The sequence below is a fragment of the Stenotrophomonas sp. 2YAF26 genome (genome assembly GCF_052114625.1).
GTDB classification, from domain to species: domain Bacteria; phylum Pseudomonadota; class Gammaproteobacteria; order Xanthomonadales; family Xanthomonadaceae; genus Stenotrophomonas; species Stenotrophomonas indicatrix.
Genome location: NZ_JBFRFC010000007.1, coordinates 117501 through 174552 on the forward strand (window position 1 = coordinate 117501; position 57052 = coordinate 174552).

Annotated in this window: 47 protein-coding genes (2 of these 47 only partly in view); 24 read left to right on the forward strand and 23 right to left on the reverse strand. The window is 67.8% G+C overall.

Annotated elements, in window-relative coordinates; translation table 11 throughout:
- The 4 genes from AB4Y98_RS09510 to egtB form a co-directional block, all read right to left on the reverse strand.
- Positions 1-215, reverse strand: the beginning of a protein-coding gene (locus AB4Y98_RS09510) for a DUF2628 domain-containing protein (protein WP_223497335.1). 346 nt of this gene lie to the left of the window's left edge; only the first 215 of its 561 coding nucleotides appear in the window; the start codon lies at positions 213-215; the stop codon falls past the left edge of the window.
- Positions 216-245: 30 nt separating this feature from the next.
- Complete coding sequence (locus AB4Y98_RS09515; protein WP_442244282.1) at positions 246-2381, reverse strand: lytic murein transglycosylase; 2136 nt, start codon at positions 2379-2381, stop codon at positions 246-248.
- Between the two features lie 137 nt (positions 2382-2518).
- Complete coding sequence (egtD, locus tag AB4Y98_RS09520) at positions 2519-3496, reverse strand: L-histidine N(alpha)-methyltransferase (protein WP_442244239.1); 978 nt, start codon at positions 3494-3496, stop codon at positions 2519-2521.
- The gene (gene egtB, locus AB4Y98_RS09525) at positions 3493-4764 is read right to left on the reverse strand and encodes an ergothioneine biosynthesis protein EgtB (RefSeq protein WP_442244240.1); all 1272 of its coding nucleotides are present in this window, start codon (positions 4762-4764) and stop codon (positions 3493-3495) included. The genes egtD and egtB overlap by 4 nt, the downstream gene beginning before the upstream one ends.
- A 146-nt stretch (positions 4765-4910) precedes the next feature.
- Here egtB and AB4Y98_RS09530 point away from each other — a divergent pair, with 146 nt between their 5' ends.
- Positions 4911-6212 (forward strand): diguanylate cyclase, encoded by a 1302-nt coding sequence (locus AB4Y98_RS09530; RefSeq protein ID WP_442244241.1) that lies wholly within the window; start codon positions 4911-4913, stop codon positions 6210-6212.
- Here AB4Y98_RS09530 and AB4Y98_RS09535 read toward each other — a convergent pair.
- Positions 6194-6586 carry a YchJ family metal-binding protein gene (locus AB4Y98_RS09535; protein ID WP_312110238.1) on the reverse strand — a complete coding sequence of 131 codons (393 nt, stop codon included), beginning with the start codon at positions 6584-6586 and terminating at the stop codon, positions 6194-6196. The two genes, AB4Y98_RS09530 and AB4Y98_RS09535, sit on opposite strands and share 19 nt — an antisense overlap.
- 72 nt (positions 6587-6658) lie before the next feature.
- Here AB4Y98_RS09535 and AB4Y98_RS09540 point away from each other — a divergent pair, with 72 nt between their 5' ends.
- Positions 6659-7438: a sulfite exporter TauE/SafE family protein gene (locus AB4Y98_RS09540; RefSeq protein WP_312110237.1), complete on the forward strand. Its 780-nt coding sequence runs from the start codon at positions 6659-6661 to the stop codon at positions 7436-7438.
- A 169-nt stretch (positions 7439-7607) separates the two neighbouring features.
- On the opposite strand, the gene AB4Y98_RS09545 is transcribed toward AB4Y98_RS09540, so the two are convergent.
- The 4 genes from AB4Y98_RS09545 to folE all read right to left on the reverse strand — a co-directional run bounded on the left by AB4Y98_RS09545 (position 7608) and on the right by folE (position 13883).
- A complete protein-coding gene (locus AB4Y98_RS09545; protein WP_442244242.1) occupies positions 7608-10988 on the reverse strand; it encodes an ATP-binding protein in 3381 nt (1126 codons plus the stop codon).
- 16 nt (positions 10989-11004) lie between these two features.
- Positions 11005-11706 (reverse strand): DUF4194 domain-containing protein, encoded by a 702-nt coding sequence (locus tag AB4Y98_RS09550; protein ID WP_025875661.1) that lies wholly within the window; start codon positions 11704-11706, stop codon positions 11005-11007.
- On the reverse strand, positions 11693-13162 hold the full coding sequence (locus tag AB4Y98_RS09555) for a DUF3375 domain-containing protein (protein ID WP_025875659.1): 1470 nt from the start codon (positions 13160-13162) through the stop codon (positions 11693-11695). The genes AB4Y98_RS09550 and AB4Y98_RS09555 overlap by 14 nt, the downstream gene beginning before the upstream one ends.
- 109 nt (positions 13163-13271) lie before the next feature.
- On the reverse strand, positions 13272-13883 hold the full coding sequence (folE, locus tag AB4Y98_RS09560; RefSeq protein ID WP_089241981.1) for a GTP cyclohydrolase I FolE: 612 nt from the start codon (positions 13881-13883) through the stop codon (positions 13272-13274).
- Between the two features lie 597 nt (positions 13884-14480).
- Between folE and AB4Y98_RS09565 the strand changes: the two genes are divergently transcribed.
- The 6 genes from AB4Y98_RS09565 to AB4Y98_RS09590 all read left to right on the forward strand — a co-directional run bounded on the left by AB4Y98_RS09565 (position 14481) and on the right by AB4Y98_RS09590 (position 20159).
- Positions 14481-14936, forward strand: coding sequence for a MarR family winged helix-turn-helix transcriptional regulator (locus tag AB4Y98_RS09565; RefSeq protein ID WP_025875653.1), 456 nt, complete (start codon positions 14481-14483; stop codon positions 14934-14936).
- Between the two features lie 107 nt (positions 14937-15043).
- On the forward strand, positions 15044-15253 hold the full coding sequence (locus AB4Y98_RS09570; protein WP_025875651.1) for a DUF1656 domain-containing protein: 210 nt from the start codon (positions 15044-15046) through the stop codon (positions 15251-15253).
- Positions 15250-16167 carry an efflux RND transporter periplasmic adaptor subunit gene (locus tag AB4Y98_RS09575; RefSeq protein ID WP_312787693.1) on the forward strand — a complete coding sequence of 306 codons (918 nt, stop codon included), beginning with the start codon at positions 15250-15252 and terminating at the stop codon, positions 16165-16167. Before AB4Y98_RS09570 ends, AB4Y98_RS09575 begins: the two co-directional genes overlap by 4 nt.
- Positions 16164-17624, forward strand: a complete 1461-nt coding sequence (locus AB4Y98_RS09580) for an efflux transporter outer membrane subunit (protein ID WP_428704823.1) — start codon at positions 16164-16166, stop codon at positions 17622-17624. The genes AB4Y98_RS09575 and AB4Y98_RS09580 overlap by 4 nt, the downstream gene beginning before the upstream one ends.
- A gap of 3 nt (positions 17625-17627) precedes the next feature.
- Positions 17628-19667, forward strand: a complete 2040-nt coding sequence (locus AB4Y98_RS09585) for an FUSC family protein (protein ID WP_313251379.1) — start codon at positions 17628-17630, stop codon at positions 19665-19667.
- A 93-nt stretch (positions 19668-19760) separates the two neighbouring features.
- A complete protein-coding gene (locus tag AB4Y98_RS09590) occupies positions 19761-20159 on the forward strand; it encodes a hypothetical protein (protein WP_032978532.1) in 399 nt (132 codons plus the stop codon).
- A gap of 173 nt (positions 20160-20332) precedes the next feature.
- Here the strand turns inward: AB4Y98_RS09590 and recD are convergent, their stop codons facing one another.
- Genes recD through recC form a run of 3 tightly spaced genes read right to left on the reverse strand, consistent with a single transcriptional unit; the run spans position 20333 to position 29222 of the window.
- Positions 20333-22213 (reverse strand): exodeoxyribonuclease V subunit alpha, encoded by a 1881-nt coding sequence (recD, locus tag AB4Y98_RS09595; protein WP_442244243.1) that lies wholly within the window; start codon positions 22211-22213, stop codon positions 20333-20335.
- Positions 22210-25884 carry an exodeoxyribonuclease V subunit beta gene (gene recB / locus AB4Y98_RS09600; RefSeq protein ID WP_442244244.1) on the reverse strand — a complete coding sequence of 1225 codons (3675 nt, stop codon included), beginning with the start codon at positions 25882-25884 and terminating at the stop codon, positions 22210-22212. The genes recD and recB overlap by 4 nt, the downstream gene beginning before the upstream one ends.
- Positions 25881-29222 (reverse strand): exodeoxyribonuclease V subunit gamma, encoded by a 3342-nt coding sequence (recC, locus tag AB4Y98_RS09605; protein WP_442244245.1) that lies wholly within the window; start codon positions 29220-29222, stop codon positions 25881-25883. Before recC ends, recB begins: the two co-directional genes overlap by 4 nt.
- 194 nt (positions 29223-29416) lie before the next feature.
- Here recC and AB4Y98_RS09610 point away from each other — a divergent pair, with 194 nt between their 5' ends.
- Genes AB4Y98_RS09610 through AB4Y98_RS09635 form a run of 6 tightly spaced genes read left to right on the forward strand, consistent with a single transcriptional unit; the run spans position 29417 to position 33500 of the window.
- The gene (locus tag AB4Y98_RS09610) at positions 29417-30205 is read left to right on the forward strand and encodes an ABC transporter ATP-binding protein (protein ID WP_442244246.1); all 789 of its coding nucleotides are present in this window, start codon (positions 29417-29419) and stop codon (positions 30203-30205) included.
- Positions 30205-30954, forward strand: a complete 750-nt coding sequence (locus tag AB4Y98_RS09615) for an MlaE family lipid ABC transporter permease subunit (RefSeq protein WP_006404088.1) — start codon at positions 30205-30207, stop codon at positions 30952-30954. Before AB4Y98_RS09610 ends, AB4Y98_RS09615 begins: the two co-directional genes overlap by 1 nt.
- A 58-nt stretch (positions 30955-31012) precedes the next feature.
- Positions 31013-31537, forward strand: a complete 525-nt coding sequence (mlaD, locus tag AB4Y98_RS09620; RefSeq protein WP_006404090.1) for an outer membrane lipid asymmetry maintenance protein MlaD — start codon at positions 31013-31015, stop codon at positions 31535-31537.
- The gene (locus AB4Y98_RS09625) at positions 31534-32196 is read left to right on the forward strand and encodes an MlaC/ttg2D family ABC transporter substrate-binding protein (protein ID WP_025875629.1); all 663 of its coding nucleotides are present in this window, start codon (positions 31534-31536) and stop codon (positions 32194-32196) included. The genes mlaD and AB4Y98_RS09625 overlap by 4 nt, the downstream gene beginning before the upstream one ends.
- A complete protein-coding gene (locus tag AB4Y98_RS09630) occupies positions 32186-32497 on the forward strand; it encodes an STAS domain-containing protein (protein ID WP_025875628.1) in 312 nt (103 codons plus the stop codon). Before AB4Y98_RS09625 ends, AB4Y98_RS09630 begins: the two co-directional genes overlap by 11 nt.
- 1 nt (position 32498) lies before the next feature.
- Positions 32499-33500, forward strand: coding sequence for an MlaA family lipoprotein (locus AB4Y98_RS09635; RefSeq protein ID WP_394197749.1), 1002 nt, complete (start codon positions 32499-32501; stop codon positions 33498-33500).
- A 109-nt stretch (positions 33501-33609) separates the two neighbouring features.
- Here the strand turns inward: AB4Y98_RS09635 and AB4Y98_RS09640 are convergent, their stop codons facing one another.
- The 3 genes from AB4Y98_RS09640 to rmuC all read right to left on the reverse strand — a co-directional run bounded on the left by AB4Y98_RS09640 (position 33610) and on the right by rmuC (position 36190).
- Positions 33610-34155, reverse strand: coding sequence for a glutathione peroxidase (locus AB4Y98_RS09640; RefSeq protein ID WP_442244247.1), 546 nt, complete (start codon positions 34153-34155; stop codon positions 33610-33612).
- A 50-nt stretch (positions 34156-34205) separates the two neighbouring features.
- On the reverse strand, positions 34206-34571 hold the full coding sequence (locus AB4Y98_RS09645; protein ID WP_442244248.1) for a hypothetical protein: 366 nt from the start codon (positions 34569-34571) through the stop codon (positions 34206-34208).
- A 71-nt stretch (positions 34572-34642) separates the two neighbouring features.
- On the reverse strand, positions 34643-36190 hold the full coding sequence (rmuC, locus tag AB4Y98_RS09650) for a DNA recombination protein RmuC (protein ID WP_442244249.1): 1548 nt from the start codon (positions 36188-36190) through the stop codon (positions 34643-34645).
- Positions 36191-36235: 45 nt separating this feature from the next.
- On the opposite strand from rmuC, the gene AB4Y98_RS09655 reads away from it, so the two are divergent.
- Positions 36236-36841 (forward strand): glutathione S-transferase family protein, encoded by a 606-nt coding sequence (locus AB4Y98_RS09655; protein ID WP_363734106.1) that lies wholly within the window; start codon positions 36236-36238, stop codon positions 36839-36841.
- 341 nt (positions 36842-37182) lie between these two features.
- Here AB4Y98_RS09655 and AB4Y98_RS09660 read toward each other — a convergent pair whose 3' ends face one another.
- Positions 37183-38190, reverse strand: coding sequence for a zinc-binding alcohol dehydrogenase family protein (locus tag AB4Y98_RS09660; protein WP_442244250.1), 1008 nt, complete (start codon positions 38188-38190; stop codon positions 37183-37185).
- A gap of 89 nt (positions 38191-38279) precedes the next feature.
- On the opposite strand from AB4Y98_RS09660, the gene AB4Y98_RS09665 reads away from it, so the two are divergent.
- Both AB4Y98_RS09665 and leuE read left to right on the forward strand, forming a co-directional pair.
- The gene (locus AB4Y98_RS09665) at positions 38280-39254 is read left to right on the forward strand and encodes a LysR family transcriptional regulator (protein ID WP_081794606.1); all 975 of its coding nucleotides are present in this window, start codon (positions 38280-38282) and stop codon (positions 39252-39254) included.
- Between the two features lie 12 nt (positions 39255-39266).
- Complete coding sequence (gene leuE, locus AB4Y98_RS09670) at positions 39267-39896, forward strand: leucine efflux protein LeuE (protein WP_025875614.1); 630 nt, start codon at positions 39267-39269, stop codon at positions 39894-39896.
- On the opposite strand, the gene AB4Y98_RS09675 is transcribed toward leuE, so the two are convergent.
- Positions 39834-40802, reverse strand: a complete 969-nt coding sequence (locus tag AB4Y98_RS09675; RefSeq protein WP_033832632.1) for a LysR family transcriptional regulator — start codon at positions 40800-40802, stop codon at positions 39834-39836. The two genes, leuE and AB4Y98_RS09675, sit on opposite strands and share 63 nt — an antisense overlap.
- A gap of 98 nt (positions 40803-40900) precedes the next feature.
- On the opposite strand from AB4Y98_RS09675, the gene AB4Y98_RS09680 reads away from it, so the two are divergent.
- The 3 genes from AB4Y98_RS09680 (at position 40901) to AB4Y98_RS09690 (ending at position 44031) form a co-directional block, all read left to right on the forward strand.
- Positions 40901-41989 carry an aldo/keto reductase gene (locus tag AB4Y98_RS09680; RefSeq protein WP_442244251.1) on the forward strand — a complete coding sequence of 363 codons (1089 nt, stop codon included), beginning with the start codon at positions 40901-40903 and terminating at the stop codon, positions 41987-41989.
- 46 nt (positions 41990-42035) lie between these two features.
- The gene (locus AB4Y98_RS09685) at positions 42036-42449 is read left to right on the forward strand and encodes a hypothetical protein (RefSeq protein ID WP_442244252.1); all 414 of its coding nucleotides are present in this window, start codon (positions 42036-42038) and stop codon (positions 42447-42449) included.
- 154 nt (positions 42450-42603) lie between these two features.
- Positions 42604-44031 carry an amino acid permease gene (locus AB4Y98_RS09690; RefSeq protein WP_032978503.1) on the forward strand — a complete coding sequence of 476 codons (1428 nt, stop codon included), beginning with the start codon at positions 42604-42606 and terminating at the stop codon, positions 44029-44031.
- Positions 44032-44148: 117 nt separating this feature from the next.
- Here the strand turns inward: AB4Y98_RS09690 and AB4Y98_RS09695 are convergent, their stop codons facing one another.
- Positions 44149-45390, reverse strand: a complete 1242-nt coding sequence (locus AB4Y98_RS09695; RefSeq protein WP_442244253.1) for a dipeptidase — start codon at positions 45388-45390, stop codon at positions 44149-44151.
- Positions 45391-45546: 156 nt separating this feature from the next.
- On the opposite strand from AB4Y98_RS09695, the gene AB4Y98_RS09700 reads away from it, so the two are divergent.
- Entirely contained in the window at positions 45547-46365 is an 819-nt protein-coding gene (locus AB4Y98_RS09700) for a protein klaA (RefSeq protein WP_099786352.1), read from the forward strand.
- Positions 46362-47228: a hypothetical protein gene (locus AB4Y98_RS09705; protein ID WP_312107785.1), complete on the forward strand. Its 867-nt coding sequence runs from the start codon at positions 46362-46364 to the stop codon at positions 47226-47228. The genes AB4Y98_RS09700 and AB4Y98_RS09705 overlap by 4 nt, the downstream gene beginning before the upstream one ends.
- 72 nt (positions 47229-47300) lie before the next feature.
- Here the strand turns inward: AB4Y98_RS09705 and AB4Y98_RS09710 are convergent, their stop codons facing one another.
- Positions 47301-48470, reverse strand: a complete 1170-nt coding sequence (locus AB4Y98_RS09710; RefSeq protein ID WP_033832636.1) for a class I SAM-dependent rRNA methyltransferase — start codon at positions 48468-48470, stop codon at positions 47301-47303.
- Between the two features lie 294 nt (positions 48471-48764).
- Between AB4Y98_RS09710 and AB4Y98_RS09715 the strand changes: the two genes are divergently transcribed.
- Positions 48765-49721 carry a TerC family protein gene (locus tag AB4Y98_RS09715; protein WP_025875596.1) on the forward strand — a complete coding sequence of 319 codons (957 nt, stop codon included), beginning with the start codon at positions 48765-48767 and terminating at the stop codon, positions 49719-49721.
- Between the two features lie 106 nt (positions 49722-49827).
- On the forward strand, positions 49828-50598 hold the full coding sequence (locus AB4Y98_RS09720) for a rhomboid family intramembrane serine protease (protein ID WP_032978492.1): 771 nt from the start codon (positions 49828-49830) through the stop codon (positions 50596-50598).
- A 196-nt stretch (positions 50599-50794) separates the two neighbouring features.
- Here the strand turns inward: AB4Y98_RS09720 and AB4Y98_RS09725 are convergent, their stop codons facing one another.
- The 4 genes from AB4Y98_RS09725 to AB4Y98_RS09740 form a co-directional block, all read right to left on the reverse strand.
- Complete coding sequence (locus AB4Y98_RS09725) at positions 50795-51910, reverse strand: glycerophosphodiester phosphodiesterase (RefSeq protein WP_363734115.1); 1116 nt, start codon at positions 51908-51910, stop codon at positions 50795-50797.
- 105 nt (positions 51911-52015) lie between these two features.
- The gene (locus AB4Y98_RS09730) at positions 52016-52933 is read right to left on the reverse strand and encodes a BRCT domain-containing protein (protein WP_223483110.1); all 918 of its coding nucleotides are present in this window, start codon (positions 52931-52933) and stop codon (positions 52016-52018) included.
- A 156-nt stretch (positions 52934-53089) separates the two neighbouring features.
- Positions 53090-54439 (reverse strand): tRNA uridine-5-carboxymethylaminomethyl(34) synthesis GTPase MnmE, encoded by a 1350-nt coding sequence (gene mnmE / locus AB4Y98_RS09735; RefSeq protein WP_032978488.1) that lies wholly within the window; start codon positions 54437-54439, stop codon positions 53090-53092.
- 3 nt (positions 54440-54442) lie between these two features.
- Positions 54443-57052 carry the 3' portion of a polysaccharide deacetylase family protein gene (locus AB4Y98_RS09740; RefSeq protein WP_442244254.1) on the reverse strand. It continues 60 nt past the right edge of the window, so the window shows 2610 of its 2670 coding nt (coding positions 61-2670); its start codon lies off the right edge, out of view; the stop codon is at positions 54443-54445.

Consider the following 57052-nt stretch of genomic DNA (forward strand, 5'->3'; position numbering starts at 1 on the left):
GTGCCGAACAGGAAGGCGGGCCAGTTCCAACGGCGCGGAGGCTTCGGCAGCGCACTGTCCACATGCCAGAAACGACGGTAGGCGGCGGCATTGGGCCCGACCACCAGCGTCAGGTAGTCGGCATCTTCCAGTGCAGTGTCTACATCGGCGTCAGCGCCGGGCGCCAGATAGGGGTTCTCGCTACCGGGCGAAGTCTGCGGATCGAGGGCGCTCATGCTGGCCTTCCATGCCAAAGGGAGAGCCTGCTATAGCGGCGCGCTGGACAGGATCTGAAGCAGAACATGACGCCCGCCCGGTGCCACGGTGACCACATCGGGACCGGCGTTGGCCGCTTCCAGGCAGACATAGTCGCGCCATCCGTCACCGACATCGGCCATCCTGGCGGCACCTTCGGCGCCAGGGTTCCATGCCACCAGCGAGCGGCTGCCTTCAGTGCGGAGGTCGATGCGGCGCTTGAGCACCGGGTCGCGCAGCACATAGTGCCCGCCGGCCTGGGTGTAGATGCGGTCGCTGCGGCCCGGGTCACGCGGATCGCGCAGCGACCAGGGGCCCTGCTGGCGGCGCGGCTGGGCGTAGTTCTCGAACTTGTCGAGGTAGTCCAGGCCGTCGACGCCGTCGACATCGACCTTGCTGGCATCACCGACACGGAAGTAGTTGTGCAGCGCCTGGGTGATGGTGGCCGGAGCCTTGCCGGTGTTCTCGGTGACCAGCTGCTGGCGCAGTTCACGGCCGACACGGACGGTCATGGTCAGGCGCAGGCCGAGGTTGTCCAACGCCGGCGGGGCCAGGGTCAGCTCGATGCTGCCATCGTCGAGCCGGCGCGCCTGCTGCAGTTCCCAGGGCAAGGTGCGCACGAAACCGTGGGCGGGCATGTCGTCGCCCTGCCCCTGGCGGCCGAAGTAGGGCCAGCACACCGGGCTGCCGCCACGGATCGGCGTGGGCAGCGCGGCACGCTTGGGCGAGAGCCACATCACATCCGGCTGGCCCTTGGGCACGAACGAGAGCAGTTGCCCGCCGAACACGCTGATCGCGGCGGTGGCCTGGGGAGTTTCCACCAGCCAGGCATCGAGTCCCTGGAACTGGCCGCTGCTGACACCCTTTATCTGTTGCACGCTGGATCGACTCCGGATGGCCGGCGATTGCGCGGCACTGTAGTTGGTGGGAAGGCTGAAGCGGGTGGGCGTGGCCGGAACCTTCGCCTGCGGTTCGCTCTGCAGCGCGCGCAGGATGCGCTGGCCGGCGCGACCATCGGCGTCGGCCCAACCGAGCCGGCGCTGCTCGACCTGGATGGCACGACGACTGGCGGTACCGATCATGCCATCGGCGGCACCGATGTCATGGCCGCGCGCCAGCAACAGGGTCTGCAGCTGGCGGCGCTCGTCGCGGCCAAGGCCAGGATCATCGGTAGGCCAGGCGGTGACCAGTCCATTGCCCCCGCGCAGGCGGTCGGCCAGGGTGGCGATGGCCAACGCATAGCTTTCGGCGGCGTTGTAGCTGTAGATCGCGTCGTAGTTGCGGAACGCCAGCAGTGCAGGACCTTTGTTGCCGGCCGGCAGCAACAGCGCGGCGCGGGCGTCGGCGGGCAGGCCAGCCGGCGCCAGCGCGCTGCCGTCCAGGCCGGTCACGCCCAGTGCGCGCCAGTCGGCCAGTGCCCGGCGCTGGGTACGGCCGGCCTGGCTGGCGTTGAACCCGGCGGGGACACGGACTTCCATGCCCCAGGGTTCGCCGGTTCGCCAGCCGGCACGCTTCAGATAGTTGGCGGTGGAAGCCAATGCATCGGGAATGCTGCCGACCAGATCACGACGGCCATCGCCATCACCATCGACGGCAATGCGTGCGTAGGTGCTGGGCATGAACTGGGTGTGGCCGAAAGCACCGGCCCAGGAACCGGTCAGGCCCTGCGCCTGCAGGTCGCCCTGGTCGATGAGCTTGACCAGCGCCAGCAGTTCGCCGCGGAAGAAGGGCTGCCGGCGGCCGGCACAGGACAGCGTGGCCAGCGACTGCAGCAGCGGGCGTTTGCCGAACACGCGGCCGTAGTCGCTCTCCACACCCCATACGGCGACGATGGTGACTGGATCGACGCCGTACTGCGCCGATACGCGCTGAAGCAGGTCACGGTGCTGCTGCAGCATGGCGCGACCGTCGTCCACGCGCTGGCGATCGACCAGTGCGGCCAGGTAGTCCCAGATCGGCGTAGTGAACTCCGGCTGCGCATCGAGCAGCGGCAGCACGGTTGGGTCGGGCTGCAGTCCGGCGGTGATCGCATTGAAGCGGTCAGCGGCAATGCCCTGGCTGGCGGCCGTAGCCTGCAGGCCCGCCATGCAGCGGGCGAACGCGGGATCAGCGGTTGCCGCTGCTGCCGGCGGCGCGGACGCTGGCATGGCAAGCGCGGCGGCCAGGCCGAGCGTGGTCAGAATGGGCATGGCGTCCTCCGTGTTGCCGGTGCTGCAGCCATGGTAACGCGGAGGGAGAGCAAGGTTGGCCGAGATTGCCGGCCAGCGGCCGGTACTACCTGTGCCTAGGGTGAGGGGCGCAGGAGGCGCAGGCCATAGGCGGGATCGTCCGCGTTCCAGCATGCCGCCACCTCCAGCCTTGCCTGCTGCAGCAGGTGGCCGAAGCTGGCGTCGGTGTACTTGTGGCTGTACTCCACGCGGATCGGTTCGCCAGCGCTGAAGTGGAAGGTGCGGCCGTCGAGATGCACGTCCTGCTCGCGCTGGCTGACCAGATCGGTTTCGATGCGCAGGCGCGCGGTGCTGTAACGGGCCTGGTGACGGAAGCCGTCGAGATCGAAATCGCTGCCGACCTCGCGGTTGAGACGCGCCAGCAGGTTCAGGGTGAAGGCGGCGGTGACACCGTCGGCGTCGTTGTAGGCGGCTTCGATCAGTGCCGGGTCCTTGTGCAGATCGATGCCGACCAGGGCCAGGCCGTGCTTGCCCATGGTCTGGCGCATTGCGCGCAGCAGCGCGATCGCATCCTCATCGGCGAAGTTGCCCAGCGTGGAGCCCGGGAAGAACAGCAGCCGGCGCGCGGCAGGCCGCTCTGGCGCGGGGACCTGCACAGGGCGGGTGAAGTCGGCACACACCGGCAGCATTTCCACGTCCGGCAGCGCCGGGGCCAGATGGTCGATGCTGGACAGCAACGCCGCGCGCGAGATCTCGATGGGCGTATAGGCCACCGGGTCCTGCAGGGCAGCCAGCAGGCGCGCGGTCTTGCGGCCGCTGCCGCTGCCCAGTTCGACCACATGCACGCGCGGACCCACCGCCTGCGCGATCTCCGGCAGCACCCGGTCCAGCAGGGCCAGTTCGGTGCGTGTGGGGTAGTACTCGCGGGTGTGGGTGATCTGCTCGAACAAGCGCGAGCCGCGCGCGTCGTAGAAGTACTTGGAAGGCAGCTGGCGAGAGGCGTGCGACAACCCCGCCACGGCGTCGGCAAGGATCTGCTGGCGGCCGGGGGTAAGGTCGGTCAGCGCCTGCAGCGCATCCTGGACGGTACTCATGAAAGATCCCTTGCCAGGCGCACGCCTGAGAACTGCCAACGCGCCGGTGGCATGAAGAAGTTGCGGTAGCTGGCCCGTACATGGCCGCGCGGCGTGGCGCAGCTGCCACCGCGCAGGACCCACTGGCCACACATGAATTTGCCGTTGTATTCGCCGAGGTTGCCGGCGAAGGGACGGAAGCCGGGATAGGCGCCATAGGCGCTGCTGGTCCATTCCCACACGTCGCCGAACAACTGGCGCAGTCCATCGCCCTGCCCTGCCATCGGGTGCAGATGGTCGTCGTCGGCGAAGTGGCCTTCGATCGGCTGCGAGGCGGCGGCCGCTTCCCATTCGAATTCGGTGGGCAGGCGGGCACCGGCCCAGCGTGCGCAGGCATCGGCTTCGTAGTAACTGAGGTGACAGACCGGCGCATGCGGATCGAGCTCGCGCCAGCCGCCGAGGGTGAACTCGCGCAGCAGGTCGTCATCCCAGTACAGCGGATGCTGCCACTGCTCGGCCTCGCGCAGCGCCCAGCCTTCGCTCAGCCACCAGCGCGGATCGCGGTAGCCGCCGGCGTCGATGAAGGCGCGGTACTCGGCGTTGCTGAGCGGGCGCTCGGCGATGGCATGCGCGGGAAGCAGCACGCGATGCACGGGCGATTCATTGTCATAGGCGAAGGCCGCGTGCTGCGGCCAGGCGGACGCACCGATGCTGACGATGCGTTCGCCCTGTTCGACCCAGCCCTGCGTGCCGAGGGCGCTGACGGCGATGGGCAGGTCTTCGCGGTACGGCGGCTGCAGCGGATTGCACCAGAAGGCATGCTTGATGTCGGTGAGCAGCAGCTCCTGGTGTTGTTGTTCGTGCTGCAACCCCAGCTGCAGGTGCTGCAGGGCGTCGCTGCCGAGATCGCCAGCGCGCAGTCCTGCCAGCACCTGCTCATCCACATGCTGGCGGTAGGCGTGAACCTGCTGCAGAGAGGGCCGCGACAGCAACCCGCGCTGAGGCCGTGCGTGGGCGGGGCCGAGACTCTTGTAGTAACTGTTGAACAGATAGTCCCAGGCCGGATCCCAGGGGGTGTAGCCGGGCTGGCTGGCCAGCACGAAGCGTTCGAAGAACCAGGTGGTGTGGGCCAGGTGCCACTTGGCCGGGCTGGCATCGGCCATGCTCTGCAGCAGGGCGTCTTCCGGGCTGAGGGGTGCGGCCAGCTGCACGCTGCGCCCCCGCACATGGGTGAAGTGGCGGGCGAGGTCACGCTGCGGGGCAGCGACGGCGGCGGGTACGCTGTCCATGCGACCAGCTTCGACCGCGACCGGTGAGCGCAATGTCATGGCCCGGTGGCGCGGTGTTCACATCAGGCTGCGCGTATTCAAGAAGGTCGCTGCTGCGCCGCTAACGGCAGTGCTGCGGCCGCGTCGTGACCGCGCTGGAATTCCGTGTGTCCCATCATCCGCTTCGACAGCCTGTGCACTATCTGTTCGTGCTGCCCGCCGTGCTGGTCGCACTGGTGCTGTGGGCGAGCCTGGAAAGCGATGATGTCGGCCGCGCCGGGCAGCGCATCCTGCCGTGGTTGCTGGCCTGCCTGGGTGCAGGGCTGGCGCTGCTGTACAACCAGGTGCGCACGCTGTGCCTGTTGCTGCTGGTGGCGCTGGCCTTCGCGGTGCTGCACCAGGACCTTGGGCACTACCTGCGCGAGGGCCGAGTGACGGCGTTGACACCACTGCGCTTCCACGCGATCTCGACCTGGCTGCCGTTGCTGTTCGCCATCCATGCGTTGTGGCCCGAACGTGGCCGCCGCCGCCAGGACCTGCTGCTGAGGGCCACGACCAGCGGTGTTGCGGTGGCGATCTTCATCCTGCTTGCCACACAGCAGCCACAGGGCATGCACGACCTTTTGTCGAACCGGCACTTCCCCTGGATTCCGAGCAACTGGAACGCGCTGGCGCAGCTGCCTGCCGTGCTGTTCCTGCTGGCCACCGCTGCGCTGGGATGGCAGGCGTGGCGCCAGCCCCGGCCGTTGCATACGGCGATGCTGCTGGCCCTGCTGTGCCTGTGGTGGATGCTGCCGCGGATCTTCCTGCAGCCGGTGCTGCTGCCGGCGCTGAGCGTAGCGGCGCTGCTGCTGATGCTGGGCGCGACCCTGCAGGAGTCCTTCCACATGGCCTTCGGCGACGAACTGACCGGCCTGCCCGGTCGCCGTGCGTTCAACGAGACCCTCAAGCGCGCCACCGGCACTTACAGCATCGCGATGATCGACGTGGATCATTTCAAGAAATTCAATGACACCCACGGCCACGACACCGGCGATGACGTGCTGAAACTGGTGGCCTCACGGCTGTCGCGGGTGGGCGACGGCGGCCGTGCGTTCCGTTATGGCGGCGAGGAATTCGCCGTGGTTTTCCTCGACCGCCCGGCATCGGCCTGCGTGGATGCGGTGGAGGCGCTGCGACAGGGCATCGAACAGAGCCGCATGCAACTGCGCGACCGCAGCACGCGCACCCGCGACGATACGCTCGGCCAGCAGCAGCGCGGGCGCGGCGGTGGCGGTGCGGTGGTGCAGGTAACCGTCAGCATCGGCCTGGCCGACAGCCGGGTCGATCGGCGCCCTGCCGGGGTGGTCAAAGCGGCCGACCAGGCGCTGTATGCGGCCAAGGAGGAAGGCCGCAACCGCGTGTGCGCGCATGGCGGCCAGCGCGTGCTGGCCGTGCGCGGCAGCCAGGCTCAGACGGCGTCGAGGTAGTACCAGCGACCCTCGACCCGCAGGAAGCGGCTGTGCTCGGTCATTTTCACCGCGCTGCCGCCACCGACGCGGTAACGGGCGGTGAAGCGGACCTCGGCGCTGTCGTTGCCGGTCACCTGGTGGTCCTGCACGGTCAGGCCCAGCCATTGGGTGCGCTGGCCGGGGGCATCATCGAGCGACAGTTCTGCCGGACGGGTGTCCGGGTGCCAGGTGGCACGCAGGTAGTCCGGTAGGTGGCGCACATAGGCGCTGTAACGTGAGCGCATCAGACGCTCGGCATCCGGCGCGGCGTCGCCGGCATGGAAGCGCCCGCAGCAGGCGGCGTAGTCGGCGGCCAGGCCACAGGGACAGGGATCGGGGGCGGTTCGGCTCATGCGGGTATTGTCGCGTGGGCGGCGGCAATGTGACAGGCGTATGCTGTCGCGCCCTCACTTCGATTGAGCGCCGTGCTGGAACTGATTCCTCCTGAGTTGTGGTGGCTGGTGGTGATCGCCTTCATTGCCGGCCTGGTCGATGCGGCCGTGGGCGGCGGCGGACTGGTGCAGCTGCCCGGCCTGTTCACGGTACTGCCGCAGCAGACCCCGGCGATGCTGTTTGGCACCAACAAGTTCAGCTCGATGTTCGGCACCGGCGCAGCGGCATGGCGCTATGCGCGCAACGTGCGCTTCCCGTGGAAGCCGGTGCTGTTCGCCGCAGGTACGGCCTTCGTGTTCTCCTTCCTTGGCGCTACGGCGGTCAGCCTGTTGCCCAAGGACGCAGTGCGGCCACTGGTACTGGTGCTGCTGGTGGCGATGCTGGCCTACACGCTGTGGAAGAAGGACTTCGGCGCGCTGCACCGGCCGCAGGACATCGGCCGCCGCGAGCTGGTGATCGCGCTGGCGATCGGTGCGGCGATCGGCTTCTACGATGGTTTCTTCGGGCCCGGCACCGGCAGCTTCCTGATCTTCCTGTTCGTGCGCTTCTTCGGGCTCGACTTCCTGCGTGCGTCGGCCGCGTCGAAGGTGGTGAACCTGGCGACGAACGTGGCGGCGATCTCGTTCTTCGTGCCGACCGGCAACATCCTGTGGCTGTTCGCACTGCCGATGGCGGCAGCCAACATCATCGGCTCGGTGGTGGGCACGCGGTTGGCGCTGAAGGGCGGCACGCCGTTCATCCGAAAATTGTTCGTGGGCCTGGTGGTGGTGCTGATCGCGCGGATGGCGTGGGATACGTTCCGTAGTTCGTGAATGCGATTGCCGGCCAGCGATCGGCACTACCACTATCGGGATTCATGACCTGGTAGGTGCCAACCTTGGTTGGCACGCTGTTTCCGGTCGCGAAGAGCAGCCGAGCATGGCTCGGCTCTACAGGGGATTGCCGGCCAGCGGCCGGCACTACCAGGGCGGGCCGAAGCGATCAGGCTTCGGCTTCTTCCGGTTCGTCGGCCTGCTGGCGGCTGCGCTCCGGCAGCTTCAGGCGCTTGCCTTCTTCGTCGTACTCGATGAGCAGCACGCCCGAATCGTGGCGGCCGCTGATCTCGACGAAGCAGGCGCCACCGATGAACGGTTCCAGCGTCATCACCGATTTCAGCGGGGTGGCCACCACCATCTGGAAACCGAAGTTGTCGAAGATGTTCATCGCCAGCGCGGTGAACTCGTTGTCGGCCTTGTCGAAGGCTTCGTCGAGCACGACTGCGGCATAGCTGGGCAGCTGGCTGTCGGCGCCGCCGAGCTGGTAGCGCAGTGCCGCGGCCAGGCAGGTGGTGGCCAGCTTCTGCCGCTGGCCACCGGATTTGCCGGCGCCGCTGCGGTAGATCTCGACCTGCTGGCGCGTTTCCACATCCAGCTCCACGCCGATGAACTCCACGTGCAGGCGTACGTCCAGCACCACTTCGCGCCAGCGCTTGTCTTCGCCTTCCTGCGAGCCGAGGCGGTTGACCAACTGGCGCAGGACGGTGAACTGCGTTTCGGCCAGGTCGCGCTGCTCGGTCTGCTGCTGCGACAACACCTCGCGCAGCTGCTGGTGGAACTCCTGCACTTCCGGCAGGCGCCGGTCGTTCAGTTCGATGGTCAGCAGGGTGCCACGGTTGAAGGGCACCTGCTCCAGGCTGGCGTTGACTTCGTCCAGGCGCTGGCCGATCGACTTGCGGGCCTCCGCGCTGTGACGCTGCAGCGCGAGCAGGTTGTTCTTGCTCTGGTTCTGCAGCAGGTCGAAGAAGCGTTCTTCATGCTGCGGCAGGCCATCGCGTTCAAGGCGTTCGAGGCGAGCGAGGAAATCCTCGGCCGAGGCCACCGACACGGTGAAGTCGCCCGATTCTTCCGGCCACTGCTGGATGAAGCGGCGGAAGCAGCCCAGCAGCAGGTTCTCGATGCGGTTGACGTCCTGCTGCGAAGACGAGAGCTGTTCGTTCAGCGCGTTGCTGACCTGGCGCATGTGCGCTTCCAGCGTTTCCAGGCTGAGCGGGCCCTGCTCCTGCAGGCGCTCGGCCAGGCCGGCTTCCTGGTCTTCGGCCAGCGCTGGCAGGACCAGTGCCCGGCTCTGCTGGCGGGCACGATCCAGGCGGTCGCGTTCGCGCACCAGCTGGCCGCGCTCGACGCGGGTGTCTTCGTAAGTGCGGCGGGCCTGCTCGATATCGGCGCGGGTGGCGTCGATCTGCTGGGCGATCCTGGCCAGGTCGGCATTGCCTTCGCGCAGGGCGTGCAGGCTGGCCTCGATGTCGGCCAGACGCTGTTGAGGCGCGGCGACGTCGATTTCGTTCCAGCTGATGCCGATCAGCTGGTGGCAGGCCAGGCGACGTTCGTTGTCGCGGTCACGCTGGCTGCGCAGGCGCGCGATGTCGGTATCGCAGCTGGCGATACGGGCGGCCAGTTCCTGGGCTTCCTTCTCGAAGACGGCGAGCTTGTCGCGGTTGCTGAAGCCCAGCAGCCAGCGGCGGCGATCGTTCACCGCACTGCGATCGTCCTTCTCGAAGCGGTCGCCCGGATGCTTGACCTGACCTTCGCGGGTGATGCCGCGGTCGACGTTGCGCAGCTGCTTGGCGTCCACGCATTCGTAGTCGAAGCGCTTGCCCAGCTCGCGGCGCAGCCAGCTTTCGAACACGTGGTCGCGTAGTTCCAGCTTGTGCAGCAGCGACTTGGCGGACGGTTCGCGGGCGAACGCATCGTCATTGCGACGCACGCGGTAGTAGGTGAAGCGCATGCCCAGGTGGGTACGGTTCACCCATTCGGCGACGTCGTTGTAGTGCTTGTCATCGACCAGCAGCGACTGCGCGAAGCCACCGAGCACACGCTCGATCGCGCCCTGCCAGCTCTGCTCTTCCGAGCGGACCTGGATCAGTTCGCCGACGAACGGCAAGGCCGCTTCGGAGATACCGGTTTCTTCGGCAAGGCGCGCGCGCAGCTTCTGCATCGGCGCAGGAATGCTGGAGGGCGTGCGCTGCATCGCCTCCAGTTCGCCACGCACGTCGGAGAAGCGCCGCTCGTCGTCGCGCTTGCCGCCCAGCCGTTCGCTGATGGCGTCGTCCAGGGCGCTCGACGCACGCTGACGGTCTTCCAGTTCGGACTGCGCCTGCTCAAGCAGCTCGGCGAAGCCATGTGCATCCTCGGGCAACGCGGCCTGCAGCTTCTGTGCGGCGTCACGCGCCTGCGCCTGCTTGGCCAGGCGGCGATCACGTTCGGCTTCGGCGCGGCCCTGCTCGCGTTCCAGTTCCTCGATGCGCTCACCGCCCTGCTGGCGGCGCTGCAGTTCCAGCTCGGCCAGGCGCTCGGTGTGGTTGTCCAGCGCCGCGCGACGCTGCGCTTCTTCGCCCAGCAGGCCACGGTCGCGCGTATCCATTTCACGCAGGCGCGCTTCGATCAACAACTGTCGACGGCTTTCGCGGAAGCTGTCGATACCGAGCTTGAGCGCTTCGTCATCGCCGCGACGACGGCTCATCGCCTGCAGGTCGCCATAGTGCTCGCGCGCCGGCTTCAGGGTTTCGACCTGACGCCGCGCGGTGACCACGGCCTGGTGCGCGCCATCGAGTTCGGCGAAATCGCTGACAAGTCGTTCGGCAGCGTCGAAGGTCTTCGGCGTGTCGAGCATGAAGTCGCGCAGGAAGACGTTCAGGTCACCCAGGTTCTTCGCCGACTGCGTCTTGTGCAGCAGGCGCAGCGCCATCTCGTTGTCGATGCCGAGCAGGTGGCGGAAGCGTTCGGCATAGCCGGAGAACGTGTCGAAGTGATGGACGTCGGCCAGCTTCTGCTTGAGCTTGCGCAGGTCGAGATCGAAGCCGCCCAGATCCTTGGCGATGTCGAACGGACGCTCGGCGATCATGTAGTGCTTGCGCACGTCACCGGCGGAGGTGCTGCTGCCGGCGATCCAGAGCAGGCGTACCAGGCTGACCACGCGGCCATCGCCGGCGCGGTACTCCAGCACCAGCGCGGTCCAGGTCGCGCCCTTGCGCAGGTACTGGGTGGCGATTTCACCGGTGCCACTGTCCTGCTGGTCGGCCCACGCGCCGCGCACGTAGGACACCAGGTTGCGGTCGCGGCCGCTGCGTTCGGCTTCACGCGCTGCGGCGTTGAAGTCGACGATGGCCGGTGGCGTCAGCAAGGCGGACATGGCATCGAGCAGGGTCGACTTGCCCGAACCCGAGCGGCCGACGAACAGGAAGCCGCGCTCGGCGATCGGCACTTCGGTCAGGCCGTTGAAGGTGCCCCAGTTGTGCACCTGCAGGCGGCGCATGCGGAACTGCTGCAGGCGCGGGTCCGGCAGGCCTTCGTTGAACAGGGCGGGAGTGTGCTTGGAAATGGCCATGCGGTGCTCGGGTCTCTCAGGCTTCAGCGGCCGGGGTTTCGCGCAGCTGGCGGTAAACCGCCGACAGCTGGGATACGTCTTCGGCGGAGAACAGCAGCTTCAACGCCGGCGAGACTTCGTGGCGGTCTTCCTGGCCGCCGAGGCGGGTCAGGATGTGGTTGTCCTTCATTTTCTGCACCGCCGAGGCGACACGGCGGTTGAAGCCGGCGCGATCGGTGGACAGGTTCTTTTCGTAGATGGCCAGTGCTTCGGCCATTTCAGCATCGGCGACCACGGCGCGGTTGCCACGCGCATCGGCTTCGCCCAGCTGCTGGCGCAGGTACAGCAGCAGCACCGAATCGATGAAGGTCAGCGGCGAGGTGCGCAGCAGTACCGGTGCATCGACATCTTCGGTGTCGGCCTGGCGGGTGAACGCCACGCCACTGTCACGGTCGAGCACCAGTTCCAGGAACAGGTCCGACAGCGCCGAACGGATACCGGCTTCGCTGCGGATCAGTGCCGGCCACAGCTTGGCGTGACGCAGCTGGTCGATGCTGGGGCCGATCAGCAGCTGGCACAGCGCGCGGCGCGCATCCAGCGGCAGGCGGCCGGTATCGCCCATGTAGTAGACGTCGTTGCCGCGCCGGGGCTGGGCCACGGTCGCCACCGGCTCGGCCTGGTAAGCGTCTTCGGCCAGGTCGGCATGCGGTGCGTCGATGGGGTCTTCATGCCAGCTCATGGCGTCTCTCCTGGGTAAACCAAACCAGCGGGATGCGGGCACGACGGATCTGTCCGTCGCCACCTCGCCATTCGGCAAGCTCCTGTTCGCCGGCGATCACGCTGCCAAAGCGCGTGCCCAGCGAGAGGTAGCCGATGACACTGCCCAGCCCCTGCGGCGCTTCGCGCTGCGACAGGGCCTGGGCAATGCTGAGTTTCGGCTGCCTGTCGAGCAGGTCGTGCAGGTCGCGGCGCAGGGTGCGGAAATCGATTTCCGACGACGCCACCAGATCGCCCACGCTTTCCAGGCTGATGCTGGCCGCATCGTTGTATTCGACGTTGCCATCGACCTGCGCGCTGCGCGGGTCGTGCAGCTTCCACTGCGACCACGAACGCAGGCGGCTGGTGGTCAGCTGCAGGTCGCGGCCAATGGCGCGCTGCGCCGGGAAGTCATCGCGCAGTGCCAGTGCTTCGGACTGCGCCTGCTTCAACAGCTGGTTGAGGCGGCGCTGTTCCAGGTAGCCACGGCTCTGCACGAAACCACGCAGGCTGCGCGCGAAGTTCTGCAGCACGTCATGCACCTGGCCACCACGCTCGAGCATGGTGCTGGTGAAGCCGCGCAGGAAGTTGCGCTCGTTGCGATCCAGCCGCCGGGCGAAGCCACGGGCCAGCAGCGTCTCCAGCGCGGCATCGAGCTGGGCGCTCTGTTCGGCGTCGTTGAGCAGGCGCCAGAACGCCTGGAAACTACGGCCCGCGTCGCTCTCGCCGATCACGTCCACGCCTTCGAACAGCTTGGACAGCACGTCGCCGCGCTCGCCTTCGTCATCGATGATGCGTTCGCGGAAATCACGGTTGAGCTGTTCGAAGTCGTCGCGCACGCGGCGGAAGTCTTCGGTCAACTCGTCGGCCAGGCCGATGATCTGCCGCGTGCGTTCCAGCGCGCGCTTGCCGTCCAGGGCCGTCACCCGGCCAGCGCTGACACGGGCGATCTCGGCATCGATGCGGTCGCGCTCGTCGCGCAATGCGGACAGGCGTGCGTCCGGGTCGGCCTCGGTCTGCGCGGCCAGCTGCGACAGCTGCTCGATCACCAGTGCCAGACGGCTCTCGGTGGCGGCCACGCGGGCCTGCTCCATGCTGTCGGCGAAGCGGATCGCCTGCAGCGCCTGGGTCGAGAGCTCGTACTGCTCCTGGTCGGCGCCTTCAGGCAGCCGGCGTTCCAGCCAGCCCTGCGCGAGCCAATGGGCGACGTAGGCCTGCGCGGTCCGCGGCAGCTCGCGCGACAACTCGTCGCCGTTGAGCTGGTCCAGCGCACGCTGCAGGCGCTCGTTGAGGACCGATGCCGGCAACGTGCGATCGCCGTCCATCAGCAGGCCCTGCAGCAGGCCGATGATTTCCGGTGCGTGGTCGGCGGCGAGCAGCTTCCATTGCGGCTGTTCGCGCAGGTGGCGATAACGGGTGATGCGTTCGCGGTGCTTCATGCAGCGAGATCGGTCGGAAGGGCGCGGCGGCCGGCGCGCGCGCGAAGGCGCGGCGCAGGCACGGCGAAAGCGGCGGCCACGCGGGGCCGCCACCGGGAGGCGACGGCGCTCAGCGCTTGCCGCCCACTTCGATGAAGCGCAGGAACTCGGCGCGGGTGCGGGCGTCCTCGCGGAAGCTGCCCAGCATCTTCGAGGTGACCATGCTGACGCCGCGCTTGTGGATGCCGCGGGTGGTCATGCACTCATGGGCGCCTTCGACGACGACGCCAACACCGACCGGCTGCAGCACGTCCTGGATGCACTGGGCGATCTGCGCGGTCATCTTTTCCTGCACCTGGAAGCGGCGGGCGTAGGCTTCGACCACGCGTGCCAGCTTGCTGATGCCCACCACCTTGCCGGCCGGCAGGTAACCGACGTGCACGCGGCCGATGATCGGCGCCATGTGGTGCTCGCAGTGGCTTTCGTATTCGATGTCGCGCAGGACGATCAGTTCGTCGTAGCCGGCGACTTCCTCGAAGGTGCGTTCCATGTAGGCGCGCGGGTCGTCGCGGTAGCCGCTGAACCAGTCGCCATAGGCTTCGGCCACGCGGCGCGGGGTATCCAGCAGGCCTTCGCGGGTCGGGTCCTCACCGGCCCAACGCAGCAGGGTGCGCACGGCATCCTCGGCCTGGACCTGGGTCACATCGCCCTGCGGGGCGGCCTTTTCGTTGTTCTTGCTCATTGCATACAGCGCCCGAACGGGGGGCGAGCATCGTACCCGACCGGGGGGTGGGTCGTCCTCTGGGGACGGTTCATCGGGGGGCCGCCCGGCGCCGGATTGCTATCGATCTGGAGCGGGAAGGGCGGCAGGGCAGGACACGCCGTAAACCCATCCATGGGGGCTCGGTCGGCGCATCCCTGCGCCTCACGGTCCTGCCCTGCCGCCCTTCCCGCTCCCTGACGGTTTCCTGCGGGCGCGGCCGGTCCGCCCGAAAGCGGGGTCAAAAGCTGGGGTTCATGGCCTCGGAGGGTGTCCTGGCTGCTGCTGTGGTGGGTGCGGACCGTTGGTCCGCACTGCTTCTGCCCTTGCCTTTAAAGAGCCAACCCACCACGCCCGCGGGATGTGGGGTAGGTGGCGGAGGGCCCGGCGGGGTAGGACCGTGAGGCGCATGGATGCGCCGATCGAGCTTACAGGGACGTACTTGCAGCGTGTCCTACCCCGCCCGGCCCTCCGCCACCCCAACCGATAGCCAGCAGGCGCAACGCTTTCCTCAGCACACCACCCATTCAGTAAAATCTATTGATAGGAATGAAATTAGTAGTATCCTATCTATTACTTATGGACCGCCCCCTCGACGAGCGCACCGTGCTGCAGATGCAGCTCAGCTCCGGCCTGCTGTACGCAGGGCGGCAGTGGCAGCGCCTGGCCGACAGCCGGTTGGGCAGCTACGGCATCTCCACCGCCTGCACCATGCCCCTGCTGATGATCGGCCGCTCCGGCGGTGGCATCCGCCAGGTCGCGCTGGCACAGCAGCTGGGCATGGAAGGCCCTTCCCTGGTGCGCCTGCTGGACAAGCTCTGCGCCAGTGGGCTGGTCCGCCGCGAATGCGATGCCAGCGACCGCCGCGCCAACCTGCTTTGGCTGACCGAGGAAGGCCAGGCGTTGGTGCGCGAACTGGAAGACCAGTTGATCGGCCTGCGCCAGGACGTATTCGGCGAGCTTTCCATGGATGAACTGCATGCCGTGCTGAAGGCATGGCGCCTGCTGGCCGAGGCTGCCGACCGCATCACGTAAGCCCGTTGTCGGTGAATACCGCCGCTGCCGTGCATGCGCCAGCGGCTTTTGCCCGTTGCCGTTGTCCTGTTCCACCTCCCCTTCCCCTACCGTCCCCGCCCCTACCGATGCCCGGTGAATTCAGTCTCCACGGAGTGTTCGTCCCGACCCTGCTCGGGTTGATGGTGTTGGCCTACCTGGTCAACAGCGGCCTGCACGCGCTGCTGCAGCGTGCCGGTGCCTATCGCCACGTATGGCACCCGGCGCTGTTCAACCTGGCCTTGTACGGGATCGTGCTGGGCCTGCTGTTCCACCTCCTGCGTTGGATGCAATCGTGAACAAGATCGTGAAGAAGAGCCTGCCGGTGCTGCTTACCTGCGCAGCCGTGATCGTCGCCCTGCTGGTGCTGCGCCAGCTGTGGGTCTACTACATGGACGAGCCGTGGACCCGCGACGCCCACGTCGGCGCCGACGTGGTGCAGGTGGCGCCGGATGTGTCCGGCCTGGTCGAAACGGTGCAGGTAGCCGACAACCAGGCGGTGAAAAAGGGCGACCTGCTGTTCGTGATCGATCGCGCGCGCTACCGCATCGCGCTGGAGCAGAGCCGCGCCAGCCTGGCCGAACGCCAGGCATCGGTCGCGCAGCTGCGCCGCGAGATCGGACGCGACCGCAGCCTGCAGGATCTGGTCGCCGCCGAGGACGCCGAAGTGCGCCGGGCCAAGCTGCAGGCCGCACAGGCCGCATTGGCCACCGCACAGGCCGCGGTCGACCTGGCCGAACTCAACCTGGCCCGCACCGAAGTGCGTGCACCGGCCAATGGCCGGGTCAACGACCGCACCATGCGCGTGGGCGACTACGTGGTGGCCGGCAAGCCGGTGCTGGCGCTGCTGGATACCGGTTCGTTCCGCATCGATGGCTACTTCGAGGAAACCCGCCTGCGCGGCGTTTCCCCGGGGCAGCGCGTGGACATCCGCCTGATGGGCGAAGACACCCCTCTGCACGGCCATGTCGAAAGCATCGCCGCCGGCATCGAGGATCGCTACCGCAGCAACGGCAGCACCCTGCTGCCGAACGTGACCCCGGCCTTCGACTGGGTGCGGCTGGCGCAGCGCATCCCGGTGCGCATCGCCATCGACGAGGTGCCTGCCGGCGTGGAGCTGATCGCCGGGCGCACCGCCACGGTGACCGTGGATACCGGCCGCCACGTGCAGAACAAGAAGGCCGGCGCTGCGCCGACACAGGCGGGCCTGTGAACGCCGCCCTGCCCCGCCTTGGCCTGATCGTCGCGCTGGCCAGCCTGGCCGCGTGCAGAACCGTCGGCCCGGATTACGCATTGCCCGAAGGCTCGGCATTCAAGCGGCCGCAAGCGAATGCCGCGTTCATCGATACCCACAACCCCGAAGTGGCTGCCAACCAGGCACTGCCGGCACGCTGGTGGTCGCTGTACAACGACCCGGTGCTGGATGGGCTGATCACCCAGGCGCTGCGCGACAACGTCGAACTGAAGGCCGCCGACGCGCATCTGCGCCGCGCTGCTGCGGTGTACGAGCAGGCGATGGACGCCGGTGGCTTCGAGTACGAGGCCGAGGCCGGTGTCAGCCGCGCACAGTTGTCGGCCGAGTCGTTCCTGCAGGAGCACGAGCTGCCGGTGATCAACCTGGCCGACGGCAAGTTCGCGGTGAGCTACCAGTTCGACCTGTTCGGCAAGCTCAAGCGCGGTGCCGAAGCAGCCCGCGCCGACGAACAGTCGGTGGCCGCTGCACGTGACCTGGCCCAGGTGAGCGTGGTGGCCGAGGTGGCCGGCAGCTACCTGGAGATCTGCCACGCCAACCACGAACTGCATGTAGCCGAGCATTCCCTGCAGCTGCAGCAGCGCAGCCGTTCGGTCACCCAGCGGTTGATCAGCGCAGGCCGCGGCACGCCGCCGGAACTGGCGCGCGCCAATGCCCAGGTCGCGCTGCTGGAAGCCGCATTGCCCCCGCTGCAGGCGCAGCGTTCGGCTGCCGCCTATTCGCTGGCGGCACTGCTTGGGCAGACCCCGGGCCAGCTGCCGGCCGGGGTGATCGACTGCGCGCACGCACCCACCCTTGCCCAGCCGCTGCCGGTCGGTGATGGCCGCGCGCTGCTGCAGCGCCGTCCCGACATCCGCCAGGCCGAACGCAAGCTGGCCTCGGCCACCGCGCGGATTGGTGTCGCCACTGCCGAGCTGTACCCGGACATCCGCCTGGGCGCCTCGGTCGGCGCCGCCGGCCTGCTGGAAGACTTCGGCCAGCCGATGACCCAGCAGTGGTCGTTCGGCCCGCTGATCTCGTGGACGCTGCCGTCCTCGGGCACGCATGCACGCATCCACGCCGCCGAGGCTGGGGCCGATGCCGCGCTGGCCGAGTTCGACCATGCCGTGCTGCAGGCACTGCGCGAAACACAGACCGCACTGGACCGCTATGCGCAGGATCTGCGCCGCCTGCAGTCGTTGCGCGTGGCGCAGGAGCAGGCTGCGATGGCCGCAGAGCAGAACCGCCGGCTGTACCAGGGCGGCCGCACGCCGTACCTGTCCAGCCTGGATGCCGACCGCAGCCTGGCCAGCAGCGATGCCACCCTGGCCGCGGCAGAAGCCCAGGTCTCGCGCGACCAGATCCACCTGTTCCTGGTACTGGGCGGTGGCTGGCAGGACAGTGCCGCGTCTGCGGCTGCGCCGACGGCGGCGAGGTAAGCGATGAACGGGCTGACCGACCGCCAGGCCTGGCTGTTCTCGATCAAGACCTACCTGGCAGCGATCGTCGCGCTGTACATCGCCATGGCCGGCAACCTGTCGCGCCCGTACTGGGCGATGGGCACGGTGTACATCGTCAGCCAGCCGCTGCTGGGCCCGACCCGGGCCAAGGGCGTGTACCGCATCCTCGGCACCCTGGCCGCCGGCCTGGCCACCCTGCTGATGTTGCCCGCCCTGGTGGAAACGCCGCTGGTGCTGAGCGCAGCGATGTCGATCTGGCTGGCCGGCTGCCTGTTCCTGGCCCTGCTCAACCGTGGCCCGCGTGGCTACGCGTTCCTGCTGGCCGGCTACACCACTGCATTCATCGGTTTCCCGGCGGTGACTTCGCCGGAGACCATCTTCGACACCGTGGTGGCGCGCAGCGAGGAGATCATCCTCGGTACGGTGGTAGCGGTGCTGTTCGCCTCGCTGCTGTTCCCGGCCTCGGTGCGGCCGATGCTGGGCGCGCGCATCGGCAACTGGATGGAGGACGCGGCGCAGTGGTGCCGGCAGATCCTCGAGCGCGGCCGCGCGCATGCCCCACGCAACCGGCTGGCCGCCGACCTGGTGCAGTTCGAGGCGCTGATCGAGTTCCTGCGCCGCGATGATCCACGCCATGCCGGCGCGGCCGTATCGATGGAGCGCCTGCGCGAACGCATGCTGTTGCTGCTGCCGGTGCTGTCATCGATCGCCGACCGCCTGAGTGCGCTGCGCAGCGATGGACAGACCCTGCCCGAGGGCCTGCCGACGCTGGTCGATGACATCCACGACTGGATAGACACGCCGTCCAGTGCCAGCGACTACGCGCGCCTGCGCGCACGCATCAGTGCGCTGAAGCCACAGGTGGACCGCGATCTGCAGCACCTGCAGCTGGCCAGCCTGCTGCTGCGCCTGGAGGAGCTGGTGGACCTGTGGCAGGACTGCCGCACCCTGCAGCACGCAATCGACCAGGGCACCGCGCCGCTGGACCGTGCGCACTACCGCATCCGCACCGAACGCACCGCCACCGACAAGCACGTCGACTACGGCATGGCACTGTTCTCCGCGCTCAGCGCCGGCGTGGCGCTGATGAGCTACTGCGTGCTGTGGATCGGCCTGGGCTGGGAGGGCGGTGGCAACGGCGCGATGATGGCCGCGGTGACCGCCGCGTTCTTCGCTGCACAGGATGATCCGGCGCCGAGCATGGTCTCGTTCCTGGTGTGGGCGATGGTGGCTTCGCTGGTCGCCGGCGTGTACCTGTTCGGCGTGTTCCCCGCCGTACACGACTTCGGCCTGCTGGCGCTGGTGCTGGCAGTGGTGTTCCTGCCGTTGGGCCTGCTGCTGCACCACCCGAAGAGCGCGCTGTTCGCGCTGCCGCTGACGGTCAACCTGGCCGCGCTGCTCAGCCTGCAGAACACCTACAGTGCCAACGTGCAGACCTTCGCCAACTCGTCGATCGCGATGTTCATCGGCATTGGCTTTGCGGTGGTGATGACCCGGCTGTTCCGTTCGGTGGGTGCCGAATGGACCGCACGCCGGCTGGTACGGCAGGGCTGGACCACCCTGGCCGAGGCGGCCGAAGGCCGTGGCCAACAGGATCGCCAGCGCTTCGCCGCACGCATGCTGGATCTGCTTGGCCTGCTGGCACCGCGCCTGGCGGCGACTCCGGAAGGCAGCGACATCGCGTCGGTGGACATGCTGAACGAGGCGCGCATCGGCCTGAACATCCTGCAGCTGCGCCGCGCCCGCCTGGAGCTGCCGGAGCGCAGCCGCGAGGCGGTCGAGCACATCCTGGAGGAAGTGGCCGTGCACTATCGCCGGCAGATCGCCGCACGCAAGCCGATTGTGGCGGCCGAGGCGCTGCGCGAACGGCTGGACACCTCGCTGGGACGGGTCGGCAGCGTGGCCGCCTGCAAGGCGCGCGACGAGGCGCTGATGGGCCTGGTCGGCCTGCGGTTTGCGCTGTTCCCGGAAGCAAAGGCGTTGGCGCCGGGACTGCTGGCAGCCGAGGGGCCGCAGCCGTAGCACGCTACCCTGTGCACCCATAGACCCCGCACCGGGGTCGGATCCTTCGCCACGGGCGAGGGCTCTGACCCCTGCGCTGCACAGGACGGTTCAATGAGTTACGACATGATGGTGTTCGAGGCCAGCGTCGCCCCGCGTGAAGCGGCGGCGTTCATCGCCTGGTTCGAGAAGCAGGCGCAGTGGGGCGAGAGCCACGAGTACGACGATCCGGCGGTCAGCAGCCCGGCGCTGCAGGCATGGTTCGCGGAGATGGCGCAGGAGTTTCCGCCGATGAACGGCCCGCTGAGCAATGACGATGATGATCGCGCCGAGGTGACCGAGTACAGCATCGGCCGCCATGTGATCTATGGCGCGTTCGCGTACTCGGTGGCCGAGCGCGCGCATGGACGGGTGCAGGACCTGGCCGAGAAGCACGGCGTGGGGTTCTTCGATGTCAGTGCGGACGAAGCCGCGATCGTGTATCCGGATGGGTTGGTGTTGATGCCGGAATAGGTTTGGCGGCAGGGCTGCGCCCTGCACCTGCCGAATCAACGGCAACGGCAAAAGCGGGCGATCCGTGGGATGGCGGGGTGGGTCCGGTTGCGGGGGACGCTGCAAGTACGTCCCTGTAAGCTCGGTCGCGCCATCCATGGCGCTCACGCCCGATGTGATGGTAAGGCTGGCGTTTAGAACAACGTGCCCTGCACGGTGGGTTCTTCGCCGCGCACCGGTTCCTCGGTCACCTCTTCCGCACCCAGCCGCCAGGCCAGGCCACCAAGGCGGCTGGCATGTCGTTTCAATGCCGCCTCCAGCACCTCGGCGCTGCCGGCCACCTGCAGGCGCTGGCGGGCGCGGGTCAGGCCGGTGTAGACCAGTTCGCGCGACAGCACGCGGCTGTCCTGCCTTGGCAGCTGCAACCACACTTCATCGAATTCCGAGCCCTGCGCCTTGTGCACGGTCATCGCGAACGCGCTCTCGTGTGCGGGCAACGCTGCCGGGTGGAAGGCGCGGGGCTGGTCGGCGGTCTCGCCGGGGAACCAGGCCACCATCGCACCGCTGCCATCGCGCAGGCAGATGCCGATATCGCCGTTGAACAGGCGGTGGCGGTAGCTGTTTTCGGTGATCAGCAGCAGCCGGCCCTGGAAGTAGCCCGGGGTGTTGCCAGCCAGCAGCTGTTCAATACGGCTGTTGAGGCCACGCGCGCCCTGCGGGCCTTCGCGCAGTGCGGTCAACACGCGCAGGCGGCCGGCCTGCTGCAGTGCCTGCGCCGGGTCCGCTGCGTCGGCCAGTGCGCGCCAGTGGTCGAGCAGATGCTCGCGCTGGCCACGCAACGGGTCCGCCTCGCCTTCATGGAAACGGACACCAGCCAGCCCGCCACTGCGCAGCAGGCGCAGGGCGGTACCACTGTCACCGCCACGCACGGCCTGCGCCAGCGGCGCCAGGTCCAGCGCATCACTCTGCCGGTAGCCACGCTGCAACTGCACGCGGCGGCCTGCGAACGCGCGCGGCGGTGCCTGCGGCTGCAGCGTCGCCGCTGCCAGCAGTCCATGCAGCGCCTGCGCATCGTCGGCGCGGGTGCCGATGCCATCGCCGCTGGCGCGCAGGATAGCGCTGAGCACATCACCGGCTTCCACTGACGGCAACTGGTCGGGATCGCCGAGCAGGATCAGGCGGGTACCGCTGGCGATCGCGTCGACCAGCTTTGCCATCAGCGGCAGGTCGATCATCGAAGCTTCGTCGACCACCACCACGTCCACCGGCAACGGATTGTCGGCGTGATGGCGGAAGCGCGGTGAATCGGGAATCACCCCGAGCAGGCGATGCAGGGTGGTGCCTGTGCTGGGCAGCGCGGTGCACAGCGCCGGGTCCAGCCCCTGCTCCTGCAGCCGCTGGACGGCCAGGCGCAGGCTTTCGGCCATGCGCTCGGCGGCGCGGCCGGTGGGTGCAGCCAACGCTACCTTTGGCACGGGCAGGCCCTGGTGCTGCGCCTGTGCCGCCAACAGCAGCAGCAGGCGGGCGATGGTGGTGGTCTTGCCGGTACCGGGACCACCGGTGACCAGGGCCAGCGGGTGGCGCAGGGTTACGCCAGCCGCACGGGCCTGGTGGTCCTCACCCGTTGCGGCGTGCGGGAACAGACGCGCGAACAGGGGCGCCACCGCGGCCATGTCCGGTGCAGGCAACGGATGGCGGCCGATGCGTTGCAGGCCGACAGCCAACTGCCGCTCGTATTCGCGGTAGCGGCGCAGGTACAGCAGACCGTTCTCCAGCACCAGCGGCGCTTCCGCGGCGGCGGCGCTGGCATCCTGCGGGGTCGCCACCCAGGGCGAGGCCTGCAGCTGCGCCAGCCACTGCGCAGGTTCGGGCCATGCCGGAATGCCATCGATCACGCGCTGGGGCTGGCGCGGATCGAAGCCAGCGTGCCCCTGCGCCACGGCCAGCGAGGCCAGTGCGGCGGCCAGTGCCACGTCGTCCGGTGTGTCTTCGCGCAGGCGCTTGAGGCTGATGGCCAGGGCGTGGTCCAGGGTGCGCAGCTGGCCACTGCGATGAAGATCGCGCAGCAGGTTCATGCGGTTTCTCCGCGCGCGCGCGCCGCCATCTCGGCCTGGGCTGCTTCGCCGCCCGCAAACAAGGCATCCAGCGCATCCACCAGCTCAGGCGCGAAGCGCTGCACGTGCACGCCGTTACCGGCAATATCCAGGCCCCGGCAGAACAGATAGCGGATACCGCCCATGTCGCGCGCGTAGTCGTATGCCGCGCCCAGGCGGAAGCGCAGCCAGCGATGCAGGGCCACGGTATAGATCAGCGCCTGCAGGTCGTACTCGCTGTGGCGCATCGCGATCTCCAGCAGGTCCGGGCTGTAGCCCGGCAACCGGTTGGATTTGTAGTCCAGCACATACCAGCGGCCATCACGCACGTAGGTCAGATCGATCTTGCCGGTCATCAGGCCTTCCAGCCTTCTGCGCAGGCCGAAACCGCGCCGCGCGCTGGAGATGCCGTGCTCGTGCAGCAGCTGCAGCAGCACCGGTACTGCGGTCGGCTCGATGGCGAAGTGGAACTCGATTTCGGCCCGGCGCTCATGCTCGGGCACGCTGCACAGCGCACCGCCTTCGGGCAGCGGTACGGTGAGGGTGTGGCCGACCAGCGGCACCAGCACCGCCACGCCATCGTCCAGATCCTCGTCGGCATAGCCTTCGTCGTGCAGCGAGCGGCGCAGCACGTCGGCCTGTCCCTCCGGTGCCGGTTGCTGCGGCTGCCAGTGCGACCACAGTGCGAAGTCGACGTTCTCCAGTGCATCGTGCAGCACATTGCCGAAGCGGCTGCCCATGAAGCGCGGATCCGGCGGCGCTGTGTCTTCTGCGGCAGCGTCCGGCAACGCCGGTTCCAGCGGCAGCTCGGCCCCGGCAGGTTCGTCGGCAGCCGGTGCCGGCAGTTCGGTGGCCGCCGCTTCGATATCGTCGCCGTTGCCAGCGTCGGCATGCGCCAGCTGGGTGAAGCTGTAGACCCACCAGTCATGTGGCACCCGGCGGGTCAAGGCACGCACCGCAGGCAGCTCACCTTCGGTTTCGGCCAGCAGCTGCGGCAGGCGGCCCGGCGGCGCACTGTCATCCAGGTCCACGTCCGCGTGCGTACGCAGCGCCTGCAGGTCGCCGAGCAACGGCGCCAGGCGGGTCTTCGCATGGCCTGCCAGATCGCCGGCGGCGATCCACAAGGCATGTTCGGCGCGGGTCAGGCCCACGTACAGCAGGCGCGCGTCTTCTGCACGCTGTTCGCGCTCGCGCTGGCTRCTGGCCGCGTCCCAGGCGTCGTCCCTGTCCAGCTTCCAGTGCAGCTGGCGCTCGCCCTGCAGATGCACGGTGCAGTGGGTGGCGGTGTTCGGCGCGCCGCCATCGATGCCCACGAACGGCAGGAACACCAGCGGGTATTCCAAGCCTTTGCTCTTGTGCAGGGTGATGATCTGCACCCGTCGGGCGTCCGACTCCAGCCGCAGCAGCTGCTGCTCGTCATCCTGGTCGGCGTTGGCCATCTGCCCCTGCAGCCAGTCCAGCAGGCCGTGCATGCCCAGTGCCTGCGCGGAGGCTTCCTGCAGCAGTTCGCCCAGCTGCAGGTAGTTGGTCAGGCGCCGCTCGCCGTCGATCAGTGCCAGCAGGCGTTCGCCCTGCGCGGCGCAGACGTCGGCCACCACCGCGAACGGGCCGCCACGCTGCCAGCGCTCGCGCCAGTGCAGCAGCTGTGCCTGGAACCCGCGCTGCAGATCCCCCTCACGCTCCATGCTGGCAATCGCACTTGCGCGCTGCCCCAGCAGCACCGTTGCCAATGCAGTACGCAGTCGCCCTTCGTCGGCCGGTTGCAGCAACGCCAGCAGCAACGCACGCAGGTCACGGGCCTCGCTGGTGGCAAACAGGCTCTGCTTGCCGGCCGCCACCGCGGGAATGCCGACTGCGGCCAGCGCACGCTGCACCAGCGTGGCTTCGCGATGCGAGCGCACCAGCACGGCGATATCGCCGGGTTGCACCGGGCGCCCACGCAGCAGCGCGGTGCCGGCACGCGCCTCCAGCAGGATCTGGTGGATCGCGGCCACGCAGGCCTGGGTCGCCGCGTCGCGCGACGCATCGGCGCCAAGGGCCTTTTCACCGTCGCTGCGCAGCAGGCGCAGGGTCAGCGCCGGTGCGGCCCGGCCATCGCGCAGGTAGTCCTCATCGACACGCACGCCACCGGGCCGCACCGGCTCGAACCGGATGTCGCGTTCGAGGAAGGCATCTTCGCCAGCGTTGTCATACAGCGCCTGCAGCGCGCGCAGCACGGCCGGGCGCGAGCGGAAGTTCTGGTCCAGCGCCGGTGCCTGCTCGGCCACCTGCTTGGCTTTCAGGTAGGTATGGATGTCGCCGCCGCGGAAGCCATAGATGGCCTGTTTGGGGTCACCGATCAGGAACAGCGCCGGCTGCAGCCCCAGTTCGTCCACCTCCGGCGAGGCGCCGAACACGGTATGGAAGATGCCCCACTGGCGGTCATCGGTATCCTGGAATTCATCGACCAGGGCGATGCGGTACTGCGCCCGCAGCTGCTTGACCAGGGCCAGCCGCTGCGGGCCTTCCAACGCGCGGGCGACGCCGTCGATCAGATCGTCGTAGGTCTGCACGCGACGCATGCGCTTCAGCACGGACAGGCGCTGGGTGGCTTCCTCGCGCAGGGCGTGCAGGAAGTTCAGTGCCGTGGCACGCAGCCATTGTTCGCGCTGGGCCAGCAGTGCCACGTAGCGCTCAAGCGGTGCCTGCAGCGGCGAGGACGGTGTGCGGTCGGCGAACTTCTTGTTGGTCTTGGCCACCAGCGCATCGGGCAGCAGCGCCGGCAAGCGGTCGCTGGACAACAGTTCTGCTGCGTCGCCGCGCTCGGCCCAGCCCAACAACTGCCGGCCCAGCGGGTGCAGCCAGCCCAGCTTGTAGGAAACGCCGTTGATCCACTTGTTGTCGACCGCTTCGCACAGGTCCAGGAAGAAGCGCTCACCATGCTCGCGCACGGCCATCGACAGTTCCGCCGCCGTGCCCTGCAGCGCCGGGCGCGGATCGTCCACGGCCAGCGGCTGCAGTGGCGGGTGCAGCGGTGGCGATGCCAGCAGCGCGCGCAGGTCAGCCGCCAGCGCATCCGGGTGGGACCACAACCAGGTCAGCGGTTCCAGCGTTGCCGGGTCGTTGGCATGCACCCGCCACAGATCGGCCGCCAGTTCTTCCAGCAGCTCGCGATCGCTGGCCAGCAGCTCGGGCGGGTCGAAGGTATGCCCGCTTTCGAGCGCATGTTCGCGCAGCACGCGGGTGCAGAAGCCATGGATGGTGAAGATCGCAGCCAGGTCGATCTCGTCGGCGGCTACCTGCAGGCGCCGCTTCAACGCTTTTGCGGTTTCCGTGCCGTCCTGCAGATGACGTTGCAGCACCTGCCGGGTCAGCAGCGCATCGGGTGTCTCATCGTCGCCGGGCGGCAGATCGACCAGGCGCGCAGCCAGGGCCAGGCGCTCGCGGATGCGCTTGCGCAGTTCCTGGGTGGCGGCGTCAGTGAAGGTCACCGCCAGGATCTGGCCGATACGTAGGCCCTGTTCGACCACCAGACGGGTGAACAGCGTCGCCAGGGTAAAGGTCTTGCCGGTGCCGGCACTGGCTTCGATCAGCCGCGTGCCGTGCAGCGGCAACGCCAGGTAAGGATCAGGGCAATGCGTATTGATGGAAGCGCCCTCGGCACCGTTGCTCATGCGTGGCCCGCCTGTGGATCATTGCCGAAGCTGCGCCCTTCGCGTACGGCGCTGAAGACCACCTGGCTGTTGCGCAGCAGGTCGGCGTAACTGGCGTCGTCGGCGAAAGGGTCGGCGCCACGCAGCAGCAGCTGCCAGGCATCACTGTTGGCTTCACCCCAGCTGCGGTCGCTGCCATGCCATTGTTTCCAGCCTTCGCTGCGCTGCTTTTCCACCGGCGCGTTGAACAGCACCCAGCCGGTATAGGGCGCAAAGCGCAGTGGTTCGCGCAGCCCACGCTGGCGCAGCTGCAGCAGCGCGCGCAATGCCGCGCGTGCTGCGGGCACGGTCAAGGCAGGCAATGCATGCGGACCCGGGCCGGCATCACCGCCGTCGTAGAACTGTACCAACGGCAACGCATCTCCGGCGGCGTTGGCCAGCAGCCAGTCCAGCCCCTGGCGGATCACCGCGTTGCCGTTGAGGGCGCCGGCGCGCAGGCGCACCAGCCCTTCGGGATGGCGATCACCGACCCGGCCATGCAGGCGCACGCCGTCGATCTCCACTTCATAGCGGCGGCTCTCCAGCGGCGTGCCCTGCAACCAGCCCAGCATGGCAGTGGCATATGGGCGGGTCTTGAGCCGCTCCACTTCAAACTGGCGCTCGCCGAGGATGCCCGACGGCAACAGCCCGCGTGCGCGCAGCCGCGGGTACAGCGGCTCGCTGTCGCCGGCCAGGGTGGCCTGCACCACGGCCAGCTGCACACTGCGCTTCTCCGGCCCGCGCGAGGACAGCACCAGCGGCTCCAGGTCGTCGATGTCCTCGACGTCGTCGGCCAGGCGCAGGCCCAGCGACTGTGCGAGGAACTGCCCTGCCGGATCACACAGGAAACGACGCAGGCTCTCCAGCGAGACCTCTTCTTCCACCGCGTCGTCCACCGGCGGCGGCAGTGCGGCGTCGAACCACGGCAGCAGGCCGCCGCGCTTCCCGCCCAGTCGCCCGGCGGCCGGGTGCCACTGCCGGCGGTAGCTGAAGCGGCGTGGATCGCCGTCACCGAAGGCGGCCGGCGAGAACGGCTGCAGCGCGTGGCGCACGGTGAAGTCCCGCGTGGCGGTCGACGGATCGAGGTGATAGGCCGCGGCGGCATCGATCAGTTCGCTGACCAGCACCGAGGGTTCGCGCACGCTGCCATCGCGCGGGTCCGCGCCGAGGTAGCTGAGGTAGAACACGTCCTGCGCAGCAGCAAACAACTGCAGGAACAGGAAACGATCATCTTCGCGGGTGGAGCGGTCGCCGGGACGGCGGCGCGGCGTATCCAGTTCGGCGGTGAGCTGGTTGAGGCCGGCGGCCGGGTCGCGACGCGGGAAATCACCATCGTTGAGGCCGAGCACGCAGATCACCCGGAACGGCAGCAGGCGCATCGGCACCATGCGGCCGAAGCTGATGCCACCGGTCAGCAGCGGCGCGCGCGTATCGGCCTCGGCAAGCGCACCGGCGAAGTGCGCACGCACCACCTCCGGTGGCACGCCATCGACGAACCCGGCCTTGTACGCATCTTCGGCGAACTGGTTGAGCAGCTTGCGCAGGCGCTCCAGCGCGCGCTGGCTGTTGGGCGAGCTGGGTGGTGTCGGCAGCAGGGCGTCGAGCAGCGACAGCAGGCGCTGCCGCCACTGTGCCGGGGTCAACAGTTCGCCCAGCCGGCGCTGGTAGACGGCCAGCACGCGCAGCAGGCGCAGCAGCCGGTCCAGCGCATCCAGCGCCCCGCCTTCCAGTTCGATCCACGGAGCCACCCCGACCAGATCCACCTCGCTGCCGGTGGCGTGGCCCAGCAGCAGGCGATCCAGCGCGAACTGCCAGGTGTAGGCGTCATCGCTGGGGGCCTGCAGCTGGTCGCGATGCTGGGCATCCAGGCCCCAGCGTGCGCCTGCCTGCTGCAACCAGCCATGCAGTCGGTCGAAGTCCACCGCTTCCAGGCCGGCGGCCTCGGCCAGGGGTGCACTGGCCAGCAGATCCAGCACCTCGTTCAGGCCGAAGCGCGAAATCGGCAGGCCAAGCAGGTGCACGAACACGTCGGCCAGCGGCTCGCCAGCCAACGGACTGCTGTCGGCCAGCGCGTAGGGAATGTGTTCGTCCTCGCCCCCCCGTCCGCCGAACACCGCTTCCAGATAGGGCACATACGGATCGATGTCCGGCGCCAGCACGGCGATCTCGCGCGCCTGCAACGGCGGGTCGAAGCGCGGGTCCTGCAGCAGGCTGCGCAGCTGGTCGTGCAGCACCTGCAGCTCGCGCAGGCGGGTGTGGCAGGCGTGCACCTGCAAGCTCGGGTCATCGCTGCGCAGGCCACCGCGCAGTTCACCGGAAGGCAAGGCACGACGGTGGAACAGGTCGCGCTGCAGGCGATGCAGCAGGCTGTCGGACAGCCCGCCCTGGTCCATCGTCGGCCGCGTGTCTTGCTCGGGGTCGGAATAAGCCGCGATCTCGCCGGCCGGATGCACCACTTCATAGCTGCCCAGCACCGCCATGAAATCGCGGCCGGCCGCACCCCACGCTTCCAGCAGGCGGTTCTCGCCGGCGGCCTCGCCGAACGGGTCCGGCGCACCGCTGCGCAGGCGCTCTGCCAGGGTCTGCAGGTCGCCCCAGTAGGACTGCACCGGCGTGGGCAGATAGAAATGCAGTTCGCCCACCCGCGACTGGGTGGCCATCACCCGCAGTACGTCGGGCGAGATGTTGAGGGTGGCGAACGCCGACATCCGCGGCGGCAGGCCCTGCGGCAACGGTTGGCCGGCGCCCTCGAAGCGGTCCAGGTACGCCTGGATGCGGCGCGCGCGGTAACCATGGCCGGCGGCGATGCTGCGCCACAGGATGGCCTGCGGATCGGCCGCGTCGGCGCCGGCTTCCCAGCGCAGCAGCCAGTCGCGGCGCCAGGCCTGGTACTTCTCGAACACCGAGGCCAGTTCGCCGGCCAGGGCCCAGGGTTTGAGCGCGTCGCCCCCGGCAAGATAGGACTGCAGCGCGCGCATCGGTGGCTGCGCCAGCAGCTGCGGATCGCGCAGGGCCTGGTACAGGCGCCAGTGCAGGGCGGCCGCGTCCAGGTCGTCGGCTTCGCCCTCGACATTGGCGTTCAACGCACGGGCGACGAACTCACCGGGGGTCAGGAATTCCAGGTTGGCGGCCACGCCATACTCGGCAGCCAGTGTCGCCTGCAGCCAGCGCCGCATCGCCACCTGCGGGATCAGCACCACCTCCGGCGCCAGCAGCGGCTGTCCCGGCACCGGCACACGCACGTTGCGCGCCAGCAGGGCAGCCAGCACGTCCAGCGAATTGGAATGGTAGAGGCGGAAGTCGCTGCCCGGGTCACTCATCGTGCACAGTGTGCAGCACACCCGCCCGTATTCAATCCCGGGGTACGGTGATCGCGACGGATTGTTCCGGTCGTTTTCGGAATTGTCCCGGTCTGGCGACGGTCCGACCGTGCAACAATACTGCACCGTCCAGTCTGCTTATGTTCAGCAGTCTGACCCGATGCTTCAATGTCGAAAAAACGTTAAGGGTGCCCATGTCGGCTTCCACTCCCAGTCTGGTGCAGTTATCCAACGTCCGCATCGACCGGAGCGGGCGCACGATCCTGCGCGACGTTTCGCTGCAGGTGCTCAAAGGCAGCATCACCGCGGTGCTCGGTCCGTCCGGCAGCGGCAAGTCGACCCTGCTGGCGGCGCTGACCGGCGAACTGCGTCCGGTTGCAGGTGACGTCACCCTGTTCGGCAAACCCATCCCGCAGCGCACCGCCGAGCTTCTGGAGATGCGCAAGAGCGTCGGCGTACTGCTGCAGGGCAATGGCCTGCTGACCGACCTGACCGTGGCCGAGAACGTTGCCCTGCCGTTGCGCACCCACACCCGCCTGCCGGCACCGGTGCTGCGCCGGCTGGTGCAGATGAAGCTGCATTCGGTCGGCCTGCTGGCCGCCGCCGATGCCTGGCCGCGTGAGCTGTCCGGTGGCATGGCCCGGCGCGTGGCACTGGCCCGCGCGTTGGCCCTGGACCCGCCGCTGATGATCTACGACGAGCCGCTGACCGGGCTGGACCCGATCGCCTCGGGGGTGATCATGAGCCTGATCCAGCGCCTCAACCACAGCCTGGGCCTGACCAGCATCATCGTCAGCCACCACGTGCACGAGACCCTGCCGATCTGCGACCAGGTAATCGCGATCGCCAATGGCGGCATCGTGTTCCAGGGCACGCCGGAGGCGCTGCAGTCCAGCCAGGACCCGCTGCTGCAGCAGTTCCTGCATGGCCAGCCCGATGGTCCCATCCCGTTTGATGCCGCACCGCGCGCGAGGGTTGCCTGATGCCGTTCGTGCAAGCCACCCGCTCGCTGGGTCGTGCCGGCCTGTTCTCGCTGACCGTGCTGCGCGGTTCGCTGCCGACCCGTGATTTCCTGGCCGAGCTGACCCGCGAGATCTACAAGATCGGTGCGCGCTCGCTGCCGATCATCGCCGTGGGCGGCGCCTTCGTCGGCCTGGTGCTGACCCTGCAGGGCTACCGCACGCTGACCACCTTCGGTGCAGCCGACGCGCTGTCCACCCTGCTCGGCCTGTCGCTGTACCGCGAACTGGCACCGGTGCTGACCGCGTTGTTGTTCATCGGCCGCGCCGGCAGTTCGATCGCCGCCGAGCTGGGCCTGATGCGCGCCACCGACCAGATCAAGGCGCTGGAACTGATGGCCATCGACCCGGTGGCCAAGGCCGTGGCGCCGCGCTTCTGGGCGGCGGTACTGACCGTGCCGCTGCTGACCGGCATCTTCTGTTCGCTGGCGATCAGTGCCAGCTACTTCGAAGCCGTGCACGTGCTTGGCCTGGACAACGGCGTGTTCTGGTCGGCGCTGCGTGGCAGCGTGGACTTCTGGGACGACTTCGGCGTGGCGATGCTGAAGTCGGCGATCTTCGGTGGTACCGCGGCCCTGGTGGCCGCCTATGTCGGTTTCCACGCCGAACCGACCATCGAAGGCACGTCCGTCGCCACCACCCGTGCGGTGGTCAACGCCTCGTTGCTGGTGCTGATGTTCAACTTCGTACTGTCGGCAATGTTGTTCACCTAACCCCTCCATCGGCGGTGCGCATCGGCGCGCGGCCACCACGACTGATCAGGTAATCCACATGGCCATCCGCGGTCCCAGACTCGAATTCTCCGTCGGCGCCTTCCTGCTGCTGGCCCTGGCCTCGCTGATGGTGCTGGCCGTCGCCTCGACCAACCAGCGCTGGAGCTGGGGTGGCGAAGGCTATGAACTCAAGGCACGCTTCTCCCAGGTCGGCCAGCTGCGCAAGCAGGCGCCGGTGAAGATCGGTGGTGTCACCGTCGGCCAGGTCGCAGCGATCGATCTGGACCCGGTGAAGTTCGAATCGATCGTGACCCTGCGCATGGACAGCAAGGTCAAGGATCTGCCGGCCGATACCTCGGCGGGCATCTTCACCAGTGGTTTGCTTGGCGAGAGCTATATCGGTCTGCAGCCCGGCGGCGATCCGGACGTGCTGAAGCCCGGCGAAGAGATCGTCTTCACCCAGCCGGCCGTGGACCTGATCCAGCTGGTCGGCAAATACATGTTCAGTGGCGGCGCCGGTGGCGGCGCTGCTCCGAAGCCCAACGATGGCGCGCAGGCGCCTGCAACGGAACCGCAACCATGAAGATGAAACTGATCCCGGCCCTGCTCGCCTCGTCGCTGCTGCTGGCCACCCCGTTCCTAGCCCAGGCGCAGGCCGCCGCCCCCGCTGCTGCGGCCCCCCAGGGCCAGGCCGGCAAGGTGGTGATCGACGCCAGCACCCGCATCCTCACCACCCTGCAGCAGCGCCGTGCCGAATTCAGCGGCAACCCGGCCAGCCTGCGCAGCTATATCGACAGCGAGCTCAACCGCACCTTCGACCGCGACTATGCCGCGCGCCTGGTGCTGGGCACGCACGCACGCGGCGCTGCGGACGCTGACATCAAGCTGTTCGCCAATGCGATGGCCGACAACCTGATGCAGCGCTATGGCTCGACCCTGCTCAACATCCAGGGCAAGCCGAGCTTCCGCCTGAAGGGCGAAAGCCCGCTGCCGGGCAACCGCGGCGTGCGCGTGAGCACCGAGCTGGTGCGTGCCGGCAGCGAGCCGACGCCGGTGGAGTACTGGATGCGCAACGAAGGCGGCCAGTGGAAGATCTTCGACGTGAACATCGAAGGCATCTCCTACGTGCAGACCTTCCGCAACCAGTTCGATGCCCCGCTGCGACAGAAGGGCATCAAGCAGGTGGCCACCGAACTGCGCAGCGGCAGCATGCAGGCTGGGCCGGCCGGCAATGGCAAATAAGGCGCTGGCGCTGCTGGAAGGTGACACCCTGCGCCTGCGCGGGGTGCTCGACCGTGCAGCGGTGATCGCGCTGTGGCCGCAACTGCAGGCCCTGCCTGCGCAGCTGTCGCGGCTGGAACTGGCGGAGGTCGAGCGCGTGGACAGCGCCGGCCTGGCGTTGTTGGCCGAGTTGGCCGCACGCGCGCGCCAGGGCGGCCATCCGCTGACAATCTCCGGCGCCCCCGCCGGCTACAACGAGCTGAGCGCGGCCTACCGGCTGTCGCCCGACCTGGACTTCAACGCTACTTCTGCTGCGAGCTGACATGAACGTCGTGCGCGTTTTCCCTCTGATCCTCCTGGCCGCCGCGCTCAGCGCCTGTGCCGGCAAGCCGGCGCGCAGCGACGCGCCGACCGCCGACACCGTGGTGCCGGCGACGAACACCACTACGGTCGACAACGCTGCTGTTGCGGATGCGCCTGCAGCGAGCGTCGCAGCCGACGCCCCCGTACCTGCTGCGGCCGCGCCGGCACCGGCTACCGCCTCGCAGGGTGCAACCGGCAGTGATGCCACCGCCGCCGCACCGGGCGGCGATGACGACTTCGACGCGCTGTACGGCGCCAATGGCAGCACCACCAGCACTACCGCGTACGACCCGTGGGAACCGTTCAACCGCAAGGTGCACGGGTTCAACAACGCCGTCGACCGCGGTATCGCTCGCCCGCTGGCAACCGCCTATACCCACGTGGTGCCGCGCTTTGCCCGTACCGGCGTGAGCAACTTCTTCAGCAACCTGCGGGCGCCGCTGACCATTACCAACCAGCTGCTGCAGGGCCGCCCCGGCGACGCCTGGGACAGCCTGGGCCGGTTCCTGATGAACAGCACGCTGGGCGTCGGTGGCCTGTTCGACCCGGCCAGCAAGGCGATGGTGCCGCGTCGCAACGAGGACTTCGGGCAGACCCTGGGTGCCTGGGGCTGGCGTCGTTCGCGCTACGTGGAACTGCCGTTCTTCGGCCCGCGTACCGTGCGTGATGTGTTCGGCCTGGCCGGTGACATCCCGCTGTCGCCGATCCGCCGCATCGAAAGCGACAAGTACCGCATCGGTCTGCAGGGGCTGCAGCTGGTCGATACCCGCGCGCAGCTGCTGGCGATCGACGACCTGCGCGATACCGCGGTGGACGAATACGCCCTGGTCCGCGATGCCTGGATGCAGCGCCGCAACTACCAGATCGAGAACGACCTGCGCGGCAAGCGCGAGCGTGGCAGCGACGATGCGAACTCGCCGATCCCGGTCGATGCGATGCCGATGCCGCAGTGGACAAACTGATCCACGTTGGCACCGCATGAACGAAAAACCCCGCCTAGGCGGGGTTTTTTTTGGGCGCTGTGGGTCGGGTCGGAGCCCTTTCCCGTGGAAAGGGATCCGACCCCGGCGATCAGGCAGCCAGTGCAGCCTCGACCGCCTCGCGCAGGCGCGCATCATCGGCGGCAACGTCCGGGGCGAAGCGGGCGATGACCTTGCCGTCGCGACCGACCAGGAACTTCTCGAAGTTCCACAGCACCGCCGGCGCCGCGTGGATCGGAATTTCCTTGCTGGCCAGGCGCTCGCGCAGCGGGCCTTCGCCGATCGCCTGCGGCTGCGCAGCAGTCAACTGCTGGTACAGCGGATGGGTGTCTTCACCGGCCACGCTGATCTTGGCGAACATCGGGAAGCTCACGTCGTAGGTCAGCTGGCAGAACTGCTGGATCTCCGCCTCGCTGCCCGGCTCCTGGCCGAGGAAGTTGTTGGCCGGGAAGCCCAGCACTTCCAGGCCCTGCGCGTGCTTCTCCGCGTACAGCGCCTGCAGGCCTTCGTACTGCGGGGTCAGACCGCACTTGGACGCCACGTTGACCAGCAGCAGTACCTTGCCCTGATAGTCGGCAAGAGAAGACGGCTGGCCGTCGATGGTGGTGAGGGAAACATCCTGGATCGAGGTGCTCACGCGGGGGCTCCGGCTGCAGCGGGGAAAGGCCCACCAGCATACCGCCGACGTCACTGGTAGTGCCGGCAACCGAAGTTCTGGCTGACATCACGCTGGCAGGTGCCGGTTGCCACCGCGCCTGCGGTCACCTCGGCGGACGCCAGGCACTGGCCGCTGCAGTCGCTCTTGCTGCTGCAGGACTTGCCCGCGTCGGCATACGGAATCACGCACTGCACCCGCTGCAGGCGGCCCAACGGCTGCAGGGTACCGCCCGCCGCGCGGCAGTCCACATCGCGCGCTTCTTCATAGGCTGCAGCGGCTTCAGGGCTGTCGGCCGCCGTGGCTGCCGTGCCTGCGTCTTCACTGGCCGGTGGGGTGCTGCTGCAGGCGGCAAGCAGCGCGCCCAGGGCAAGGCTGGCAAAGAGACGGAAACGCATGGCGGTACCTGATCGAGGTGAGCGGCGGCCAGCATACGCACAGCGCGATGCACGCGGCGTGTCAGCGCCGCTCAGGCCTCTTCACCCTCGTTGCCTTCTTCGCCACCCTCCTCGGGCAGCAGGCTGTCGGGAAGCAACTGCCGACTCTGTTCGGCCGGCAGCGACTCGACGTCCCGCAGCTTGCGGGCGATGGCACGCGTGCGTACCCCCGTCTGGTCGATCTGCTTGCTGGCCTGGTCGAGCTTGGTCTTCACGCTGTCGAGCACGCTACCGAATTTGCCGAACTCGGTTTTGACGGCACCCAGCAACGTCCACACTTCACTGGACCGCTGTTCGATGGCCAACGTGCGGAAGCCCATCTGCAGACTGTTGAGCAGCGCAGTGACTGTGGTCGGCCCGGCCACCACCACGCGATGCTCGCGCTGCAGCAGATCGACCAGACCCGGGCGCCGGATCACCTCGGCATACAGTCCTTCGGTGGGCACGAACATCACCGCGAAATCGGTGGTGTGCGGCGGCACGATGTACTTCTCGCAGATCGACTTGGCCTGCACGCGGATCGCGCGTTCCAGCTGGATGCCCTGCAGGCGCACGCCCTCGGCATCACCCTGTTCCTGCGCATCGAGCAGGCGCTCATAGTCTTCGCGTGGGAACTTGGAATCGATCGGCAGCCAGACCGGCGTGTCGTCGTCGCGACGGCCCGGCAGGCGCACGGCGATGTCGACCATCTCGTTGCCGTCAGGACGCACCTTCACCGCGCGCGCGTACTGTTCCTGGGTGAGGGTCTGCTCGAGGATGTTCTCCAGCTGCACTTCGCCCCAGCTGCCGCGGTTCTTGACGTTGGTCAGTACCCGCTTCAGGTCGCCCACGCCGGTTGCCAGCTGCTGCATTTCACCCAGCCCGCGCTGCACCTGCTCCAGCCGTTCGGACACCAGCTTGAACGAATTGCCCAGCCGCGTTTCCAGTGTGGACTGCAGCTTCTCGTCGACGGTATGGCGCATCTGCTCGAGCTTCTGCGCGTTGTCGGCCTGCAGCGCGCGCAGCTGTTCTTCCAGGGTGGCGCGCATTTCCGAGATGCGCTGTTCGTTGCGCTGGGTCAGCTCCTGCAGGCGCAGGCCCAGGCTCTCGGTCAGGCGCTGCTGCGATTGCGCACCCTCTTCGCGGCCCTTGCGGGCATCCTCCACCAGTGCCTGCCGCAGCGCACCGAACTGGGTGTCGGTACGGGCGGTCAGTTCCTGCAACTGCTGGCCGAAGGCATGGATACGCGCCTCCTGCTGCTGGCCGAACACATCCAGCTGCACGCGCAGTTCCTGCAGGCGTTCGCCCAGCGAGACGGCGCTGCGCTGCTGGCTGTCGGCCGCCTCGGCGCGGGCCTTGCGTGCATCTTCGCCCAGCGCTTCACGCAGCAGGTCCAGGCGCTGGTCGGTGCGGGTGGACAGATCGGTCAGCGCGCGCGCGAACCCATCGAGCTGCTCGCGCAACTCGCTGCGGCCGACGCGCGCTTCATCACGCACGGCCTGTTCCAGCCGATCATGGGGCGGGCGGCGCAGCAGCGCCACCAGTTGCAGGATCAGCACGACCAGCAGCAGGCCGGCGACGAGGAGGAATTCGGTTTGCATGTGGCAAGTGTAGGCTGGCCCAGTCTCACGTGCTGAAACGAACCCATGTTTGTACTCTACGGAAAGCCCACCTCGATCAACGTGCGCAAAGTGCTGTGGCTGTGCGCCGAACTCGATCTGCCGTTCTCCCATGATCCGGCACCTGCGCCGGACGTGCTGTCCACGCTGAATCCGAACCGGCAGGTACCGGTGCTGCGCGATGGCGACTTCGTGCTGTGGGAGTCCAACAGCATCTGCCGCTATCTGGCCGCACGCCAGGGCCGCGATGACCTGCTGCCGTGCGCCGCACAGGCCCGTGCCCAGGTCGAGCAGTGGATGGACTGGCAGGCCAGCGACCTCAACAGCGCCTGGCGTCACGTGTTCATGGCCCGCGTGCGCCAGCACCCCGACTTCGCGGACGACGCACGCGCCGAGGCAAGCCTGGAACAATGGAACCGTCTGATGACCGTGCTCGACCACCAGCTTGCCGCCAGCAATGCCTACGTGGCGGGCACCGACTTCAGCCTGGCCGACATCGTCCTCGGCCTGTCGACACAGCGCTGGCGCAGCACCCCCGGCAACAAACCTGTGCTGCGCCACGTAGACGCCTGGTTCGAACGCCTGCGCCCCCGGCCCGGCTTCGCCGAGCATGTGGACAACGGCGTGGCGTAGCACGCTTGCTTGGCTTCATCCACGCATGGCGTGGAGCTACTGTGTCGACCAAGGTCGACACCTACCAACAGCGGCGGGAAACCGTCGAAGGCGGGGCGGTGTGGGTTTGCGGGGTTTGAGCCGCATGGATGCGGCGACCAAGCCCCCATGGGTGAGGGCGCTTTGCGTGCGAAGCACTGCTTCGCAAGCGCCCGAACGCCCAGCCGCCAGCGGCTGGGCCGGCCTGGGGGTTCACGGCGCCCCCGCACACCCACACCGCCCCGCCAACCCACAGGAAGCCTGCTCTGGCTCTGGCTCTCGCTGTTGCCGTTGCCTCTGCGGGTGCCGGGCGCAGCCCGGCGTTACCAGCCTTCCAGCACGATCTTGCCCTTGGCCCGGTGGCTCTCCAGCAGCGCATGCGCGCGCCGCAGGTTGGCCGCGTCGATGCGCCCGAAGTGCTCGCCAAGCGTGGTCTGCAGCACGCCGGCATCGACCAGATCGGCCACCCGGTTCAGCAGTTGGTGCTGGCGCTGCATGTCCGCGGTCCTGTACAGCGGTCGGGTGAACATGGATTCCCAGTGCAGCGACAGCGCCTTGCGCTTGAGCGCCATCACATTGATCTGGCCCGGATCATCGATCAGCCCCAGCTGCCCCTGCGGCGCCAGCAGCTCGACGAGCTGCGCGTAGTGCTGGTCGGTGTGGGTCAGGCTGGCCACATGGTCCACCTGGGTGATGCCCAGCCGGGCCAGGCCCTCGGCCAGCGGCCGGGTGTGGTCGATCACATGGTGCGCGCCCATCGCCTGCACCCAGTCCTGGGTCTCCGGGCGCGAGGCGGTGCCGATCACCGTCAGCTTCGTCAGCCGGCGCGCCAACTGCACCAGGATCGAACCCACGCCACCCGCTGCACCGATCACCAGCAGGGTCTGGCCCTCGCCGCCGCCTTCGGCAATACGCAGGCGGTCGAACAGCAGTTCCCATGCGGTGATCGCGGTCAACGGCAGCGCCGCAGCGGCGGCATCGTCCAGGCTGGCCGGCTTGCGGCCAACGCTGCGCTCGTCCACCAGCTGGTACTCGGCATTGCTGCCCGGGCGATCGATCACACCGGCGTAGTACACCGCATCGCCGGGCTGGAACAGGGTCACCTCGCTGCCGACCGCATCGACCACACCGACCGCATCCCACCCCAGCACGCGCGGGCCGTCGGTGGCGGCGCCGCGCCGCACCTTGGTGTCGACCGGATTCACCGCCACCGCGCGCACCGCCACCCGCAGGTCGCGCGGGCCCGGCTGGGGCAGGGGCAGGTCGAGATCGATCAGGGCCTGCGGGTCGTCGATCGGCAGGCCGGCTTGGGTGTAGGCAATGGCACGCATGGGGGATATCCAGGGAGGAGAGACCACAGCGTGCGCCGTGCGCAGGGGGGCGGAAAGGCGCAGAATCGGTCAACACTTTCACTGCAGCAATGAAAATGGTCCGCTTCGACGATCTGCAGCTGTTTGTCCGTACCGCCGCGCTGGGCAGCTTCTCCCAGGCCGCGCGCGAGGCCGACCTGCTGCCGGGCCAGGTTGCCGCGGCGGTGGCACGACTGGAACGCGAACTGGACCTGCGCCTGTTCGTACGCACCACCCGCAGCCTGCGGCTGACCGCCGAAGGCGCGCTGTATCTGCCCTACGCACAGGAGGTTCTGAGCACCCTGCGCGAAGGCCAGGCGCGGGTGCAGGGCGAGGACGCCGAACTGCACGGCACCCTGCAGTTGTCGGCGCCGTCGGACTTCGGCCGCAACCTGCTGCTGCCGTGGCTGACCGCGTTCCGCGCGGCGCATCCACGGCTGCGCCTGCACCTGCGCCTGTCCGACGAAGTGGCCGACGTGTTCCGCGACCCGGTCGACGTGGCCATCCGCATCGGCCACTTCGACGACGCCAGCTACGTCGCCCTGCCTTTGCTGGAACAGAACCGGCGGGTGCTGGCTGCGTCGCCCGGGTACCTGCGGCGGCGTGGCACGCCCAGCCGCTTGGAAGATCTGCGCGAGCATGATTGCCTTGTCTACCAGCTCGGCGGCCGCGCCTACGATCGCTGGTCGTTCGAGATTGAGGGGCGCCGCGTGGTGATCCCGGTGCGCGGGCCGCTGGTCTGCGACGACGCCGACGTGGTGCGGCGCTGGGCGGTTGCCGGCGAAGGCATCACCTACAAGTCCTGGCTGGACGTCCGCGACGACGTGCTGGAAGGGCGCCTGCAGGTGCTGCTGGATGGCATCGGCAGCCACATTCCCCTGCAGCTCGTCTGCCCCCATCGCAAGCAGTTCTCACCGGCGGTGCGGCAACTGCACGCGCAGCTGCGCCAGCATCTGCAACCGCTGCTGTCCGCCATGCCCGGCAATGGCGACACGCCCCTGTCGCCTGCGCCAGCACTGGCCGACAATGGCGCTCCCCCGTTGTAAGAGAGTCGCGCCATGCCGTGGATGGGCATCCAGGACCTGTGGACCTTCCTGCTCGCTGTGCTGGTGTTTCTGGCGCTGCCCGGGCCGGGCACCTTCACCCTGCTGACCGCTACCGGTCGCGGCGGTGTGCGCGGCGGCTACACGGCGCTGGCCGGCCTGCTGGTCGGCGACCAGATCCTGATGTGGCTGGCACTGGCCGGCGTGGCTGCGCTGCTGAAGGCCAATCCGACGGTGTTCCATGCCGTGCAGTATCTCGGCGCGGCGTATCTGGTGTGGGTAGGCATCAGCCTGCTGCGCACGCCCAAGGGTGACGGTGCCGACGTTGGCCCGGTGCGCATGCAGCCCGGACGCTACTTCCACCAGGCGATCCTGGTCAGCCTGCTCAATCCGAAGGCGATCCTGTTCTACATGGCCTTCCTGCCGTTGTTCATCGACCCGAAGGCCCACCAGGGCATCGCTACGTTCGCCGCGCTGGCCGGGATCATCTTCGTGGTCAGCATCGCCTACTGCTCGCTGCTGATCTGGGTCGGCAACCTGGCCCGCCGCCGGTTGATCCAGCACCCGCGGGTCAGCGATGCGCTACGGCGCGTGGCCGGGCTGTTCCTGGTCGGCTTCGGCATCCGCCTGGGCCTGAACGGCTGAGATCCCGTCGGCGTGGCAGGCAGCGCGCAGGTGGTCGATGAACACCCGCAGCTTGGGCGCCATATGCTCGCGCGCCGGGTAGTACAGATGAAAGCCGGGGAACGGCGGCTGCCAGTCCTCCAGCACGCTGCGCAGGCGGCCGGCAGCCAGGTCGTCGGCGACCAGTGAGGCGAACCCCTGCGCCATGCCCAGCCCAGCCAGCACCGCCGCATAGGCCAGTTCGGCATCGTTGAACACCAGCCGGCCCTCGACGGCTACGTCCAGGTCACGCCCCTCACGGCTGAACTCCCAGGGCATCAGCCGGCCATTGGCGCGGCGATGGACGATACAGTCGTGGCCCTGCAGCTCCTGCGGGCTCTGCGGCACACCGTGGCGCGCGAAGTAGCCCGGCGTGGCCACCACCACCTGGCGCTCGGGCGGCCCGATCGGCACCGCGATCATGCCCTGCGCCAACGATTCCCCCAGGCGGATGCCTGCGTCGAAACCCTCGGCGACCAGATCGGTCAACGCCGGTTCCACGCACAGTTCCACCTCCACCTGCGGATACCGGGCCAGGAAGGACGGCAGCGCCGGCAGGACCCGGCGCTCGGCAACGATGCGTGGCAGGGTGATGCGCAGCCGACCGGCCGGCACGGTCCGCGCGCTGTCCAGGTCTTCGAAGGCCGATTCGATCTGTGCCAGCCCGCCACGTACGCGCTGCAGGAAGCGCGCACCGTGCTCGGTCAGGCCCACCCGGCGCGTGGTCCGTTGCAACAGGCGCACGCCCATCCGCGCTTCCAGCGCGCGCACGCTCTGTGACAGTGCCGAGGTCGAGACACCAAGCGCATCTGCGGCGCGGGTAAAGCTGGCGTGGTCGGCCACGTGGACAAACGCGACCACCGCCGACAGCGGTGCGGAGGGATCCATTGTGAAGCCTTCCTTCATTGTCAGTTCGGCTGTGTCCAGTTTATCCACAGGATCATCGGGCGGATGCTTTGCCTCCCGGCGGCACACCGCCTCCTCCGATGGAATGCCACATGTCACTTGATCACTACCGCCTGCTCGGTCGCTCCGGCCTGCGTGTCAGCCCGATGGCGCTGGGCACGATGACCTTCGGCGCCGACTGGGGGTGGGGTGCGGACGAAGCCGAGGCCCGCCGCATCTTCGATGCCTACGTCGAACGCGGTGGCAACTTCGTTGATACCGCAAACAACTACACCAATGGCAGCGCCGAGACGCTGCTCGGGCGATTCGCCCAGGGCCGCCGCGAACGGCTGGTGATCGCCAGCAAGTACACCCTGGCGACCGTGCCCGGCGATCCGAACAACGCCGGCAACCATCGCAAGAGCATGATGCGCTCGGTGGAGGACAGCCTGCGCCGGCTCGGCACCGACTACCTGGATCTGCTGTACCTGCACGCTTGGGACGACACCACCGGGGTGGACGAGGTGATGCGCGGTTTCGACGATCTCGTGCGCAGCGGCAAGGTGCTGTATGCCGGCATCTCGGACACGCCGGCCTGGCAGATCGCCCGCATGCAGACCCTGGCCGACCTGCGCGGTTGGGCGCCGCTGGTGGCCCTGCAGATCGAATACAGCCTGATCCAGCGCAGCGTCGAACAGGAGCTGCTGCCGATGGCCGAGGCGCTCGGGTTGGGCGTGGTGGCGTGGTCGCCGCTGGGCAGCGGGGTGCTGACCGGCAAGTACAGCGCGGCTGATCTCATCACGGCCGAGTCGCCGGAGGCTACGCCGGGCGGTTCCCGGCGCAACGTGGCCCTCATCAATGGCGCGTTGACGCCACGTTCGTTGAACATCGCCGGGGAAGTCGCTGCCGTCGCGGCGGAACTGTCGCACTCGGCTGCGCAGGTCGCTCTGGCCTGGCTGCTGCAACGACCCGCGGCCGGGGCAATGCCGATCGTCGGTGCACGCACCCTGGACCAGTTCGAACACAACCTGGCGGCGCTGGATCTGGCGCTGCCGGCTGAGGCGCTGGCACGGCTGGATGCGATCAGCACGGTCGCGCCTGCCTTCCCGCACGACTTCCTGCAGATGCCGCTGCCACGCATGCTGATGAGCGGTGGTACGCGTCTGCAGCCACGCGCGCTGGGCAGGTAACAGCGGGGGCGCGCTATGCTGGCGCCCCTCGTTGGACAAAAGCGCCATGGCCGCAACACCAACGCTCGCGGTCGCAGCAGCCCTGGTGCTGCTGCTTGCCAGTGGACCGGCCACGGCCGCACCGGAGCACCGCTGCCTCAGCGGTGGCCGCAACAACACGATCCACCTGGAATGGCGCTGGCTGGACGATGGCCGCGCCGATGTGCGCTATGCCGGGCACAGCGAGCGCCTGCCGCTGCGCCGGGTCTCCGAACAGACCACGGTGCTGGACGAAGACCGCCCCTACCAGTTCGATACCGTCTGGGAAGAGCGCGTGGACGGTCGCATCAACGGTCACTACACACTGAGCACGCAGGGTGCACGGATCTACAGCTTCAGCTACGTGCGTGCCCGGGACGGTCGCCGCACGGACTTCGACGAAGACGTCAACGCCTTCCAGGACGACGGCTGTCACTGGTAGGCGCCTGTGCTGAGGCCGTTTGTGCCGTTTCCGGCAGAGTGCCCAGCGTCCAGCGCGCGCTGTGTCGGCCATGACCCCCGTCAGTGGCAATGCTGCGCTGCGTTCGGTCACACTCGGGGACTTGTCGTTCTCAGTCACCCCTTCCGAGGCCTGCATGTCCCTGCTCCGGCGCAAGTCCCTAGATTCCGTCACCGTCCATGAAGCCGGCCGGCGTCTGGTCCCGACCCTCAGCTGGCCGCACCTGATCGCGCTGGGCATCGGCGCCATCGTCGGCACCGGCATCTATACCCTGATCGGCGTGGGTGCCGACCGCGCTGGCCCGGCCGTGCTGATCTCCTTCGCCATCGCCGGCGCGGTGTGTGCCTGCGCGGCATTGGCCTATGCAGAGCTGTCCACGATGATGCCTGCCGCCGGCAGCGCCTATACCTACAGCTACAGTGCCCTGGGCGAAGTGTTTGCCTGGGTGGTGGGCTGGAGCCTGATCCTGGAGTACTCGCTGGTGGTGAGTACCGTGGCGGTCGGCTGGTCCGGCTATTTCGTCGGCTTCCTGGAATGGGTACATACCCAGTTCGGCTGGGACCTGCGCCTGCCGGCGATGCTCGCGGCAGGCCCGCACGTCGATGGCGGCATGATCAACCTGCCCGCCATCGTCATCACCTGGCTGGTGGCCCTGATGCTGATGGCCGGTACCAAGGAAAGCGCCACCCTCAACGCGATCCTGGTCGTGTTCAAGCTGATCGCGCTGGCGATCTTCGTGGCGGTGGCCCTGCCGGCGTTCGACGCCAACAACCTGCAGCCGTTCATGCCTTACGGATTCGCCAAGACGCTGGGCCCGGATGGCGTCGAGCGCGGCGTGATGGCGGCAGCGGCGATCATCTTCTTCGCGTTCTACGGCTTCGACGCGATCTCCACCGCCGCCGAAGAAACCAAGAACCCCGGGCGCGACCTGTCCATCGGCATCATCGGCTCGATGGTCGGCTGCACCATCGTGTACGTGCTGGTGGCGCTGGCCGCGATCGGTGCGATGAGCTACACCGTGTTCGGCCAGAGTGCCGAGCCGCTGGCATTGATCATGCGCCAGCTGGGCCAGCCCACCGCCGCGATGCTGATCGGCGTGATCGCCATCATCGCCCTGCCGACCGTCTTGCTGGCCTTCCTGTACGGCCAGAGCCGCATCTTCTTCGTCATGAGCCGCGATGGACTGCTGCCGCGTGGCCTGTCCAAGGTCAACGCACGTACCGGCACGCCGGTGGCGACCACGCTGTTCACTGCCCTGGTGGTGTCGGCACTGGCCGGCGTTGCACGCCTGGACGAGATCGCCGCACTGGCCAATGCCGGTACCCTGGCCGCGTTCACCGCCGTTGGCATCTGCCTGGTGGTGCTGCGCGTGCGTGAGCCGAACCGCGAGCGCACCTTCCGCACGCCGTTGGCCTTCATTGTCGGCCCGCTGGCGGCGCTGGGCTGCATCTACCTGTTCATCAGCCTGCCGCACACCACCCAGCTCTACTTCCTGGCGTGGAACGTGGTCGGCCTGGTGCTGTACTTCGCCTACAGCCGTCGCAACGCGCTGATCGGCCGGTAAAGGTAGCGCCGGGCCAGGTCCGGCGGTCTTTGGGTCGTGSCGGCCGCTGGCCGGCAACCTTCGTATCAATTGGCTGCATGCAGTTGCCGGCCAGCGGCCGGCACTACCGCAGGGCGGCTAACCGCCCTGCTTTGCCGCATGGTCCTGCGCCTGGCGCATCACCCGCAGCAGGTTGCCTCCCCAGATGGCGGCGATCTGTTGTTCGCTGTACCCCTTGCGCAGCAGCCACGCGGTGATCTTCGGCAGCTGGCTGACATCGGGCAGGTCGCTCAGGCCACCACCGCCATCCCAGTCCAGACCGATGCCCACGTGCTCGGGGCCGACCACCTTCAGGATGTGCTCGAAATGGGCGAAGAAGTCGTCCAGGCTGGCGTGGCGCACCGGGTGTTCGTGGTCCAGTGCCTGCTCGGCCTTCTGCAGCGCCACGCCCTGTTCGATGGTCATGCCATCCCAGCCACCCAGCTGCTTGCTCAGGGCTTCTTCGGCCTGCTTGCGCTCGGGCGACTTGGCGGTGTCGATCAGGTAGCCGCCATACGCGTTCACCTGGATCACCCCACCAGCCTTGGCCAGCTTGCGCAGGCGCGCGTCATCAAGATTGCGTGGGTGGTCGTAGACCGCCTTGGCCGAGCTGTGCGACAGCACGAACGGCACCGGCATCATCGCCAGCAGATCGTCGAACACGGCGTCGGAGGCGTGCGACTGGTCGATGACGATGCCCAGCTTCACCGCCTCGCGCACCAGGTCCTTGCCGGCCGGGCTCAGGCCCTTCCATTCAGCCCCCTTGGGATCGGTGGCCGAATCGGCGAACTCGTTGTTGGCGAAGTGCACGGTGCTGAGCAGGCGCAGGCCCGCACGGTGATAGAACGACAGCAGGCTGGGGTCGGCCACCAGCGGACTGGCGTTCTCCATGCTGATGTAGACCACGCGCTTGCCGGCGGCCTTGATCCGCGCCGCGTCATCGGCGGTCAGCGCCAATACGAAGCGCTCGGGATTGGCGGCCAGCATCTGCCGGATCTCCAGCAACCGCTGCAGGCCGTGGTCGCGCTCGGCCAGATGCGCGGCGGCCGTGCGGTCGCCCTGGTCGGTATAGATCGCCCAGAAGCCGCCATCAAGCGCACCTTCGACCATGCGCGGGTAGTCCACCTGCGAGAGTGCGTTGCGGTCGTGCCGCTGCTCGATGTCGAAGCCGTCGCGGCCGAAGTTGGCCGGCGTATCCAGATGACTATCCAGGGTCAGCAGGCGCTGCTGCAGTGCCTTGGCACGGGCCAGCTCCTGCGTGCTGAAGTCGATGGCATGGGCGGACAGCGGCGCACTCAGCGCCAGGGCGAGCAGCAGGGACAGGCGACGCAACGACGGCATGGGCATCCACCGGCAATGGGAAGGACACGACCATAGCGCCGCGACGGCCAACGCCGGTAGTGCCGTATTGACCCGCCAGCTCCATTACACTCGCCGGCAGCCGATAAGTCAGCGTGCAGCACCGCGTGCTGCGTCGACCATGGAATGGAAGCATCGATGTCGAACTCCCAGCCTCCGGCGCTGCCCGTGCAGGGCCAGGCGCCCGTCCCCGCCAGCACGGTCACCGTCGAGCAGCTCAAGCGTGATGTGCTGCCAACGTTGTTTGCCGGGCGTACCGACATCGGTCGCTATGGCCCGGCCGACCTGGCCAGCGCCAGCGCCGAGCCGGCCTGGCAGGATGGCAGCGCCAACGCACTGGCCCAGGCGCTTGCCGAACTGGTCAGCCGGCTGTCCGAACACGATCCCAATGCGCTGCTGCAGCGCGCGGGATGGTGGGAGCGGTTCACCGGTGCCGATATCGAAGAACGCCTGCGCCGTCGCATTGCCATGGGCAGCAACGGCGATGTCCTGGCCAGGATCGAGCGCGAAGCCATTGCCGTGCGGGCCAGCGTCGATCGACTGGATGCGCAGCTGCTCGAGCATGACGTGCAGGGGGTGCGACTGCAGGTGTACATCGATGCAGGCGTGCAGTTCCTGCAGGAGCTGCCAGCGGCCGTGGACAGCGACGATGGCGCGCCGGTGCTCGACCGTCCGGTCGAGCGGCTGCAACGCCGCGTAGCCAACCTGACCGCGCTGCTGGCCAGCCATTCGATGAGCCGGATGCAGGTGCAGCTGGCACGCAGCCATGCCATCGACCTGCTGGACCGTTACAGCGAGACGGTGCAGATCCTGCTGCCGATCTGGCGCCAGACCATCCAGGCGCTGCACAACAGCGACAACGCCAGCCCGCAGATGATCGCCAGCGCGGCACAGGCACAGGACCAGCTGAAACAGGCCCTGCAGCAGTTGCTGCGCACATCGGCGGTGCCGGCATGAGCGCGCCGGTACGCGATCCGCTGCAGATCCCACCGGACCTGCAGGCGCGGGTGGAAGCCGTTCCGGGCCTGCGCGCATTCTACCGGCGGGCCTCGCTGCTGCGGGTCTTCGGCCTGGCCTGCCTTCCGCTGGCGGCAACGGCGCTGTCCTACATGGCGCTGGCATTTACCGGCACCGAGCTGGGCCCCCCGTCGTGGGCACAGGTGCCGGCCGGCTATGGAGCGAAGGACACAGGCAAGCAGTTGCTTATCCTGCTGGTCATGACCCCCTTGCTGCTGGTGTGGATGTTCTTCGGCGTGCGCGACCTGCTCAGCCGCCATCGCCTTCGCCGCTTCGCCTGGTCGTTCGCGCTGGGTTCGATGCTGCTGTGCGGTGCATGGGGAAGCATGGGCATCACCGCACCCGCCATGGGCCAGGGCGATCGCCTCGACCATCGCCAGCTGGACGCGCTGATCGCCAGCCCGGACTTCAGCGGCTTCAACCCGCAGTGGCAGGCCTATCTGCGTGCACAGCAGGAGCTTCCCTACGGCGTGGCCTCGCCGGCCGTGGTCGCCACCGCCCGTGCGCTGGCCAAGGGCGAGGACATCGGTGTTCCGGTATCGCCGGCAATGCAGTCGCGCTTCGAGAAAGCAGCCGGTCTGCCCCGCTCCGAACGGTCACAGCGATGGCATGACCAGCGTCTGCTGGGCTGGCTTCTGTTCGACGTCGGCTGGGTGCTGGCGCTGCTTGCGGTACCGGCGCTGCTTGCGCTGGGTGCGGTGGCGATCGTGCTCGGCCGCCATCTGCGGCGCAGGTCCGAAGTGATCAACGGGTTGCTGCAGCAGCTGCAGCCGGTTCCTGCGCAACCGCGCGCGCAGCCCTGAGGCTGGCGCACGGGGGCAGTCTTCCGCGCTGTGTGCGGGAGCCGAGCAGCACTCGGCTCCACGCGCCGTGGGTCAGTCCACCACGCGGCAGAACACGGCCTTCAGGTAACGCGATTCCTGCACGTGGGCCATGAACGGATGGTCCGGACCGGCGCCGGCCACCTTCAGGATCTGGATGGTGCGGCCCGAGAAGTACGCTGCACGACGCAGCATGTCGAGGAACTGGTCCTCGGCCACCAGGCCGGTGCAGGAGAACGTGGCGAACAGGCCACCGGGCTTGACCACGCCCAGCGCCAGCTTGTTCATGTCCAGGTACTTCTTCAGCGCGGTGATCACCTGGTCGCGGTCGCGGGTCATCTTCGCCGGGTCCAGGATCACCACGTCGTACTGCTCACCGCGGTTGGCCGCATCACGCAGCCACGGGAAGATGTCGGACTGGACGAACTTCGGGCGCACGTTGTTCAGACGCGAATTGCCCTTGGCGATCTGGATGACGTCTTCATCGATGTCGATGCCGACCACTTCCGATGCACCGCGCGCGGCCGCATACACGGCGAAACCGCCGGTGTTGCAGCACAGGTCGAGCACGCTCTTGCCTTCCACCTGCTGGCTCAGCCACTCACGGTTCTCGCGCTGGTCGGCGAAGAAACCGGTCTTGTGCGCACCGGCCGGGTCGGCGCGGAACTTGATGCCGTACTCGGTGATCACCGACGCTTCGGTGGTGGTGTTGCCGTGGAAGTCGAAGCTTTCCTGCTTCTGCACGTGCTCGTCGGCGAAGCTGTGGAAGCGGCAGCCCGGGAACTGTTCGCGCAGCGCTTCGTAGATCCACTCACGGTGGCGGAACATGCCGGCGGCGAAGAACTCGACCACCACCAGATCGTTGTAACGGTCCACCACCAGGCCGGACAGGCCGTCGCCTTCACTGTGCACCACGCGCCAGGCGTCGGACACCGCGTCCAGCTTCAGCACCTCGCGGCGCAGCGACACCGCTTGGGCGATCTTGCGCGAGAACCAGCCAGCATCCACCGGGATCTGCGGGTCGGTTTCGAGGATGCGTACGGCAATACGCGAATGCCCGTTGTAGAAGCCACGGCCGATGAACTCGCCGTCCACGCCGACGACATCGACGAGCGAGCCGGGCTTGGGGCGGACGGTCGGCTTTTCGACCAGTTTCTGGAAAATCCACGGGTGGCTGGAACGCCACGCGTTCTTGAGGCGGACAACGGGGAGGGCGGTATTCATCCGCCTATTGTAGCCGGGGGGCATGGGGCGCCGGAGATCCGGTGAAGGCCCGGCATTTGACGCCGGCCCGGCCAGGCCGCAGAATCGGCGGCAGAAGGGGAGTAGCTCCCAGACGTTGTCGCCGTCAATTCGAGCCCGCAGGCTCCGGTGCAACGGCAGTTCCGGCCCATCGGAACTGCGAGCGAGACCTTCGCCGTACTGGCGAAGCTCTGTCCCTGGATCCCCTCCCGATCCTCCGTTGCAGATCCTCGCCGTCCGGCTTGAGGCATTTTTCATTTCCCAACGGACAAACCCATGCAGACGATCGGTAATTTGTGGTTGTGGGGCGGCTTCGCAGCGGTGGTGGTCATCGCCCTGCTGGTCGACCTCGTATTGATGCGCCACGGTGGCCCGCACAAGGTCACTTTCAAGGAAGCCCTGTGGTGGTCCATCGGCTGGGTCGCGCTGGCGCTGGCCTTCAACGGCGGCCTCTGGTTCTACCTGAACGAGACCGCCGGCCAGGTCGTGGCCAACAAGGTCGGCCTGGAGTTCCTGACCGGTTATCTGGTCGAGAAGGCGCTGGCGGTGGACAACATCTTTGTCTTCCTGATGATCATGAGCTACTTCGCGGTGCCGGAGGAACAGCGCCAGAAGGTGCTGATCATCGGCATCCTGGGGGCGATCGTGCTGCGTACGATCATGATCTTCGCCGGTAGCGTGCTGATCACCCAGTTCCACTGGCTGCTCTATGTATTCGGCGCCTTCCTGCTCTTCACCGGCTGGAAGATGTGGTTCGCCGCGGGCCAGGAGCCTGACCTGGAAGCCAACCCGGCCCTGCGCTGGATGCGCAAGCACCTGCGCCTGCTGCCGGACTACGAAGGCAATGCGATGAGCGTCAAGCGCGACGGCGTGCGCTGGTTCACCCCGCTGTTCGCGGTGCTGATCCTGATCGCGGTGACCGACGTGATCTTCGCGGTTGACAGCATCCCGGCGATCTTCGCGATCACCACCGACCCGTTCATCGTGCTGACCTCCAACGTGTTCGCGGTGCTCGGCCTGCGTGCGATGTTCTTCCTGCTGGCCGGCATGGCCGACCGCTTCCACCTGCTGCCGTACGGCCTGGCCCTGGTGCTGGCCTTCATCGGCATCAAGATGATGATCATCGACCTGTTCAAGATCCCGACCCCGATCTCGCTGGGCGTGGTCGCGGTGATCATCGCCGCCACGGTGGTGCTGAGCCTGAAGAACCCGCCGAAGGAAGGCGGCGCCTGATCCTGGCCGATTGAACGCTGCGGCCGGTGGATTGTCCCGCCGGTCGCAGCCACTCTCCCGCGGCGGTGGCCTTGGTTTCGCGCCGGCCACCGCCATTGCTGAGGGTATGAACACGAACGCGCCCCTGCCCGCCGGCGACGCGCCGGCCGCCCGCAACGACCGCACGCGCATCCTGCGCGCCTTCAATGCCAGCCTGGCCGCCGTGCTGGTGCTGGTGGCTGTGTTCGCCCTGCAGGACCATTTCGACTGGCGGCCCTGGGCGGTCGCACCGCTGGAAGCCAAGGGCCTGCTTGGCCTGATCGGCGGACCGCTGCTGCATGGCTCGGTCGAACACATTGCCGCCAACAGCTTCGCCATCCTGATCCTCGGTACCCTGGCCGGCAGCGTCTATCCCAAAGCCACGCTGCGTGCCCTGCCCCTGTTGTGGCTGGGCTCGGGCATCGGTGCGTGGATGCTCGGCAACCCCGGCAGCTTCCATCTCGGCGCCAGTGGCGTCACCCACGGCCTGATGTTCCTGCTGGCCAGCCTTGGCCTGCTGCGCCGCGACCGCGCGGCGATCGCCACCGGGCTGATCGGCATGCTGTTCTACGGCGGCATGCTGATGACCGTGCTGCCGCATGCCGACGGTGTGTCCTGGCAGTCGCACATGGGTGGAGCCTTCGCCGGCATCATCGCCGCGCTGCTGTTCCGCAACGCCGATCCGCTGCCGCCGCGCCCGCGTTACAGCTGGGAGGACGAGGAAGACGAGGTCGAGCCGCTGGCCGATGACGAACTCGAGCCGCCGTCGCCGCAGCGCGTGCCGGTGCTGTGGCAGCCGCGCGAAGGGCAGGACTATGTGGTGATCCCGTTCCGCCGGCCGGAAGACCCGCGCTCGTGATGCAACGGTAGTGCCGGCCGATGGCCGGCAAGCTCCTAAGCGTGTCGGGGTTGGATCCCCGAAGGGGCTCTGACCCTGGGCGCCGCATTCTCGCGTTCCGGTAGTAGCCGACCTTGGTCGGCGCTCATGCGTCCGGCGTTCCCATGCTCCCTGCTGCGACCGCGTGCCAACCAAGGTTGGCATCTACCAGAGCGGGTCAGTTCGCCGCGTTCACCGCCGCGCCCGTTCCATCCACCGCCTGCCGGCCCAGGGCCGGGTCATCGGTGAAGAAGGCATCGATGCCGGTCGCCAGGTAGGCACGCATCTCCGCGATCGACCCCTCCGCGTTGCGCGCATTGTCCGCGCCCTTGCGCAGGTTGCTGGCCTGGAAATGGTTCTCCGGACGGAAGGTGTACGGAATCACCATCAAGCCCACCGCGTGCGCATCGCGCACCAGCGACGTCGGCGTGCCCAGCGCACCGTTGGCATCCAGAGGGATGATCGAGCGCAGCTCCGGGCCGATGCCGTCGGCATAGGCCGCGATGTCCTTCAGCCCCGCCGGGGTCATCATCTGCGCATAGGTCAGCGCGCCGCCGGCCTTGGCGATGTCGGCCGGCTGCGTATCGCCCTTCCACAGCAGCTGCAGCAGGCGGATGTTGCTGCCACGCGGGATCTTGCCGCGCAGGTAGCGCAGGTTGGCTGTTTCGAACGACTGGATGGTGACCGGGCCGACGTTGGTATAGGCGTTGCCGCGCAGCGCGGCCAGCAGCGTGTCTTCCATCGGCAGGCCGATCGACTGGAAGTAGGTCGGGTGCTTGATCTCCGGCACCAGGCCGATGCCACGGTTGGCACGACCGGCCTGCTGGACCAGGAACGCCAGGATCTCGTCCAGGCTGGCAATGCGGAACTGGCCGTCGTAGGCAGTGCTGCGGAACTCCGGCAGGCGCTCGCGGGCGTACAGGGTCTTCAGCTCGGCCAAGGTGAAGTCTTCGGTGAACCAGCCTTCGACCGTCTGCCCGTCGATGACCTTGCGGGTCTTCCGCTTGGCGAATTCCTTGTGCTCGGCCACATCGGTAGTGCCACCGATTTCGTTCTCATGGCGGGCCACCATCACCCCGTCCTTGGTCATCACCAGGTCCGGTTCGATGTAATCGGCACCGTCGGCGATGGCCTGCGCATAGGCCGCCAGCGTGTGCTCGGGCAGCAGCGCGCTTGCACCGCGGTGGCCGTAGACCGACGCCTTGGGCGCGGCCGGAGGGGAGGATTCAGCACTCATGGCCACCGATGGTGCCACGGCCAGCGACAACAGCAACGCACGACCCCACGACTTCACTGCGACTTCCCCAAGCGGTTTGTGATGGGCGTCAGTATGCGGCGGGAATGTGACAGGTTGGGGGAGCTGGGGTCGGATCCCCGAAGGGGCTCCGACCCGGCATCCTCAGTCAACCAAGGCGTCGTGGAAATCACGCTCATGGACAATCATGATCCGGAGTCCTTCCTTGCGCAGTTCCACTGCGCGTTCCACCTTGCGACCGTAGCAGGCGTAACTCCAGCAGGGATTTCCCTCAGCGCCGATCACCAGGTAGTCCACCTTCTTCGATGGTGCACTGTGCACCCGTCCTCCTCGTGCCGTCACCAGCGCGTGGATATCGGCGCGTGACCCTCGGGACGAAGCACCCGTGAAACAGAATCCCTTCTCTTCGAAATGGATTTCGGGAGCCACCGCGCAAAGCCCGACCAGACTTCCGGCGATCTGCAACGACGGATCGGTCAGGGTGCGGTCGTCGCCCAAGGCGATGAACTCGCTGAAGAACTGGCGAAGCAGATCCTGTTCTTGGCCATCCACCACGCCATCAGTCAGCACCTTGGCCACCAGGTGTCCGATTTCATCGTAAGGCCAGCATCCCTGCAGATGGACATGCTCTTCCATCCAGTCCGAGAGGCCACGCAACTCGGTTTCCGAAACGCGGCCGTCAGCGATGATGCCGCCCAGCACAGCATGCAACCGCTGGAGATCGGCCGTAGTAGCGTTGACCCGATCACTTGAACGCATCCGGTCGATCAACCATCGCAGGTCTTCCACCGCATCTTCGTCCATGCGGCCCTCGCCAAGCGCGCGCTCGACCACCGGCATCAGTTCGGTGAAGGGGTGCTGTTGGCGCTGATGAAGATGATCCTGGATCCAATGAGCCAGGAAGCGGCGTTCATCGGCGTTGATCTCCCCATCAATGGAGATCCCTTCGATGATGCCCGCCAGCGAGTTCAGTGCACGGGTGAGCTGCGCCGGGCTGGTGAAGTGGACGTAAGAAACATGGTCCTGATGCATCTGCAGTTCCTTTGCCAGAGTTTCCTTCACGCTAGCGTGGTCGGAGCAGGTACTCAAGCGTGCCCGGCAAGGTTCTGGAATATTGGGACGATCGCGTCATTTTGTGGGGTCAAAGCCCCTTCGGGGATCTCACCCCGAGGAGCTCGTTTGGCTGGATTGCCGGCCAGCGGCCGGCACTACCAAGGCCTACTTGCCGATGCAGAAGCTGGAGAAAATCCTGCCCAGCAGATCATCGGCACTCATCTGCCCGGTGATTTCGCCCAGCGCGTCGTGCGCCAGACGCAGCTCCTCGGCCGCCAGCTCCAGGTGCTCGTGCACCAGCTCGCCATCCGCCCGCTGCGCGTGTTCCTGCGCGCGCTCGATCGCATCGACGTGGCGGGTGCGTGCGGAGAATTCGCCCTCCACCTGCTCCCCTGCCCCGGCCGAAGCGATCGAACGCAGGCGCGCATGCAGCTCGTCCAGTCCCGCGCCGGTGGCAGCGGAGACGAAAACGCGGTCCGGGTCGTCCCGCACCGGCATCGCATCCAGCAGATCCGACTTGTTGTGGATGTAGACCTTGTGCGGCACCGCCAGTACCGCTTCGCCGATCGCGGCTTCGCCGGCTGCCGGATCGCGTGCATCCAGCACGATCAACGCCAGGTCGGTGCGCTCGATCTCCGCGCGCGCGCGACGCATGCCTTCGCGTTCGATGGCATCGCCACCGTCGCGCAGTCCAGCGGTGTCGACCAGAGTCAGCTCCAGGCCATCCAGGCGGATGGTCTCGCGCAGCGTGTCGCGGGTGGTGCCAGCGATGTCGGTGACGATGGCACGCTCGCTGCCGGCCAGCGCGTTCAACAGCGAACTCTTGCCGGCATTCGGTGGCCCGATCAGCACCGCATGCAGGCCATCGCGCAGGCGGCGGCCACGCTCTGCGTCGCGACGCAGCAGGGCCAGATCGCTGCGGGCCTGTTCCAGCCCGCGCCGCACCTGTGCACCACCCAGCGTATCCAGCGGTTCGTCGGCGAAATCGATGGCTGCTTCCACGTGGATGCGCAGCAGCACCAGCTGTTCGACCACCGCCTCGATGCGGCGCGAGAACACGCCGTCCAGTGAACGTCGTGCCGCGCGCGCAGCGCGGTTGTCCCCGGCCGCGATCAGATCGGCGATGGCTTCGGCCTGTGCCAGGTCGAGCTTGCCGTTGAGAAACGCGCGCTCACTGAACTCGCCGGGCCGCGCCTGCCGCGCGCCCAATGCAATGCAGCGCGCGACCAGTTGCTGCAGCAGCACCGGGCTGCCATGGCCCTGCAGCTCCACCACTTCTTCGCCGGTGAAGCTGTTCGGCGCCGGGAACCACAGCACGATGCCATCATCGATCACCTCACCGTCTGCATCGCGCAGGCGCGCGTAATGCGCATGCCGCGGGCGCAACGTCGGTGCGCCGAGCGCGTTGGCAATCGCTGCGGCACGCGGGCCTGACAGGCGCAGCAGGCCCACGCCACCCGCGCCGGGTGCGCTGGCAATGGCCACGATGGTCTCGGTACGCTTCATATCGTTCATCGCTCAGAGCTTCTCCAGCTGCGCGCGCGCCTGCGCCGCACCACTGCCTTGCGGTTGCAGGGCCAGGTAGGTGGTGTAGGCCTGCTTCGCTTTGGCCTTGTCGCCGGCGTTGAAGTAGGCATCGCCCAGGTTGAGATGGGCCACCGCGCGCGACGGATCGATCTTCAGGGTGTTCTCCAGCCAGCGCGCCGCTTCGGCGTAGCGCTGCTGGCGGTAATAGACGAAGCCGAGGTTGTTGGCCGCCTGGGCGAAATCAGGGCGCAGCTTCAGCGCCTCGGCGAACTGCACGGCGGCTTCGTCGTAGCGCTTCTCGCGGTACAACTGCAGGCCACGGTCATTGGCCTGCTGCGCGCGCTGGCGGTCGGAGGCCGGTCCGGCCGTCGGCACCACCAGCTTGGCCTTGCCACCCTGCAGGTCGGCCACGGTCACTGGCGCTTCGCTGTTCTTGGCGTCCTGGGCAGCGTCGACCTTGTTGTTCAGGGCGATCGCGTCGGCTGTCAGCTGGCGCGTATCGGCGTTGAGGTATTCCTGGCTGTCCGGCACCTGGAACACGAACTCGCCCCCCTGCGAGCCGGGCAAGCTGCCGAACGCCGGCGTCTGCTGCGAGACCGCCGACACCGCCGGCGCCACATAGGCGGCCAGCTCGGTACCGGTGATCTGGCCATCGCCATTGAGATCGCCCTTGCCAGCCAATGCCTGCAGCAGCACCCAGGTAAACACCGAGTGGCCGTTCGGGCCGGCATCGGCCACCTGCTGGTCGGCACCGCCGGCGGTCAGCATCTGCCGCGCGCTGCGGCGCGCGTTCTCGCGCAGGAACGACGACGACGATGGGCCGCCGCGGGTCAGGCCGAGGCCGCTGTAGCAGGCATCCATCACGAACATCACGTGCTTGGCCTGCATGCTTTCGGCGATGTTCTGGATGTCGGTCATCGCGATGGCGTCGGTGGCGAATTCCTTCGGGTCCGAGTCCACCGGGATGATGTAGCCGAGGTCGCGCCCGGAGGCGAGCTGGCGGGTAGCGCCATGGCCGGCGAAGAACACGAACACGCGGTCGTTCTTTCCGGTGCGGTCGTCGGCGAGGCGGTCGTGGAAGGCGGCCAGGATGTTGTTGCGGGTGGCCTGCTCGTTCTTCAGCACGATCACCTGCGAGGACGGGAAGCCGAACTGCCCGGTCAGGGTATCGGCCACCGCCTGTGCGTCATGGCTGGCGTATTCCAGCTTCGGCCACTTGGCGTAGGTGTCGATGCCGACCACGATCGCCCACGATTTTTCATAGCCGGTGGTGACGGTGGCATCGCGGTCGCTGCCCTTGCGCGGCCGGGCGACGCTGAAGTCGCGGCCATTCCAGCCGGCGAACTGGTAGCCGTCGGCGATCAGCCGGTCCAGGATCTGCGGCAATGCCTTCACCGCGCGGTCGTGGATATCGTGGAACAGGATGATGCCGCGCTGTTCCTTGTTCACCTGGTCGAGCACGCGCTGCACGATCGATTCGGGCACCGGGTCGGCCCAGTCCATCGAATCGATGTTCCACATGATCGACTTCAGGCCCGCCTCGTTGAGCAGCTGCAGGCCTTCGGCGTTGCGTGCGCCATACGGGAAGCGGAACAGCGGCGCGCGCTTGCTGTCCACGTCCTTCAGCAGGGTATCAGTGTCCAGCACCTGCTGGCGCAGCGCATCACCGGTGGTGCGCGACAGCTGCGCATGGGTCAGGCTGTGGTTGCCGACGGCGTAGCCCTCTTCCATCAGGTTGCGGCTGATCTTCGCCATCGGCCCGAGGCTGACCTTGCCGTCGGTGTCGACCTTGCCCAGGTTGCGACCGACCTCGAAGAACACGCCCGGTACGTCGTAGCGCTTGAGGATGGCCACCACTTCATCGGTATAGGCCTTGTGCGGGCCATCGTCGAAGGTCAGCACCACCGTCTTCGGTGGCAGATCGCGGCCGAAGATCTCGCGGTCGCTGTCCTTCATCGACATCGGGTACGGCTCGATCACGCCGTAGTCGCGCAGGATCGCTTCGCGGCTGTAGTCCTTGTGCAGGTGCGCGATGTAGTCGTCCCACTTCTCGCGCTTCAGTTCGATGGCACGGGTGCGCTCGAAGCGGCTGAAGATGCGGGTCAGTTCCTGGTTGTAGTTGCGCTCGATCTCGTCGAGCGCCTCCAGATCTTCGCCGATGCGCTGGTGCAGCTTCACCGCCGGCAACGAGGAGTCAGCGCCGATGCGTTCGTGCAGGTCACGCAGCACCTCGCGGAACGCCAGGCGATCGGCATCGAACAGTTCCGGTGCCGACTCGATGTAATCCAGCACCGTGCCCAGGGTTGCGAAGCGCTGCGGGCTGGTGCCGCGCAGCAGCGTGTCGAACTGCGCGGCAATGGCGCTGCGCTGTTCCAGGCCATCGTGGAACAGTTGCTGGCCGATGCGGGTGGAGGTGGTGCGATCGGCCTCGGACTGCTGTTCCTCATCGGCCAGCAGCACGATGATCCGTCGATAGCCGTCGAGCTGCTTCTGCAATGCGCCCAGCAACGGCGCGGCGGCCGGGTCGGCGGCGGCAGCGGCCTGTGCGCTCGGCTGGGTGACTGCCGCCGGTGCCTGCGCGTCCTTGTCGCTGCAGCCGGC

What these genes read in the sequence shown, in the direction of transcription:
- AB4Y98_RS09685 (WP_442244252.1), top strand. Translation starts at nt 42,036, where the DNA reads ATGGCCGCAACACCAACGCTCGCGGTCGCAGCAGCCCTGGTGCTGCTG.
- AB4Y98_RS09635 (WP_394197749.1), top strand. Translation starts at nt 32,499, where the DNA reads ATGAACGTCGTGCGCGTTTTCCCTCTGATCCTCCTGGCCGCCGCGCTC.
- AB4Y98_RS09655 (WP_363734106.1), top strand. Translation starts at nt 36,236, where the DNA reads ATGTTTGTACTCTACGGAAAGCCCACCTCGATCAACGTGCGCAAAGTG.
- egtD (WP_442244239.1), bottom strand. Translation starts at nt 3,496, where the DNA reads ATGAGTACCGTCCAGGATGCGCTGCAGGCGCTGACCGACCTTACCCCC.
- AB4Y98_RS09665 (WP_081794606.1), top strand. Translation starts at nt 38,280, where the DNA reads ATGAAAATGGTCCGCTTCGACGATCTGCAGCTGTTTGTCCGTACCGCC.
- AB4Y98_RS09570 (WP_025875651.1), top strand. Translation starts at nt 15,044, where the DNA reads ATGCCCGGTGAATTCAGTCTCCACGGAGTGTTCGTCCCGACCCTGCTC.
- recC (WP_442244245.1), bottom strand. Translation starts at nt 29,222, where the DNA reads ATGAGTGACCCGGGCAGCGACTTCCGCCTCTACCATTCCAATTCGCTG.
- AB4Y98_RS09630 (WP_025875628.1), top strand. Translation starts at nt 32,186, where the DNA reads ATGGCAAATAAGGCGCTGGCGCTGCTGGAAGGTGACACCCTGCGCCTG.
- AB4Y98_RS09610 (WP_442244246.1), top strand. Translation starts at nt 29,417, where the DNA reads ATGTCGGCTTCCACTCCCAGTCTGGTGCAGTTATCCAACGTCCGCATC.
- AB4Y98_RS09590 (WP_032978532.1), top strand. Translation starts at nt 19,761, where the DNA reads ATGAGTTACGACATGATGGTGTTCGAGGCCAGCGTCGCCCCGCGTGAA.
- AB4Y98_RS09645 (WP_442244248.1), bottom strand. Translation starts at nt 34,571, where the DNA reads ATGCGTTTCCGTCTCTTTGCCAGCCTTGCCCTGGGCGCGCTGCTTGCC.
- rmuC (WP_442244249.1), bottom strand. Translation starts at nt 36,190, where the DNA reads ATGCAAACCGAATTCCTCCTCGTCGCCGGCCTGCTGCTGGTCGTGCTG.
- AB4Y98_RS09515 (WP_442244282.1), bottom strand. Translation starts at nt 2,381, where the DNA reads ATGCCAGCGTCCGCGCCGCCGGCAGCAGCGGCAACCGCTGATCCCGCG.
- AB4Y98_RS09720 (WP_032978492.1), top strand. Translation starts at nt 49,828, where the DNA reads ATGAACACGAACGCGCCCCTGCCCGCCGGCGACGCGCCGGCCGCCCGC.
- AB4Y98_RS09705 (WP_312107785.1), top strand. Translation starts at nt 46,362, where the DNA reads ATGAGCGCGCCGGTACGCGATCCGCTGCAGATCCCACCGGACCTGCAG.
- AB4Y98_RS09675 (WP_033832632.1), bottom strand. Translation starts at nt 40,802, where the DNA reads ATGGATCCCTCCGCACCGCTGTCGGCGGTGGTCGCGTTTGTCCACGTG.
- leuE (WP_025875614.1), top strand. Translation starts at nt 39,267, where the DNA reads ATGCCGTGGATGGGCATCCAGGACCTGTGGACCTTCCTGCTCGCTGTG.
- folE (WP_089241981.1), bottom strand. Translation starts at nt 13,883, where the DNA reads ATGAGCAAGAACAACGAAAAGGCCGCCCCGCAGGGCGATGTGACCCAG.
- AB4Y98_RS09690 (WP_032978503.1), top strand. Translation starts at nt 42,604, where the DNA reads ATGTCCCTGCTCCGGCGCAAGTCCCTAGATTCCGTCACCGTCCATGAA.
- AB4Y98_RS09555 (WP_025875659.1), bottom strand. Translation starts at nt 13,162, where the DNA reads ATGAAGCACCGCGAACGCATCACCCGTTATCGCCACCTGCGCGAACAG.
- AB4Y98_RS09565 (WP_025875653.1), top strand. Translation starts at nt 14,481, where the DNA reads ATGGACCGCCCCCTCGACGAGCGCACCGTGCTGCAGATGCAGCTCAGC.
- AB4Y98_RS09545 (WP_442244242.1), bottom strand. Translation starts at nt 10,988, where the DNA reads ATGGCCATTTCCAAGCACACTCCCGCCCTGTTCAACGAAGGCCTGCCG.
- AB4Y98_RS09710 (WP_033832636.1), bottom strand. Translation starts at nt 48,470, where the DNA reads ATGAATACCGCCCTCCCCGTTGTCCGCCTCAAGAACGCGTGGCGTTCC.
- AB4Y98_RS09680 (WP_442244251.1), top strand. Translation starts at nt 40,901, where the DNA reads ATGGAATGCCACATGTCACTTGATCACTACCGCCTGCTCGGTCGCTCC.
- AB4Y98_RS09695 (WP_442244253.1), bottom strand. Translation starts at nt 45,390, where the DNA reads ATGCCGTCGTTGCGTCGCCTGTCCCTGCTGCTCGCCCTGGCGCTGAGT.
- egtB (WP_442244240.1), bottom strand. Translation starts at nt 4,764, where the DNA reads ATGGACAGCGTACCCGCCGCCGTCGCTGCCCCGCAGCGTGACCTCGCC.
- AB4Y98_RS09700 (WP_099786352.1), top strand. Translation starts at nt 45,547, where the DNA reads ATGTCGAACTCCCAGCCTCCGGCGCTGCCCGTGCAGGGCCAGGCGCCC.
- AB4Y98_RS09615 (WP_006404088.1), top strand. Translation starts at nt 30,205, where the DNA reads ATGCCGTTCGTGCAAGCCACCCGCTCGCTGGGTCGTGCCGGCCTGTTC.
- AB4Y98_RS09535 (WP_312110238.1), bottom strand. Translation starts at nt 6,586, where the DNA reads ATGAGCCGAACCGCCCCCGATCCCTGTCCCTGTGGCCTGGCCGCCGAC.
- mnmE (WP_032978488.1), bottom strand. Translation starts at nt 54,439, where the DNA reads ATGAACGATATGAAGCGTACCGAGACCATCGTGGCCATTGCCAGCGCA.
- AB4Y98_RS09550 (WP_025875661.1), bottom strand. Translation starts at nt 11,706, where the DNA reads ATGAGCTGGCATGAAGACCCCATCGACGCACCGCATGCCGACCTGGCC.
- AB4Y98_RS09585 (WP_313251379.1), top strand. Translation starts at nt 17,628, where the DNA reads ATGAACGGGCTGACCGACCGCCAGGCCTGGCTGTTCTCGATCAAGACC.
- AB4Y98_RS09625 (WP_025875629.1), top strand. Translation starts at nt 31,534, where the DNA reads ATGAAGATGAAACTGATCCCGGCCCTGCTCGCCTCGTCGCTGCTGCTG.
- mlaD (WP_006404090.1), top strand. Translation starts at nt 31,013, where the DNA reads ATGGCCATCCGCGGTCCCAGACTCGAATTCTCCGTCGGCGCCTTCCTG.
- AB4Y98_RS09660 (WP_442244250.1), bottom strand. Translation starts at nt 38,190, where the DNA reads ATGCGTGCCATTGCCTACACCCAAGCCGGCCTGCCGATCGACGACCCG.
- AB4Y98_RS09715 (WP_025875596.1), top strand. Translation starts at nt 48,765, where the DNA reads ATGCAGACGATCGGTAATTTGTGGTTGTGGGGCGGCTTCGCAGCGGTG.
- recD (WP_442244243.1), bottom strand. Translation starts at nt 22,213, where the DNA reads ATGAACCTGCTGCGCGATCTTCATCGCAGTGGCCAGCTGCGCACCCTG.